Below are 51,386 nucleotides of genomic sequence, written 5' to 3'. Positions count from 1 at the left end.
ATAAGGGTATCATACCATTCGGAAAGTGTTTTATAATACCCGAAAGATTCCCCGTACTTGCGGTTCAGTTCCTCTACCTTCGCCTTTTCCTGTTCCTTGCTGCCGGTGAAGTTCTTTATCTCGTCGATGACCGATTTCAGTTCGAAGCGGGTACGCACCATCTGGGCACGGCCGTCCTTCTCTATCTCGGTCATTTCCTTGAGTGATATGTTGAATTCATCCACGCCTTTTTTGGCGCTGAACAGGTTTTTCGTCCAATCCCAGATTTCATCACCGTACATTACCAGCAGCATGATGCCGGTGGTCATAGCCGTCTGCCAGGAAAAGAGTGAGGACAGAACCTGCTTCCATACCGGTGTGCCTTTCTTGCCGGACTTCTGCAGCTCATCGTATTCTTTCCGGGCACGGGCCAACTCATCGGTAAAAATCGGCAGGTTGTTGGATATGGCCAGGAAGAACATCTGCGGCCCCATGGCCAAGGAAGGCATTTCACGCGCCATCTGCTGGATACTGTTGTGCAGACCATTGAACTGGCGCTGTGCATTAGGTATATCTGCAGGGGTGACCTGCACGGATTCCGATTCCTCCTGCAGCAGTTTCAACTGGCTCCGCAATTCCTCAAGCTGCTTCTCCAGTGCATGGATCTGCGCGATATTGGCACTCTGGTCCAGATTGGGGGCGGCCGTCTCCCCAGCAAGGCGCAGCCTTTCCAGTTCAGCCTCCAGCAGCCTGACGGTATTACGCAGTTCCAGCGCCTCACGCTCGGCCTTGTTCATGCCGGGCGTGAGTTTGTCCTTCATTAAAAATTCAACTTCTACAGGTTTACTCATTCCAGTTTGCTTTGAAAAAATCCTACTATATCGTTCGCCTCATCCTCGGCACTGCGCTCCGGGTGGCTGTCACACTTACCGCTGCCTCCCTTCTGCCGAACATATCGCGGAGCGTCGCTCAGCATCAGTATCAAGGTCTGGTAGTTCACACCGTCCAGAATGTAGTCCACACTCCAGCCCGTTGCCGATGCTATCTGCCACACGAAACCGAAAGGGCTATGGGAACCCTCATACCGGGTTCTTAACTCCCCATCCTTCTTTGGCTCAGTCTCGGGGTCATCGGGTTCGCCCGCGCCGCCGAGCTGATAATACGCATAAAATCCTTCGTGCCCATCAGCCGTTCAAACGTTCGGAACAGCGCCATCAGATACTTCCACTCCACAAAGTTCCGAAGCACCCATGCCGTCACACCGATACCCACATGTCGCGACACATAGCCACGACACACCGTATAGGCCAGCAGTCGGCTCACAGCCTTGCCATGTTCCGCTACAAAGGCCAGTTCCTCGGTCTTGCCCTTCGGCTGCCAGCCAGGTTCAACACCCATCTTCAGGTATTCCCTCGCCAGCAGAATCTGCCCGCGCAGTCTCGGACGCTTCATCGTCACACGCACCTCCAGCGGGCGTTTCAGCCATGGGAGCTTCCACCTTTTAAGAGGAACGGACACGCCGCTGTCCAGCAGCGCATCCGCACACTCCATTTCTATCAGTTGTTCCAGCCGGTCAGCCATACACTATCCCTCCTTGCTTGTAGCCTCCTCACTTTGAACCGAGGCAGCCGCCGCTGCTCCCGCTGCAGGCAGCTTGTGCTCTCCCCACTCTTCGGGCAAGGTTTTCGAGTCAAACACGCCGTAGGGCTGCGAACCGTCCTCCGGCATAGCCACCTCCAACGTACATTCTATCTTGGCCGTTTCCGTAAGCGTCAGCTTACCGCCCAGGTTGCTCAGCAGCGTGCCGTTTGGTATCAGGATGCTCCGTCCGCTCACCAGTTCCAGTTCAAATGGACCTTGCATCAGCAGGGCGGCTTGTGGGGCGGTCCAGCCTATTGGGTTCTTCTTCTCGGTGTCTTCTTTCGCATAGTGCAGCGTACCGCCCAGCATGGCATGCAGGTTCTTGTAGTCCGTCTGGATTACGTTGAATGTGGGGGCGATGCTGCCATTGCTCTGCGGAATGATCAGCACGGGGGCACCCGGTGCCTGTTCCGCCTCAATCTTTGCGGCTTCGGCCTTCTGCCCGTTCAGGTCAAACGAGCCTTTTTCAATATAGCCTATCACGAAGTCATTGTATTTCACGGCACCGATACCGTACATAAAATTCTTGTTCATCGTTTATAAAGTTTGATGGTTAATAACACACCGGCCAATAAGCCGGCCAATACACCTGTCATAAACGTCCGCATCCGGTTCGGAGGGCGTTTTTCTTCTATTTGAACGTCATTCGAAGTTTCGTTCCTGGTCTCGCTCCGGATGCGTGTCAGCTCTTCTTCATACCACAGCACCAGCTGCTGCAGACTGTCGCACGAGGCTTCGGCCACAAGGTTTCCCTTGCCGTCACTGCCTACGGTCAGGTTGGCCTGTCCGCTCTTGCCACGGTACACGGCACCTTCAGGAAGCTTACGGAGGCTGTCCGCCGGTATAGTCAGCTTCACCGAACTCGCCGGTATCCCCGCCATCACCAGTCCCGCCCGTCGACTTCCGCTCACGCTGTCGGCGCTTGCCGTTTCCGTCTGGACTTCCCGGTTCATGCTCTTTCGGTGACTCGCGCAACCTGTCAAGCACAGGGCAATCGTCACGATGAGGACAGTTTCCGGCTGTATCAATAGCTTTTCTAAGACGGGCCATCTCGCGCGTATTGCGGGCCAGTTCTTTCTTTGTTTCACAAAATTCATCTTTTAGAGGTTTTACAATATTTTCCATCAAAATGCGGGTGGCATGTTCGGCGTTATCTATGCGCATGGCCTCTGCACCGGCCTCGGCCTTCATCGCTTCCGCTTTCGCTTTTCTCACAGTAGCCCGCAAGGAGCCAATGGTCGCCACCGTACCAACCAGGCCGCCGCCAAGGATAATGTTCATAAATTCGCTCAAGTCCATACCACCCGGTTTTATTATTGATTAATACCTATTTCTTTCAACCATTCCTGCACATCGAAGCTCGGACAGGCTTTCGCTGCCAGTTCGTTGTGTCCTACAATGCGTACATCAGGGAATTTCCGATGAAAATCCTTCACATACTTCTCCAGTGCCTTTTTCTGGCAGCCGGTGCGGGTGTCTTTCGGGGTCTTACCGTCTTTTTCCACGCCTCCGGCATACACGATGTGACGGCTTACACTGTTATATCCCTTGGCTCCGTTGGTCACTTCCCAAGGGTCCACCTGTGCATCCTCATTGTTTTCTACCAGACGTTCCACGCCTCCGTTCAGGTGGAACAGGTCGGTATAGCCAACCTGCTTCCATCCTCTTCCTCCTTGGGCAACCGGAGAAGTATGCCATTTGCGGATGTCCGCCGATGATACTTCACGCCCCTCCGGGGTTGCCGTACAGTGTATTACCAGATATTTCAACTTTGCCATAATCATCATGCTTGATAGCCGCTCATCATTACCACTCCGGCATCCTCTTTCTTGGGCATGCAGATGAAGTAATGGCGGAAGTTAATCAGGTTACGCTGGTTCAACGGGTCATTCTTTGACTCGGAATAATACATCTTGGTAGAACCTGTTGCCTTGAAAACCCTCTGTTTGTAGAAGGCAAACGAACACGGAAATTCACCGGCTTCTGCCGTTGTACCCAATGCCTTCTTCACTCCGGCTGTAGTATAAAGCGGGTTGTTGCCGTACTCGTAGATTTCAAAGCCGTAAAGGTTACCTACCTTGCCGCTGTTGCGGTCAATATTGTACTGTTCACGGAATGCCTGGCTGGTCAGCAGCAGGTCATTCACATGGTCGGGGCAAAGCACCAGTCTGCGGCCGTCTGACGGTACGCGCAGGTTGTCAAGGGCACGCTTCATTTCCACAAGGTCATTCACGGTAAGGCGCAGACGATTTGTAGCCGGATCTTTCTCGCCGGTAGTCTTAAGCACCGGAGTAGTTTCCGTATTTTTGTTCGCACAAAGCGCATGGGCCGCCTTGGTAAACTTCGCATCATTGATACTGTTGGCATGTCCCTCTTTCACACGGGCGGTCTTGTCATAGCTGATGGCATAAAGCTCATCGTCTGTAATCGGCGTAGCCTTGGTCTGGAATTTGTCCAGCTTGATGGCAATATCCTTGTCTTCCAAAGCCTGCACGTCAATCGGATAGGTTTTATTGTTTATCAAGACATCCGGATCTACACCAACTTCTACCAGGTGAATCACATCGTTATTCACGATACTGCTTTGGTCGGGGATTCCTGACAGCCAGGTTCCTTCCAGTCCGGCACGGAGCACCTTAACAAGTTCCCCTGTCCAGATTTCCGTATAAACCCCTTCACGGAGTATTGAAGTACTTTGCGGGGCCATTCCCATAAAGGCTGCCACCGCATTCATTCCCACAGCTCCGGCCACCGGAGAGAATCCCAATACCGAAGCACACACGACACCTGTCAGCGTATTGAACAGAAGTGCCGTCAAAAGCATTACAATTTTTCCCATTTTCTTCATTTTAAAGGTTTTCAAATTTCACAGGTCATGCCGTATTCAGCCTTGTACAGGCGCTTGTACTCCTCCGGGTTATGCTCGCGCATTTCAAGCAGCGCATCACTCGGGACATCGCTCAGTTTGGCATAGGTGGACGGCTGTGCCTGCTGCTTGCCGCCCTGATAGCTCAATACAGTGGAAATCTTCACCTGGGGCTGCATGGCATCAAGCACATTCTTCAGTTCATCGGCACCGACCTTCTTGCCAAGTTCGATAAACTGTGTCTTCTTGTCTTCTCCCAAACGTTTTTCCACCACTGCCTTTTCCACAAGACCGGTAATACGGGCCAAAGTCAGCTTCCCGTTTTCTTGCTTCAGGGAATCATTCTCTGCCTTGGCTGCTTTCAGTTCATTTAAGGCTTGATTAACATCAGCCTCCGTTGCCGTTTCCGGCAGCCCCAATTGAAGGGCCAAAAGTTTCAGTTCCATTTCTTCTGTTGTTTTTTGGTTATTGATTAGTGGCAAAGGACAATCACCATCCTTTCCCAATGTGATTTGTTTTCCATCCTTCATCAGTACGATGGCATCATCATTGGAACCTACATCCACCAGTGATACCTCATACAGCTTGCTTTTGGTTATTGTCGGGCTGGTCTGCCCCTGCAGCAAATGTTCGGGCTGGTCACTCAGTTCCAGAATGTCTATTCCGGCACTCACCATTCTCAGGCTGCCGAATTCAAACTGTTTCTTGCATCTTTTACTGAGGTCGGTCGCTTCGTCAAACACCAGTTCCCCGGTTACTTCACCATCCTCTACCCGAAGGTCCTTCACATAACCAATCACGTTTCCGCGTTGGTGCATGTACAGCAGTACCGGGTTTCGGCAATACTGCTCCACACTCATGCCCGATGTCAACACACGGCTTCCGTAGCTGTTCAGGCTGTCGTTTGAAATTCTTACACGTTTACTCATTTTCTCATGCCACGCCTTTATGCATTGGCGCTGCAATATTACAGAGCACTTACCGGGAAGCCAAAAAAGTGTGCAATGGTTGCACACTTCTATGAAACCGTTGCACATTATTTTGGCTGCAAGCTGATAAGCGGACAACTTTGCGAATAAATCGGGCAGGTGCAAGGGACTCCGAAGCCTGCCTTTAACCCTATATTCTTTATTATATGACAAAGGCAGAAATCGAAAAGAAAAAATCTCTTGCACGCTCACTGTTCCTTTCCGGCATGGAACAGACTGAAATTGCGGAGAAAGTGGACGTGTCACGCGTCACCATCTCAAAATGGTGCACGGCTGACGGATGGAAAGAGGCAAGGGCGGCAAAGAACGTCACCCGGCCGGAACTGGTGAACAAACTCCTGCTCACCATTGATACACTCATTACTCAAGTCAACGAATCAAACGACCCTGCACTTGTAGCCGGTCTCGGGGACAAACTGGCCAAACTTTCGGCAGTGATTGAAAAGTTAGACAAGAAGGCCAACGTAGTGGATGTCATTGAAGTGTTCATGGCATTCTCCAAATGGATTGAATACCGTTCAACCATCGACCCGGAAGTGACTCCGGAACTGGTCAGGGCAATCAATAAGTACCAGGATCTGTATATCACCGAACAGATGGGCATAAAATAAAACGGCTATGGCAACAGCAGCGGAAAAGAAACAGGCATACGAACAGTGGAAGGAACACTGTAAAAGAGTGCAGTCCATCACGGATACGGCTTTGCTCGCGGGCGAGACACCGGCACAAAAGGACAGGCGTATTCTGCGCCTACAAGGTAACTATGCTGCGTTCTGTGAATATTACTTTCCCCACTTCCTCACCTTGCGTGACAAAACCACCGGAGAAGTCATACGCACCATCCACAATGCACCGTTCCACAATGCGGCAGCGGCTAAAGTAAAAGGCACACCCAACCTGAAGGCGGTGTTCATGTGGCCGCGTGGCCATGCCAAGTCCACACACATGGACATTTTTGTTCCGCTGTGGCTGATGTTCCAGCCCAAACGGCTCATCAACTTCATGGTGGTGGTCGGCAAAAGTGAGGACTCAGCCACGCGCCTACTGGGAGATATTCAGGCAGAACTGGAGCATAACCAGCGCATCATTGCCGACTTCGGCAAGCAACAGGGGAATACCTCCTGGCAGGATGGGGAGTTCAAGGCGGCCAACGGGGTGAAATTCCTGGCTTGCGGACGCGGACAGTCTCCGCGTGGTCTGCGCGACCGGGAAGCACGTCCGGACTACATCGTCATCGATGACTTGGATGACGACGAACTGTGCCGCAATGAGAAACGGGTGCATGACATTACAGACTGGGTAAAAGAAGCCCTTTTTGGTGCACTGGATGTGGGCCGGGGACGCTTTATCATGGTCGGGAACCTCATTTCTAAAAACTCGGTGCTGGCCAATCTCACCAAGACAAAAGGGGTGCATGTATCTGTCATCAAGGCAATAGACAAGAACGGAGAACCGGTATGGCGCGAAAAATGGACGAAAGAAGAGGCGCAGGAATACAGGGATTTTGTAGGCTACCGGGCATGGGAAAAGGAGATGATGCACAACCCCATCGTGGACGGCACTATCTTCCGGGCAGACTGGATTCGTTACAAGAAACTGCCCAGACTGCCCAAGTATGAAATGCTGGTCTGCTATACCGACCCCTCTTTCAAATCGACCACTTCCAACGACTACAAGGCTTGCCGCCTTTGGGGCAAGATTGGGAAGGAACTGCACCTTATAGACTGTTACGTCCGGCAGGATACCGTTTCCGGAATGGTACGGTGGCTTTACGACCTCTACGAGCGTACACGTGATACGGCAGCCGTCCAGTTCTTTATGGAAGCGAACTTCATGCAGGATGTCATTCTGGATGAGTTTGAGGCAGAAGGGAATCTGCGTGGATACCAACTGCCCATCATGCCGGACAAACGAAAGAAACCGGACAAGCTCCAGCGCATCGAAGCGGTGTCACCATTATGGGAACGCGGTTTCGTATTCTACAATGAGAAGTTGAAAGAATCGCCGGATATGCAGACCGGAATCGAACAGACCTTGGCACTGGAGCGTGGCAGCCGTATTCACGATGATGCACCGGATGCCGACGAGGGAGCCATCTGGATGCTGCAGCGCAATTCAAGGCAGGAGAGTTTTCAACCGGTGTTCGGTAAAAGGCCGACCGCCAAAAATATATGGTAACATGATACAGCTGATTAAAAGAATGATTTTTGCATGGCGCTATAAACGTGCCGTTGCCCGTGCTTGCAAGTATGCCAAGCTTTACGGAAGAAAGTACTATGTCCTGTATATGGGCGGCAAACTGAAAGTTGTCCCCAAAAGGAATATCTGCGAACTGATTCACCACCACCGTTTCCGCAAGGGAACCACTATCCGGGATATAGAAAAAATGGCATTGTTCATCACTAAATAAAAGTAAAGTCATGTTCATTACAGAAGAAGATTACAAAGTTGTCATCGGCGACAACGCATTGAAGGTCATCTCTCAGGTAAGCCCCAAAAACCGTGCCGATGCGGAAACGGTGGCTTTGGAGGAAATATCCGGCTATCTGCGTTCGAAATACGACTGTACGGCCATTTTCTCTGCACAGGATGAACAGCGTAACAAGCTCATCGTAACGTACGCCTGCGACATCGCACTCTATCACATGAGCGCGTCAGTTCCGCAGAAAATGGGAAGCGAGGTGCGCAAGGAACGCTACGAGCGTGCAATAAAAATGCTCGAGGGGATACAGGCCGGAAAAATTGTCCCTGATTTGCCTTTGGCTGTCGGAGAAGATGGGCTTCCGTCCGGAAATTCATTTGTTTACAGCTGTCAGAAGCAGCTTCATCATAACTGGTAGGACTATGGATATTAAAGACTTTTTCAGCGGTATGTTTTCCAATAAACCGAAAAACGTACTGCAAACGCCATACGGCAATTTTAATCTGGCCAAGGGGAAAGACATCAAGCGGGTGCAGAAAATGGTCATCGACCTGCAACGCACCACTGATGCACTCACCCGGAAGGACATCAAGAACTGGCGCGATGCCTGGCAGTATGCCATCAATGTGGACAGCCCCAGCCGCCAGCGCCTGTACGACATCTACCGGGACGCGGAAATAGACCTTCACCTCTCCGGGTGTGTGGAGCAGCGCAGAGGTTTTGTCATGGCGCGTTCTTTCAAAATCGTGGATATGAAAGGGGATGAGAACGAAGAAGCGGTTCACTTCTTTGACCAGTCCTGGTTCAAGCAGCTCATGCGCTATGCACTTGATTCAATCTACTGGGGACATTCGCTCATCGAATTGGGCGATCTTTGCACTGACGGCGACGGCTGCATCTGTTATTCGGATGTTAAGCTTATTCCGCGCAAACATGTCATTCCTGAGTACGGACGTGTCATAACCGACCTCGGGCAGGACTGGACTACCGGTATAGATTACCGCCAGCCTCCTTTTTCCGACTGGCTCATTGAGGCAGGCAGGCCCGACGACCTCGGGCTGTATCTCAAGGCAGCTTCACAGACTATCCCCAAAAAGAACATGCTGGCCTTTTGGGACACCTTCGGGGAAATATTCGGAATGCCCATGCGTATAGCACGCACCACTTCGCGCGATCAGAAAGAGATTGACCGTCTCGACCAAATGCTGCGTGAAGCCGGAACCGCCCTCTCCATGGTGGCAGGAATGGAAACCGAAATCGAATTTGTGGAAAGCGGCAAGGGAGATGCATTCAATGTCTATGACAAGCGCATCGATCGGGCCAACTCCGAACTGTCTAAGCTTATCATCGGGCAGACGATGACCATCGAGGACGGAAGCAGCCTCTCACAGTCTGAAACGCACCTTGAAGTGTTCCAGAACCTCGTGGAAAGCGACTGTGATATGCTTCGGGATATAGTGAACAACCAGCTCATTCCGCGAATGGTGCGCCACGGGTTCCCTGTCAAAGGGCTGCGCTTTGATTGGGACTACTCCATTGACTACACGCCCGAACAGCAGAAAGCCTACGAAGAAATGGTACTGCAGCACTACAAGGTGAAGCCTCAGTACTTTGAGGAAAAATACGGCATTCCGTGCGAGGAGAAGGAGCAGAAGGAAGAGCCGGACCCGACAGATCCGAAAAAAAAGAAAGACGGCAAACCGGCTGAAACGCTGTCCCGTTTTTTCGACTGAGCCCCGATGATTATTCGGGGCTGCACCAGCGATATTCCCGATTGTTGGAAAACAGGAAGCCCATCCTGCAGGCGGGAAAAACGGAGGACATCGAAAAAATGGCCAAGGAATGGGCTTCAATAATCAAGAACAAAGAAGCCAGAAAAGATGCGGAAGATGCAGCCCGTATTATCCTGGAACATGGCATCAAGCTTCCCAGACTGCTTAAAAAGAAAGGAGGAAAAACTTCCGGAGCAGAATACCGGGCACCCATGTTCGAGGGTGATGACGGTATTCTGTATTTCAACGAACTCCGTGAACGAGACTACAAATCGTACAAGGAAAAGAAAATGCAGTACCGCTCAGGTGCACAGGATAACACATTCCTTCATGAACTCGGTCACCACATCGATGCGCTGCTGGAGCCCAAAGCTTACAGCATGGTAGAGCACCAGTGGAACATGGAAAAGGTGAACAGGGAACTTATCGAAAAGGAACTGTCCAGATATGCCCTGGAGAACCGGGCCGAGTTTGAAGCCGAGCTGATCAGCGCAACACTCAGGGGGAAAACATTCTCCAATGAACTGCTGTCATATTCCAATCTGCATAATCCGGAGCAGAATGAAGGAATTGCAAAAACCTTGCTGCAGTATGCATCCGGAAAAGATATATGCACACCGGTTGACCTGGTACGTGAAAAGTTCGACCGCATGATGAAGGTACTGTTCCGGCAGGAAGGGGCAAGCCTTGAAATAGGTATTCTGGCATCCGAAGAAGCGCAGGATTTTATAGAGACTCATTCTTCTGTCCTGAACGGATCATTCCGGCAGGTGGAAATGTCCGAGGCTATGCGCAAACGGCTGGAGCGCTCCAACTATGTATTCTCCGGGCTGAAGACCTTTCATGAACTGAATGAAGCCTTTCCCTCCTTGTTGGATGAGAACGGCAATAGAAAGACGTTCGAACGCTTTTTGAATGATGTCCGGAAGATCGACGAAACATACAATTCAAACTATCTACGGGCTGAATTTAACTTCGTACAGGCTTCAGCTGAAATGGCGGCCAAATGGGAACGGTTCATGCAGGACGGCGACCGCTATTATCTGCAGTACCGCACGGCCGGGGATGCAAAGGTACGTCCCACCCATGCGGAGATGGCCGGCATTACACTCCCGGCTTCAGACCCGTTCTGGGAAGAATTCTATCCGCCTAACGGATGGGGCTGCCGCTGTTCCGTAGTCCAGGTACGCAAATCCAAGTATCCGACTACGGATCATGAAGAGGCTATGGCAAGAGGAGAGTCAGCTTTGGAACTTGACAAGAAAGGTATGTTCCGGTTCAATGCAGGCATGGAACAAAAGACGATGCCCGACTATAACCCATACACCATCAAACGGTGTAAGGATTGCGATATGAGCAACGGAAAGATGGAACTGGTCTTCGTTCCGGAAAATGAATTGTGCGCTGCATGTAAACTGGTTCGGGAATTAGCAAAAACCGATGCAAAACAAACACGTGCAGCAGCCAAGCCATTACAAGGAACTATTATCCGTAATACACATTTTCATCATGATGTGAATATTACAGGTACCTCTATTAGAGAATGGACTAATCAACCGCACAAACATTTCAAAGCCAAAAATCAAATGCTGCTGGACATAAACAATGTGTTTTCAAATGCAGCATACCTTGGCACAACAGATAACCATAAAGGTATCAAACGTGTCGTACAGTCACACATTTTTGAAGTGGAAGTGAGTGGAGAAAAAAATTTGCTGATTGTCCGTGAATATGATTGGGGAGAATATGTGCTGCATAGTATATCGGATAGTCCGGAACTTTACAACAAGATAAAAAAAGAATAGCAAAAGAAGCAATCTTCCGGAACTACAATCCGGCACTGGACTTCTAATGCTATTCCTCACTGCAAATATACAAAACAATTTTCAAAAACAACTCATTATGAACAAAATTATCGAATTTCTCAAACAAAGCAACCGCTATAAGCACCTTATTGGCGGCCTTCTTGTAGGATTTGCCGCCCTCAATCCGTGGACGGCTCTGTATGCATCCATTATCGCTGCCTCCTGTCTGGAACTCAAAGACAAACTGAAAGGAGGACTTTGGGACTGGATAGACTGGTCTCTTACCGTCATCGGCGGCATATTGTCGGCCCTATTTTGGTGGATAGTGTAATGCTTTAGTTCATTTTGCCTGTTAAATCAGTAACTTTGTACCCGGCGGAGCTTCCCGATAGTCCGTGTGGTCTATCGCGGGTACAACAATGCGAACGCGAATGGCGGTGTGTCGAATGCGAATGCGAATAACGATGCTTCGAACACGAATGCGAATGTCGGCTCGCGTCTGGAAATCTAATTAATCGGCGTACAGCACCGGGGACGTGTCCCCAATGCAGTGCCGAGGGAAGCAAGCCACAGCAACAGCACCCATTAGGGTGGAAAGCTGAAAAATCACGCGTCGGGTGGAGTTTGGTAGGCTGTTATCAGTTCGAAGAAGTCAGGCCCGGGGAAAGGAAGGCCCTTATCTTCCGTATTTACAAACCAACAGCAGAACCGTATGCGCAGGGAAGGATACATCATAGAGGAAATCATCGAATACTCCAATATGTCGGAGGCATTCGATGCCGTACTGCGTGGAACCGATCGTAAAGAGTCCACTCAAGGGGAAAAACTGCTTGCCCGTAGGGAGAAGGTTATATCCGAACTTACTGCTGCCATTGAAAATGGTTCGTTTCAACTTGGTGGATACCATGAGACGGAAATCAAAGAGTATGGCAAAAGTCGCATCCTGCAGATTTTATCCATGTATGACCGCATCGCAGTATATGCCGTAATGAACGTGGTGGACCGTCACCTACAGAAACGCTATATCCGGACTACCGGGGCCAGCATTAAACGACGTGGCACTCATGATCTGATGCACTGCATACGTACCGATTTGCAAAAAGACCCGGAGTGCACGCTGTATGCCTACAAGTTTGACATCCGCAGGTTCTACGACAATGTGCGGCAGGATTTTGTGATGTGGTGTTTCCGCAGGGTATTCAAGGATGAAAGGCTGTTGGTGCTGCTGGAGCGGTTCGTGACACTGCTGCCGGAAGGTATCAGCTTTGGACTGCGCAGTTCACAAGGAGCAGGCAACCTGCTTCTGTCTGTATTTTTAGACCACTATCTGAAGGATAGGTATGGGGTTCGTTATTACTACCGCTATTGCGATGACGGACTGGTACTCGGTAAAACGAAAGCGGAATTGTGGAAGATTCGTGATGTTATTCACGGGCAAATGGAGAAAATAGACTTGGAAATTAAGCCGAATGAACGGGTATTCCCTGTAGAAGAAGGCATTGATTTCCTTGGCTATGTTATTCGTCCTGACTATGTGAGATTGCGGAAACGTATCAAGCAGAAGTTTGCCCGGAAGATGCACGAGGTAAAATCGAGAAAAAGACGGCGGGAATTGATTGCCAGTTTCTACGGCATGACGAAACACGCCGACTGTAATAAGTTGTTTAAAAAATTAACAGGCAAAGAAATGAGAAGTTTTAAAGACTTGAATGTCGCTTACAAACCGGAGGACGGCAAGAAGCGATTTCCCGGCGTGGTGGTAAGCATCCGGGAACTGGTAAACTTACCGATTGTAGTGAAGGATTTTGAGACCGGTATCAAGACCGAGCAGGGAGAAGACCGCTGTATTGTGGCCATCGAAGTGAACGGCGAGGCAAAGAAATTCTTCACCAACAGCGAGGAAATGAAGAATATTCTCGCACAAGTGAAAGAAATGCCGGATGGCTTTCCGTTTGAAACGACCATCAAGACAGAGACCTTCGGCAAAGGTAGAACCAAATACGTGTTTACATGAGAAGAGTTGAAGGAAGTGCCGGTGTGTCGCTGATGGAATGCACGAACCCGGTTAAAGACAAATGGCGCATCCGCTGGGATGTGCAGGAGAAAGAGAACGGCTCTGCCTCCTACATGGAAGAGGAGTTCAGCCATAAGCCCACTGATGAAGAAATCCGCACATTGGTTATGTCCTGGTATAACAGCCAGACTGATGCAGCTATCCTGTCCGGATTCGTGTATAAGGATGCCCCTGTATGGCTTTCTACAGAAAACCAGTACAACTATAAGGCAGCATACGACTTGGCTGTTCAGACGGGCGGAGAGACCCTTCCAGTTACATTCAAATTCGGTTCGGATGAGCAACCCGAATACCATACCTTTGATAATTTGGATGAATTGAAGGACTTCTATACGAAAGCGGTAAGGTATATCCAAAAGGCTCTGGCTGAAGGCTGGAAGAAGAAGGATAAGTTCAATTTGGAATTATACCGGATTGAATGATTGACAATCCCACGGGGGAGGGATAAAAAAAGCCCCCGGCCTGTTAATTAGTCGTCTCACTTACTTATTAACACCAAAAACGCAGAACCGCGCGACCGGGGGCAAATACCCTCGCTCGCGGTTCTGCGTTTTTTTTAAGATGTACGCATAAAGCGCATAAATAAGTGAGACAGTGCAAATGTACAAAATTTAACTGGATATGAAAGTAATTGAGATACTAAAATTGAACAGGGAGCTTTTAAAAACATGCCATTACATGGGCATACGACCCGATGATGTGCAATATATAGAACTATATAATGAATATAACAAGTTGCATACCAATGGTGAAAAAGTGTCTTATATCGTAGCAACGCTTTCCCTACGATATGGCATCAGTGAACGAAAGGTATATGACCTGATCAGGCGTTTTAAAACCGACTGCAATTTGTGTGCAGTGTAATCAGGACTTCCCAAGATTAAAGGCAAACTCCCCTACCCTACCTTTGTATCGCAATAAACAACATTCATATCATGAACAAATATTATCAAATCTTAGGCAAGGTGCTTTCATCCGGAAAGATGCAAAGCAATAAGAAAGGGAATATCCGCTACCTGCTGAATGAACAGCTGACGCTGCTCCCTGCCGACCTTCTGGATATATTCGAAGGGCATACCATAGCGCGGAAGAAGTTAAAAAACGAGCTACAACTGTTTATGAGAGGCGAGCGCAACGTGGAAAGATACAGAGAGGTCGGCATCAACTGGTGGGACTACTGCGGCTCAATCCTTGTGAACAGCTACCCAACCTATTTTGAAAAACTGCCGCCACTCATCGAACGCATAAACAGGGAAAAAAGGAACAGCAAAAACTATATATTGTTTCTCGGATCTACAGGAACAGAAAGTAACCAGGCTCCATGCCTTAGTCTTGTTCAGTTCCAGATAGAGCAAGGAGAACTGGTCATGACTGCCTATCAGCGAAGCAGTGATGCAAATTTAGGACTGCCGGCAGATATTTATCATTTGTACTTAATATCAAGGCAGATTGAGTTGCCGCTAAAATCCATCACCCTGAATCTGGGGAACGTGCATATTTACGAAAACAACATCGACAAAACAGAACAGCTGCTTGCCGGCAATGAAAATGTAAAATTTGAATTGAACGTATGAGAAAGATGTATCTGTCAGCCCCTCTCCCATTTGTCGGGCAAAAGCGCATGTTCGCCAAGGAGTTCATGAAAGTGCTGGAGCAATATCCGGATGGAACATTGTTTGTTGACCTGTTCGGTGGCTCTGGACTATTATCTCACATTGCCAAATCCCTCAAACCCCACTCTACTGTTATCTATAATGACTTCGATAACTACCGCTTCCGCATGAAGCATATTCCGCAGACAAATCAGTTGCTTGCTGACATTCGCGAAATGGTAGGGAATTCCGTACCACGTCATAAAATCATTAAAGGGGAACTGCGTGAACGAATATTAAGCCGCATCGAGCAGGAAGAGAATACCACCGGATATGTGGATTTCATTACCCTCTCCTCCTCTATCTTGTTTTCCATGAAATACAAACTGTCTGTTCAGGATATGCGGAAGGAAGCTCTGTACAACAATATACGTAAGACCGGCTACCCGGAATGTGCGGACTATCTTGAAGGGTTGGAAATCGTATCTTGCGATTACAAAGAAGTGTTCAACCGGTATAAAGATATTCCTGGGGTAGTATTTCTTGTTGATCCGCCCTATCTGTCCACTGACGTAGGAACCTATAACATGTACTGGAATATGGCCGACTACCTGGATGTGCTGAATGTACTGAAGGGGCATTCATACGTATATTTCACTTCCAACAAATCTTCAATTCTGGAGTTGTGTGAATGGATAGGTAGAAACAGGGATTTGGGTAATCCTTTTGAAAACTGCACAAAGGTGGAATTCAATGCTCACATGAATTACAGCTCTTCTTACACGGATATGATGCTTTACAAGAAAAAAGCCGCCTGATGTCGTTTACTTTGCCTGTATTGAACAAAAAAGCCGCAGACGGTAATTTATACGTCCACGGCTTTCCCTTTCTAATAAAGACGGCTATTGCATCCGCTTGATAGCCACACACTGGTACACCTCAATACTTTCCACAATATCCTCATGGTTGTGATTGGTATCACTCTCCACCAGGTCCAGCTCCAGAAAGGTTTCCCCACTCAAGCCGGCAAGCCGTGCATGAATCAGCCCGGGCAGGTCAAACACCTTCAGCGCATCTTCCTGCAGCTCGCTTCCATCAGCACTCGAACCTTCCCAGTCTGTCACGATGTGCAGCTTGATTAAAGGTTCTGCCCGGTATTCCACACCGGGAACAATCGCATTCCACTGTATAGGGCAGAATTCCACAAAGACAGCCGGACGCTCCCAGTTCTCTTCCTGCTCGATGAACTCCACATTGTGGTTCCACAAGTCTATGTGCTTGATAAGGTCAATGGCCTTCAGTTCGCTGCAAAGCAGCCGATAAAGTTCTTTTCTCATTTTCTTATGATATTATATTCAATGGTGAAATACTCTGTTAGGTTCTCTTCTACAATCTCACGGACGGCTTTTTCCACTTCAGGCGATGTGCCGAGGAAACGGCGGCGGGGTATCTTGATGGTGCTTCCTTCTTTCTTTAAAGCCATGAACATCCAAAAATCGGCTTCTGTATCAAGCCGGGCATTTCGTTTGTCTTTCCGCAGCTTTCCGTCCTTCCTTCTCCCGAACGCCCCGGTGGCCTCATAATACTTATGCCAGAAGAAACGCTTCATTCGCCCCGTCACCACTATTTCACCACCATCATTATGAATGGCCGCATAGGGCAGAGAGGTAAAGAAAGTGATGCTGTTTTCCGTCGTCCGGCTCCCAATACTTTTCCGAAGCGCCCCGGTATCTGTCAGTATGGCTCTGCCTTCATCCCGGATGGGGCTTTTCCGCCGCTGCCATTTTTCACTGAAAAAAGCCTGCCGCTCAAAGTTCTTGTCAAACTCATCGCTCATTTCCACCTGAATGTCTTTCAGTATCCGGGCCACTACTTTTTTAACGTCTTCGTTCATTCCCAATCAAAGTTAAATTTCAATTGTACCGTATCGTCCGGCAAATCGTTTTTAGGGTCTGCGGACGCTTTAAGCATATTGTAGAATGTACGCTCACTAATAGCATACACAGGATATATGTACCGCCGCCATATTTCACGGTTCGGTACACCGTGACTGGCATAATGGTCATATATCCTGTTTACTTCTGCTACACGCTTCTGATAACTAACTCCGTGCCGCTTTCCCATATAGGTTTAATCGTTCATAGATGGTTTTACTTTAGGTTTATAGGGACGGATGTCAAGCGTCATTTTTGCGCTTACCGTTACCCGGCCACTTCCTTCGCACTGTCTGCAGACTTCCTCAACGGTTTCGCTTCGCTTCTTTCCAAAGATCCGAGAGGGATATTCTACAACTTTCTTCACTTTACCTGTACCGTGACAAGCACGGCACAGGGCTACTTTCGGAGATTTCTCCACTTCTTGTATCATAGTTCTATAATTTATGATTCTGTCATTCCCAGAGGGATAGGTTTCCACATTCCGTTTTCGTTCTTGATTTCAGCACGGATGAACTGTTTGCTCACTTCCGGCTGGTAGGCTTCCTCAATGATGCGTACACCTTCAATGAAACGTTCATCTCCGGTTTCCATGGCCACTTTGCGAAGCTGCACAATGCGTGAAGCCTTCAGCGTACCCTTGGCATCACGGGCCAACAAACGAAGCACCATGCTCACCAGTGCCTTGGTTTTTTCATCTTTGGCCAAGCCTTCGATATATTCCTTCACAATGGCTATACCGTCTTCCACCGTGTCACGGTAACCGTCGGTCACATACACACCCAGCGTGATTCGTTTGTCGCCTTCACTGTTAGTAAAGGTATGGCTGCGCTGGTCATCCTTCACCTTGGTTTTGAAAAGGTCTGCCTTCATTTCCAGAATGGTTTTGAAGTTGTCCATCACAGTCTGCTTGCTTGCCTTGATCTGCTCACTGATGCCCAGCAGTACCGGAATGGAGTTGGCTATCTCCTCATCCACCATCTGTTTGTACATTTCGCGGTCATTCTTGGCTTTTTCCTCTGCCGCTTTCTTTGCTTTTTCTCTCTGGAAGGCTTCAAATTCCGCCTTTTCCTCTGCCGTCATTACCACGGTCGTTTGTTTCATTTCTTCCATGATTCTTGTTTTTTGGGGTTATTGGTTTTCATAATCCTGCATTTCAGGTTCATCTTCCATCAGCATAGCCTCTCCGTTGGCGTATGCCCAGTCAGCCAGTTCGCTATAAAACTCGGCTGCATCTTGCTTCTCCATATCAGAGGCAAGCAGGTTGATTTCCTTTTTCAGATTCTCTAAAATCTTTGTGTTTCTATTTTCCATATCCTATCAGTTTGCCGGAGCATCAGGGTCAATCTGAATGAGTGATACCATGCTCACGGGGTTAATCGTTTGCTTTTCTTTCTTGGGCTTCAAGCCGCCTTTCCGTTGTATGGACCGAAGCTTTACCGCCAGTTCATCCAGTTCGTCCACCGTAATCTGTCTGAACGCCTTGCCGACTATTCGGGGATTACTGCAGAAGTCATTGATTCGTGCCCAGTCGGATGTATCTATGCCCAGCTTCTGCATCAGGTTCAGACAGAGACTCCGTTTCCGCCGCAGCTCCTCACGCAGCTTCTGTCGCCATTCGTCTTGTCCGCTCAGCTTCTCCAGAGCCGTACAGCAGGCTTCATACTCCTTGGCTGTCATTTCCTTCAGACTGTCCGTCCGGTTCCACGTGTACTGCAGCACAATGCTTTTCTTGAATTCTTCCCGGTCTCCTGTACAGGGCAGCTTGTTGAACAATGCATAGAACCGGGCGAAATTGGTTACTTCCTGTGCCATATCATTTGCCATTAAGAATCATTTCACATTCAGTTGATTTGGTACTGACACGATAAATTATCTTATCCGTCTTCACTGATTTAGCTTTGTATTCAGCCTCAATTTGCCCAGCAAATATCTTTTTGAATTCAGCACCCATTTTAGAAAGTATTTCCTTGTTGTACTCCCCGCAAAATCCTATGCGTGAAGATTGGATTTCACGAATATTTCCTCTATATACCGTAGCAGTCAACGTCATCACCACAACACCGGTTTCCATTTTTATTTTTCCCATATCGACCATTTTTACTCAAACAATACTTTAATGCCACACGAACTGGCCACATCAAGCTCCAGTTTAGCACCTTTGCTCAGTTCCCAATCCTTCAGCATATAGATATACTCACAATCCAGCAACAGGCGTATATCCGCCCGCATGTGCTCTCTCCAGTGTGCTTCATCCGGAAGTCCGTTTTTAAATGGATTCACCGGATTGAACCCCATAGCACGCAATCTGTTTTCAGCATCGAGGAACGCACCTTTGCGCTCATCGATATTGTAGTGGGCTATTGCCCCACTGATGTAAACTTTGTCTTTTTCCATATCACTTCTTTTTGATGTTGACTTTACAACTTGGATTCCATATCAGCACATTACGTGCAAACAAGACATCACCCGTTTCTATTACGACATGACCGGGCGTTTTCGCTCTTCTCACTTTCAGGTCACTTTGGATGTTTCGCTCCAGCCAGTCATCCAACACTGCCCTGCTGGAACTTCCGTCCAGCAGAATCTGGAACACTTCCGTTCCGGTGTAGCTTTCAAAAGCCTTTTCGTTATTATCCATAATCACTTTGGTAAATTATTACTTGTTTGAATGATTCCGTCCTCCCATACCACATAATAGCTTCCCGGGTCTCCAATGGCGCGGCCTTGACAATAAGCTTTATAACCGACCACTCGAATCTTCATATCACAGATATATTTCAATCTTACAGCACCGCCACCCATTGGCTGGCTCTTCTTTTCCTGGCTGATCCAGATGAAACATTTCTTCGGAAAGGTTTCCATCAGTTCCACAGCCTGCGGATAGTCCCACCCGGCCACCTGAAAGGAATCAATGATGATGAACTTCGGGCTTTTCGGCTTTTTCAGCCGGGCAATCACTTCCTCCAGACTGCCTTCTGTCACCACGCGAAACTTACCCTGCACCTCATTCATCTTCAAATACTCCATACGCCGTTGGAAACTTTGGTTGATTTTCTCTTCGTAACTCATGTACAGCACCGTCCCATAGTTACACAGTTCCTTTCCAAGCTGCATTACAAAACTGCTCTTCCCGCTGGCACTGGCACCGCTGATGAACCACGAAGCGTTCTCTGCCGGGAACCCGAAAGGTTTGCTCCATTTCTCATTCCACGGCAGAGTAACCCATTTCTTGGCGGCTATTTCCTTCGGACTGTACGCACGCTTCATTATTCCGCTGTCATTTTAAGTTTTTCAATCTCAGTATAAACTCTTCTCAAACCACCGCGTGTCTTCCGTACAATCTGGGCTATATCAGCACCTGCCGGGGCATTTACCTTGGCTACAATACGTGCCTGGTTGTTCAAGAACTGTTCGCGCTCCTTGCCATCATCCGGAGTCACCTTGCTGTACCGGTCACCATAACGGCTCAACATTTCGGTATAACCCACCTTCTTGCATTCTATGGAGCGGTTGATTTTCTCTTTCAATCCGTCTGCCCCCATCATGTACCAGGCGCAGCAGCGTTCAGTGGCATTCCACAAGGCCTTCAGTTCAAGGAAAGCTTCATACTGCAGATCGCCTGCTTCATCGAGGATGATAAGCGGGGTTTCCATCGAACGGAGGTAATATACCAGGTCTTCATACACGTCAGAATACTTTCCCTTACTGTCCACACCAAACTCTGCAGCAATCTTGCGTACCAGCTTCAATTTGGTCTTTACCTGCGAGCAGTCGATATAAACGGCATTCTTGTGGCTCTGCACATAATAACGTGCCGTGAAAGTCTTGCCGATATTGGGCATGTCGCACAAGATACCCGACAGGCTGGACTGCTGTGAAAACTCCAGCTGGGCTGTGATATATTCAAATGTCGGGGTCTTGGCTGCTTTCCATTCCATTTCACCACGGAGGTTCACCCCTAATTTGCGGGCAATGCTTATCCAGTTGGCATCGCTCAGGGCTTTGTCTGTCTGTCCGTTCTTGATTGCACTGTACACAGACGTACTGATGGCCAAAGAGGCAGCATGCTTGGCATCACTGGGATAGTTCGCACGGTTGGCGGCTATCGCTGCTAAAATCTTCTGTTTTTGTGCTTCTGTAATCATAATTCTAACGCTATTTTAATGTTGTTCTAATTCTGTTCTTACATATCACTGATGGCTCTCATTGCCTCGCTTATTCCGGAGTGCCATTCATAATCAGATTCCGGATCTGCCGACAAATCGGCTGGCAAATCATCGGATAGTTCCACCGGGGGAAGTTCCAGTTCCTCTTCCGGGTCATCTGTTGGCTGATCCGGTGTACCGGTTCCCACCTTTCCGATGGCGTGGTCATTGAGGTATTTGCTGAAATGACTCAGAACTTTGTTTTGCTCTGTATAGGCTACCCGGTCTTCTTCGGTCTGTTCTGCCATCACCCGGTTGTAAGTCACTACCGGACGAACCTTGTCAAGGTAGCGGTCGTTCTGGTACAGGAAGACATCCGTAGGCTTGCCCTCTTCATCCGGCAGGAAGTAGGCCGTCACCTTGCGGTTGTTTGGTTCCAGCTGCTCCAGCACTTCCGGACCGCTCAGCCACCAGTCCGCATTTGCCACACGTACTGTGGAATTTCTACGAATACTGGTATCTACCTTTTCTCCGATATATCTGCTCAAGGTCAGTTTATCAAGCGGTCGAAGGGTCGGATTGATTTTGGCTACGAGCACATCCCAACGGGTCATTCCGGGATATTTCTTTTGATTGGGGTGAAGCGTATTGTTCCATTCTTCACAATCGCGCCGGTCGTCCGCCACAAGCTCCTCAAACGTATAATACTTTCTGTCTTCCCAGGTGTGGTTGCTGCTGTCACTCACTTTCTTCTGGTCCACCCGCCGTGCACCTTTGTTATGCCAGCGGCCAATGGCTTCATGGTTCTTATGTGCTATGGTTGTCTTGAACGCACCGTTCAGAGCTTCAGCATATTTCTCCTGTGAGTTCTGTGGGGCACAGAAATGCACAAACTTAAATACCTCACCTGCCTTCAGGAATCCTCCTTTATACTTGCTCATCAAGTGCTGCTCCACCTCAATACCGGCTGGAATGCCCCATCCGTTGCGTTCGATGAGCCGGAACATATCACGGAAACAGTCCACTACCAAGGCATCATCCTTATCCCGCCCGTAGGCCAAACCGATACGGCACTGGCTCACCACATCATAAGCATAATAGGCATGCACATACTCGCCGCCTTTCATTCTGCGCGGCAAATCCACGTCATCCATCGTAATTTGTGACAGTGAGAACTCACCGCCATGACGGTGCATGTGCGGCATTTGCTCATGATAGAACTCCATACGTCCACGCAGGGCTTTTTCTATCAGCAGCTGGCTTGCCGGGTTGTTCAGAATGTTCCGGATAGTGCTTTCGCTCAGTTCTTTCGGTTCCCCGTTCTTATCCGTAAAGTTTTCCGGATTGAATATCTCCCCTGTTTCCAGATCCCATACTTCCAGCTCACCGCATACAAACGACAGATACATTTCATGCACATCACTGCCGTATGGTTGGTTGGGAAGTACTTTCAAACTCATCACCAGGCGTTCGTCCATGTGAGTTACCTTCCGTTTGTTCTGGTTGCCGAATTTTCCGGTTATCAGACATTCGTAACCGTACTGCTTGTATTCGTTCACTTTCTTGCGGAAACGCAGGGTACTGGCAGGAAGGTCATGACCAAAGTCTTCGCGTAAGGTCTCGATGGTAGTGGCCATCATGTCCCAGTTATATTTTTCACCCATCAGTTTGCGGTAATCGTTGCTTCTGTTATAAAGCTTGATACAAGTATTCAGAACTGAAGCATTCACCGCATATTTCCGGGCAAGTTCGTCTGTAGCTCTGTTGCTGGAAGAATGGGAGGCCCAATCCAAGAAATAAGCTACTGCAGCCTGATCCAACACATAGTTTGACAGTATCCAGTGGCGAAGTGCCTGCTCTGTTCCTCCGGGGTTGTCTTCCTTTACCCGCTCCAGGCACTCGGTAGGCAGACTATTGAGGGCGACCAACGCGCAATTTCCAGCAGCACCTCCACCACGGCGCACCACCTTGATACGACCACGGTTCACCCAGTTCCTATAACAGGATTCGGTGATATAGCCGCCATCGATGAGCTCTCGTGCAGAAATACACTGTATGTTACCGTAATACACCAACATAGTCACCTCCTATCTCAATGCAGATGCAAACGCTTTTATGTGGTCAATTTCCGAAACCATTACATGCTCGTAAGTCTTCACTGTTTCTCCTTTGAATATTACCTGGCCGCTACCATCCTTGCGGTCAAACTCTATAAGAGCACCATTGGGACAATATAGGCGGGATACTTTGTCATAGTCGTGAAAAACCTCCACCTCCGGAATAACAACCATCACAATACCGCCACGGTCCATGGCCAACTTACGGATCTTTGCAGAAAGTTCGGAGTTACCACGACGGTCATCAAACCGGATAGCGTTATAAACAGTCTTCTCTGTCACGTTGAGGGCCTTTGCGATAAAGTCGCGGTCAGCTTTCGTAATGTGAATGTACCTCTTGTTCATATCTCACTTATTTTAATGATTAATATTGGAGGGAGTCCGGGGAATCGAACCCCGGCGCAAGAACCATGCACTCCCGTGTGTCTTTCCACACCGTCACCCGTCTCTTAACGCCTTCCGGGTCGTCACGCTGGGTTATCCTGAGTATCTTTATCTTCTTGTTTCTTCTGTTCGTGCCACCTTAGTGTCTGAAACGTATCATAGTTCATCACGAGTAAAGATGTATATGATTCATCTCGGAACCTTTCATTCTTGTTAGGTACTGCATCCTTGATTTCATTAAGAACATCACCAACCGCACTGAGGAGTTTTTCCAATGTTTCCGGTTTTACCTTTTTCAATAATGTCTCTTTCATAATCTTATACTTAAAAATCGCTAATCACACGCCTTTTTTGTATCTTTGGCGCGGTGTTCTTTTTTGAACACGCTGCAAATATACAGAAAATCCTGTAATAACAAAAGATATGAAAGAAAAAAATACAGAAATATCTGCAAGAATAGAAGAAGTTATATTTATCTTGCACACTAATCCAAATAAGTTCGCCAATGCATTAGGGTACAGTAGAGCCCAAACTATCTATGATATAGTAAGCGGAAAGTCTGCTCCAAGCTATGACTTTTTTAAAAGGTTTATAATGTCAGGATATTCTGTATTCATCAACCTTCGATGGTTATTTACTGGGGAAGGGAATCCTATAATTGAAGAAACTTACTATGAATCAGATTTGCCAATTATTAAGGGGGAAATGACAGAAGAGCAAGCACAAGCTAAGTTGAAAGCAGTTAAAGCCGCAAAGAATCAAAACAATATACTTCATGAGGAAACAAATAATAGTACCACTGAATCTTTCTTGTCTATAATAAGAGAGCAGGCAGAAGAAATAGGAAGGCTTAAAGAACAGATTCGCCAAATGACAATCGAAAAGGGAAAACATGTGTCGGATGCACACATTTCCGGTACTGCAAATGTCGGGTAGGCGGATTTACTGTTACCATACACCGGTGATGGGAAACGAAGCGTACCCCCTATCATCCCCCATGATGTCCCCCTCCCAAGCAATCCCCCTCCCCTACCTTCATATATGGGTATAAAAACACTGATATTAGGGCATTTAAAAACTAAAGCGTGAAAAATGATAGGTTTTTAGGGGGGGCTATCAAATAAAAAACGAGGGGTATTTTTAAAATTATAGTATTTTAGTACGTCTGTATCGCACACCGCCAAAACCATATTTTGAATATCCAGTTCTATAAAAGTGAATATCCACTTTGAACATCCACCTGAATATCCAGCGTCAAAAAAGACCGATTTCAAGCACAAAAAAAGGGAGGTATAACAACCTCCCCACACCGGATCATTCTAAAGCCATTTTTATTGCGTTTTTGCCCGCTTATTATTCGTCTGATACATTTCCACTACGCCCGCAAGAAATGAGCGTAGATTGCTTTATTATAGCCTTTTTGGTGCATATAGTACCGTTCCCGGACAATCCTGCATGCAGCAAATAATTCTTCGTTGCACCCACCTGTTCAGCTGTAAAAACGGTATAAACCGCCGAAATGCTGCTGAAATACCAATCTTTCCGCTTTGTTCCTTCTATTCCGTGCGTCAAATGCACATGTATTACCTTTGCCATAGTTTATAATATTTTGCTACAAATATACTAAATATCTATTATATGGAATAAATTAAGCAATATTATATCAAATAATCAGGTACAAAAAAAGCAGCCGCAGCTGCCATGCACTCCCCCACCCGAATCAACCATGTAAGCCCTATGTAAACCCAATTAAACCTATCTGCAAATCTGTATGCCTAAAAAGCACCTAAATGTAGCTGCAAATTAAACCCACGTAAACGTTTCGTTTTGCAGAGCCATCCACTCATATCTTGCACAACCTTTTGTATATCAATAGCTTTGATGTCTTTTTCTCCCAACCCTCAATATACGTTTCGTTCTGTGCCCCATATATTCCATTGAGCAGTGATTTTCCCTATATTATCAGCATACCCGTTTCTGAATTGGAGAGTAAGCGTACGGAATACACCTCGCTGAAAGAGGGTAACGGTATCGGAGATTATGACTATGAGCAGGAAATGGACGACCTGAATTTCATTTTCGATGAAGCCTTTGAAGCGCAAAAAGACCTCGTGATTATGGTTTATTGATATGGTACACTGGTGTGAGAATAAATATGATGTTAACGAAGCGTGATAACGCCTTACAGCGTTCCCCGCTGAACCATTAATCAATATGAGTAACCTTATCACAGTAAATAGATTTGGAAAAGTTCTGATATGGGTATGGAACAGATGTATAAAGAAAACTGCCATTCCTTATGAAGAACTTGATTTCCATTACCCCGATTGGGCTTTCATTATTACAGGTTGTATCTTTTTCGGGGTTGTGGTAGGTGTTACCCTGTTTTATTTTGCTTTTATAAAACAATAGACTATTTACAATGAAAGCCCGACTTAAATACCCGATATTCAGCTTTGCCCCCAAAGGCAACATGATATACGTGTTTCGCAAGGAAGAACTGTACACAACGACCAATACCGAGTTGTTGAAGAAGCGGAAGAACTACATTGTAGTGGATGCAACCGGGACGAAATATGTTGAAAAGGGGGCGCACAAAGTGAAGTGGCAAGGGATATTCGGATATTGTATCAGGATGCAGGGACGTGTGATTTCCATTGAATACGAGTACGGGGACAATCCCGAACCGTTCCCACTACGAAAACTGCAAGAACTGGTAGCGGAACGATACCCCAAGACACGGTGGTTCAAGGAAGAATGCTGGAACAGCGCAGACGAGTTCCGGCAAGCGATTTTCGCCTGCAAGACCTTTGAGGAAGTGGCGGACATACTGATGCCCGAACAAAAAACGAGCGTTTGGCAGCGCATTGAAGAATATTTCCTGCGGGCAGGTTTTCTTATGCTTGCCGCCATGTTCCTTTATCACGTGGTTTGGCGGCTAATCCAAAAGTTTTGGCTATGGGCTACCGGGTAACGTACAGAAAACAAATCAATTTATTCAGATATGGAACAACGGATTACATCATTATTGCTGCCCGCTCCCGAAGCGGAGCTGGAAGCGTCCTGCAAGGAACTGGACGAAAAGGTAACATGGCTGTTGCACAACAGCCGGAAAATGGACAACTATTTGGAACTTGAACCGTTCAGCAAGGACGGGCGGCTGTGCGCCCACGTGTGCGACACGCTCAAGAGCCTGCCGGAAACGCCGACACTGGCGGCATACAAGGACTACAAGGCAATCATTATCCTGCTGGGTATGTCCACCACCCGTTACGCCATACTGGACGAACTGGCGGAACAGCACCGCAAGCGGGACGAGATACCCGAACTGACCGCCTACTGCGATGCGCTCCACTGGATGCGACCGGGACGGCAGTACCTCTGCAACGTGTACAACACGGTATGCCACGCTTTCCACCTGCTACGGAGAAACCCGGTAAGGGACAACCGCCTGCTGGTGACGGAAAAGGAACTGCGCCACGCCGAACGGATGCTGCCGGAGCTGGGCAGGCAGACATTCACCGAAATGGTGCGTCTGAAAGGCTACATGGTCTATGATGCCGAGCAACTGGCGGACAAATGCGGCATGGAATACGGCTCGTTCCGACGGAAGGTAAAGAAAATGACCGGGTACACGGCTAAGGAATGGGTGATAAAGGAGCGTGCAAAGGACGTGGAACACTACCTGAAGAACACCAACCTCACACTTACGGAAGTGGCGTTCACCACCGGGTTCGCATCGACATCGAACCTGAACGACTTCTGCAAGGCTTACTTGCTGGACACACCGGGCGAGATACGCAGAAAAGCGCAGGAAACAAGAAAATGCACAGTTACAAGAACGTAATGTGAAAAATCAAGAATAAAACAGATTTTTTATGCCCGTAACTTTGTGCTTCATAAAAGATAAGCACAAGGTTATGGAACATAAGATACCGTTGGAAACATACTTCGCCGGACTGCTTCAAAAAGTGGAATGGCAGATACAGGAATACGAGGACACCGCAGCGGACACGCTGACGCTCTGCCGCCTGTGCGTGGACTACCTGCAAGAGATACTGGGCGAACTCAAAAACTTTATAATCTCCTACCCGTTCGCCAGCACGGAAGAGGAAATACACTTCTTCAAGGAACTGAAACCGCTTTTAGCGAGCAAAATCATCTATTACAACACTGTTTACAAGATAGAGGTGCGCTTCCCCAGCGGCAGCGAGGAAGTGCAAAGGGACTACCTGCTGTCGGAAACCGACCGGATTTCAAAGTCGTTCCAGCGGAACTTGGCGTTCTACCAGTACCACCGAACGAAAGCCACCTACTTGGACAGGCAGTATTTCATGCGTGGGAAGCCTGACATACAAATCATCGTGGACAGTTTCTATTACGAAACAGACCCACAGTTCAGCACCAGTCACGATTTCAAGGTAGCCAAGATTTTAGCCAACGAACTGCTGGAAATATACCTCACCAACCGTCTGCACGAGCTGGAACGCCGGGAACAACGCAAGCGGGTGAAGAACGGCTTCATGGGAAAGGTGTTGCGCTGGACGGGGACGAAAAGGGCGTTGGTGGAACTTATCTACGCACTGGACGCCTGCGGCTGTCTGAACAAGGGGACGGTTGATATTAAGGAGATTGTAGCCTACTTTGAATACGTGTTCGACATCGACCTCGGCGACTTCTACCACACCTACATGGAACTAAAAGCCAAGACCAAAGACCGAACGGGCTTCCTCTCCACCCTGAAAGACAGGTTGCTGATGCGCATGAGGGAGCAGGATTAGGCAACCGTGCTTTAACAAAATTTATTTCGCCACAGGTGGGTACATCTGTGGCGTTTTATTTTTCAGGACACCCGAACTTTGCGGCAAATCAATTAGTTACCGTTATGGAAATAATAACATTCGAGTCCAAAGCCTACAAGGAACTGGACAACAAGATTACCGCCATTGCCGACTACATCTTCAACCACATGGAAACGGCAAGGCAAAGCGAGGAAGACATGTGGGTGGACAGCTACGAGGTCTGCACGTTCCTGAAAATAAGCGAAAAGACCCTGCAACGCCTGCGGGTGTCGGGGACTATCGCCTATTCCAACATCAGGGGACGTTACTTCTACAAGGTCAGCGAGATACGCCGGATGCTGGAAGAACGCCTGATAAGGAGCAACAAGGAGAACATCGACAACCTGATAACCAACCACCAATTATATGCTAAGGAAAGAGGAAATCTTAGAAAGAACAAGTAACGGGCTGGCGGTGTTCAAACACTACCTGCCCGGAAACTGGCGCATAGGTCGCAACTTCCTTAACCCGCTGTACGAGGACAGCAAGGCTTCCTGCAACATCTATTTCGACCGCCGGGGCGGTATCTACAAGATGAAAGACTTCGGCAACGACAGTTACAGTGGCGACTGTTTCTTCCTCGTGGGGCAGTTAAAGGGGCTGGACTGTAACCGGGCGGCTGACTTCGTGGAGATACTGGAAATCATCGACCGGGATTTGGGCTTGGGGCTGGCTTCCGGCACTCCGGTTTCCGTTCCCCCGGCAACCGTCCGCCGGGCAGTGCCGGACAAACCCGAAGAAACGCCCGAAAAGCCCGTCAAGCCCTACCAGTTCCGGGAACAGAAGTTCCCGCTTGCCGAACTGGTGTACTGGCAACAGTACGGCATCACGCCCGAACTGCTGGAACGTTACAAGGTCTGCTCGCTCCGGGAATACAACAGCGAAACGGCAGAGGGCAAACCGTACACCTACACTTCATCGGTGGCAGAACCCATGTACGGCTACAAGGGCAAACAGCACATCAAGCTGTACCGCCCGTTCTCCACGCCCCGCTTCCTCTACGGCGGCAGCTTCGGTGAGAACTACTGTTTCGGGCTGGAACAACTGCCAGCCAAAGGCGACACGCTATTCATCACGGGCGGCGAGAAAGACGTGCTTTCGCTGGCGGCGCACGGTTTTCACGCTATCTGCTTCAACAGCGAAACGGTGACGATACCGCCCACGCTGGTCTATCGGTTGACATTCCGCTTCAAGCACATCGTCCTGCTCTTTGACATGGACAAGACGGGCAGGGAAAGTTCATGCAAGCAGGAAAAACTGTTGGAAGAATTTGGCGTGAAACGCCTGCTGCTACCGCTTCCGGGAACGAAAGAGGAAAAGGACATATCCGACTACTTCAAAGCCGGGAACACCCGTGAAGATTTCCTGAAACTGTTTATCGAATTTTTAGACAACCTGTATAGCGACACATTGATTATGCTTAAATCGTGCGAGATAGATTTCAACAACCCGCCCGCCAAAGCGCAAGAGATTATTTCGGCGGGTGACGTTCCGCTGGGGACACAAGGCAACCTGTTCGGCATCACCGGGGGCGAGGGAACGGGAAAGAGCAATTACGTAGCCGCAATCGTGGCGGGCTGCATCTGTCCGGCTGGTGCGGACATAGATACACTGGGCATACAGATAACCGCCAACGGCAGGCACAAGGCGGTATTGCTCTATGACACCGAACAGTCGGAAGTGCAACTGTTCAAGAACGTAAGCAACCTGCTGGCACGTGCCAAACAGCCGGACAAGCCCGATGAACTGAAAGCGTTTTGTCTTACCGGTATGTCACGCAAAGAACGCCTGAACGCCATTGTACAAAGCATGGACAAGTTCTACTACCAGTACGGCGGCATCCAGTTGGTCGTCATTGACGGCATCGCAGACCTTGTTAAGAGTGCCAACGATGAAGCGGAAAGCGTGGCGGTGATAGATGAACTTTATCGGCTGGCGGGCATCTATAACACGTGTATTCTGTGCGTGCTGCACTTCGTCCCCAACGGATTGAAACTGCGGGGGCATTTGGGCAGCGAGTTGCAGCGCAAGGCGGCTACTATCCTGTCCATTGAGAAAGACGAAGAACCTACCCAGTCGGTGGTAAAAGCCCTGAAAGTAAGGGACGGAAGCCCGCTGGACGTGCCGCTGATGCTCTTTGCTTGGGACAAGGAAGCCGGGATGCACGTGTACAAGGGCGAGAAACCACGTGAGGAAAAGGAGAAGCGCAAGGAAAGGGAACTGGTAAATGTCGCACGTGACATCTTCGGGCGGCAGACACGCATCACCTACATAGACCTTTGCGAGCAGTTGCAGCAGGTATTGGACATCAAGGAGCGCACCGCAAAGAGCTATATCCGCTTCATGCGGGAAAGGGACATCATCACCAAAGACACGGCGAACCAAAGCTGTTTTGTCATCGGTTCATATCATCTTCAAAGGAACGCAAGCTGCCCGTAGGCGTATGGGCTGAACTTGTGTATTTTTAGGTGCTTGTGTCCTGCCCTGTTGTGATAACACGGCAGGATTTTTTCTGTTTGCACGTGATTTTTCAGGGTATTTGCTTAACTTTGCAGAAGTTACACGAAAAAAGTAACGGCAGTTGGACGGCGGTTGCCGGAATATTGCCTTTATATATAACATATACGTTCGCCGAACGTCCCGATGCGAAAACTGGCACTTTTCAAAATGTGGGGATATTCAGCGCAGGATATGCTATGCGTTTGTCATAGCGTGGCTGCACTGTTTCCACATTTGGGTATGCCAGTACCTCGCATCGAAACAGCGTCATGCCACGCTTTCTTTTTTGGGGTGGCGGCTAACGTGCCAAGACAGTAGGGATTTATATCACTTTAATACCTGATAATATGGAACAAATCAAAGCGCACATCGCCGTATCGCTGGACGGGCATACCGCCACGCCGGACTATGAACTGGACTGGATGCCCCGTGAGGTCAAGGAACTGGTGGCAAGGGAACACGCCGCCGCAAGCTGCCTGCTTATGGGGGCGAACACCTACAACTACATCTTTGAACACTGGGGCGGGTGGCCGCACAAAAGCAAACGGTCTTTTGTGGTGTCACACTACGACACCAACGTTACACCGGACTGCGGGGTGGAGTTCCTGACCGAAGAACCGCTGCAAAGGGTCTATGAACTGAAACAGGAAACCGACATGCTGGTGGTGGGTGGCGGCAAGCTGCTTACTTCATTGATTAAAGCCGGACTGCTGGACAGCCTGACAATCTACACCGTCCCGGTCATGGCGGGCAAAGGCATCGGTTTTGTCGGGGAAACATCCGGCTCGCTGTGGAAGCTCTCGGAAAGCAGGGTGCTGGATAACGGGGTGGTCTGTTCGACCTACCTGTTTGGCGGGAACATATAAAAAATGCGCCCGGTTTCCCTCCGGGCGCAACCACTAAAATTTCAATTATTATAAGCTGTAAAACCTATCACAATGAAATTTCAGCGGCAAAGATAGGCTATTTCTTCGGTTTCGCTTTCTTTTCGGGGAATGAAAAACCGACATTGAACTGCTCGTCCAGTACCAGCGAAGCATCGAAAGCCTTGCCGTTCTTGCCCTTGAAGCCCTTGATTAGCCCGGTCTTGCGTTTCGTCACCAGCTCGACAATCTGCTTGTCGGAAAGCTGCTTGTCGCACTTGTTGCGGAATATGGTAAGCGTGCAGTCCACGTTGGAACACTTCGCCACTTTCGGGTAGAACAGGATGCGCCCGCTGCCGCATTTCGGGCAGGGGCAGGTTTCACCAGTAGCGACAGATAGCTGCACCGATAGCAGTTCTGCGGTGATTTGCGTTGCGTACACCTCGATGCCCTTCCGGAACGTGTCGGCATCCATGCTGCCCGCTTCTATCTTGGCAAGGGCGGTTTCCCACATGCCCGTCATTTCGACATCGGCAATCTTCTTGTCCTTGACAATCCCATAAACGGCAAGCCCCTTGTCGGTAGGCACAAGGTTCTTCTTCTCACGCACGATGTACTGGCGGGCGAACAGCGTTTCGATAATCGCCGCACGGGTGGCGGGCGTGCCTATCCCGGCATCTTTCAGGCTGGCTTTCAGTTCGGCATCTTCCAGTTCCCTGCCTGCGTTCTCCATTGCCGACAACAGGCTGCTTTCCGTGTGCAGCGGTTTCGGCTTGGTCTGCTTTTCGAGCAGATCCACGCCGGAGAGTGGCAAATATTCTCCCTCTTGGAGTGGCGGCAGGCTGGCGGCTTCTTCATCCCCGCCCGTTTCCTGCTCGCCGAACACGGCACGCCACCCGGCTTCTTTCATCACAGACCCTTTCACCGTGAAGTCGGTATCTCCCCCTGACAGCAAGGCGGTGGTAACGTCTTTCACGCACTTGCCCGAAAAGGCTTCCAGCATACGCCCGGCTACCAGCTCGTAAACCGCCCGCTCGTCTTTGGAAAGTTCGCCGGGCAGGTTCTCGGTTATGATTAAGGCGTGGTGGTCGGTCACTTTGCCGTCATTCACGCTGCGGCGGTTCAGGGGTGTGCCGTCCAGCCCGGCGGCATACCCGGCAAAGCGGGAGTATTGCCCCAGCAGGGCGACACGTTCCGGCATTTCATCGAAAACGTCCTCCGGAATATAGCGGCTTCCGGTTCGGGGATAGGACATCACTTTCTTTTCATACAGGCTTTGCGCTATGGAAAGTGTCTTGTCAGCCGAGAAGTTCAGCTTCGTGTTCGCTTCCTTTTGCAGCGTGGTAAGGTCGTACAAAAGCGGCGGTTCTTGGCAGGCTTCTTTCCTCTCAACGGATTTAACCACAAGTTGCCCGGCATCCTTTACCCGTTGCAGGGCGGCTATGGCTTCGGGCTGCTGTTCCCACTTGGCGGTCGATTGGGCGGTGAAACCCATTCCCCCGCTGGCGGTCGCCGCTTTGAGTTGCCAAAACTTGGCGGGTACGAAATTCTTGTTCTCCAAATAGCGGCTGCATATCATCACGAGCGTGGGTGTCTGCACCCTGCCCAGCGAGAACACCCCCTGCCCGGCGGCAACGCTCAACGCTTGGGTGGCGTTTATCCCTATCAGCCAGTCCGCTTCGCTGCGGGACTTGGCAGAGAGGTAAAGGTTATCGTAATGCTCTCCCGGCTGCAAGTTATCCAGCCCCTCACGGATTGCCTTGTCGGTAAGGCTGCTTATCCACAGGCGCACAAATGGTTTCCGGCAGTTCAGGTAATGGAATATATAGCGGAAGATTAACTCACCCTCACGCCCGGCATCGGTGGCGACAATAATCCGGTCGCACTGGTCGAACACTTCCTTTATCACTTTCAACTGTTTCAGCACGCCGGGGTCTGCCTTGTACCCTTTCTCCGCTTTTACCTGACGGGGGATTAGCCGGAAATCGGGCGGCAGTATGGGCAGGCTCTCCCTGCGGAAGTTCGCCACGCCGTAGGCTTCCGGCATGGCAAGCTGGATTAAGTGGCCGAACGCCCATGTCACCATATACCCGTTGCCGGAAAGATAACCGTCATTACGCCCGGTCGCACCGATGATGCGGGCGATGTCCTTTGCCACGCTGGGCTTCTCTGCTATCAATGCAATCATAATTCTTTACTTTTTAATGGTGGATATTACATTTTCATTCCTCTGGACTTCTTGGGCTTGTCAGCTTTCAGGCTCTTGTCCTGCGCTTTCTCCTGCTTCTCTTTCTGCTTGGCGGTGGGCTTGTCCTGACCCTGTTTCAACGGCTCTTTGCCCTGCTTGGTGGCTTCGTTGGTCTTGCCCCCCGAATTGACCGCTACCTGCGTCCGGCTCTCGGCGGTGGGGGTAACGTCTTTCGGCTGCACCTTGTCGGGGGATTTGCCCTGTGCGCCGGGCTGTACATGACCGTTGAACTCAACGCCCTTGCCGTCCTTTAGCCCGGCGACCTGCCGCTCTGCGGGCTGCTGCCACTGCTGCAAGAACTGGACGGCGGCACGGGGCAGGAACTCCAAGCCACGCTCCACCGCACTGACCTGCAAATAGGCACTGCGCTGCGTGCCGTCCCTGAATTGCAGGTTTTCCATTTTCACCGCTTGCCCGGCTTCAAAGGCGGCTTTCTGTTCCGGGCTGACTTGCACGTTACAGATTGTATCGGGGCATTTCCACTTGTCAGCCCGCATATACTCCAGTTCGTGCGTGTACCTGTCCCGGCTGACGAACACGGGGATTTGCTCGCCGCTTTTCGGGTCTTTGATTTCAGCGATGCCGCCCAAGTTGCCAGTGCCTTGCAAGTTGCCCTGTTCCTGCTTGGTGAACTCGTGTTCATGGAACGGGCGTTGCAACAGTTTTTCGTCCTGCTGCACGCCGTGCAGCTTGGGTACTACCGTGCCGTCCTTTGCCTGATAGAAAGAGAGCTTGACATCGGTAGGTTTGAGGTAGAAGCCGCCCACCGTCCCCGAAACGGTGTAGGTGTTGCGGGACTTGTAGCCACGCATCACCCGGTCGAAGTCCCTCGTGTTTTTCAGGGTGTCGGCGGTGATGCCGACTTTTTTCAGGTTCTCCCAGTCGATTTTTGACGGGTCGAAGCGGTAGCCCTGCTTGAACTCGTGGAAGTCGGGCTTCGGAACTCGAAGCATTTCAGCCCGCTTGTCACCCTCCGGTGTAGGGTTGCGGTGGTTGTCCTCGATTGCCTTTGCGTCCCGCTCCGCTTCGGAAGCCTTGACGCTGAACAGTTCCAGCCCGGAAGTGTCCTGATACTTGCGGTAGAAGTTGGAAATGAAGTTGCTGAACACATCGCTGTTCTTGTCCACCTGCATGAACTCGCCGCCGTGTGTCGGCGGCACGGTCTGCAAATTGCCCTCCTTGTCAATACCCTTAACGGCACTCACCTTTCCCTGCTGTTTATCCAAGACCAGCAGCACGTCTTTTTCCTGCCCCTCTGCGGGCGGGGTCATTCTGTTTGCCATAAATAATTGAAATTTTAGCGGTTACGGGAATAGTCCCGCCCAAAGGTAGCGACTAAATATGCTATATTTGGACGGGCGGCAAGGGCTGTCCGAATTTGTCCTGCGGTGTCCCGATTTGTCCGGGTGGGATGAAATTCCGCAACCATTGGTTGCAGAATTGAAAAGGGCATAAAAAAAGAGAGTGAATGATTTCACTCTCTTTCGATGAACCCTTTGTGAACCCTTTGGTCGTTTTTTGAAATAGCTAAAACTCAAGTAATTTGCATATTTTGCAAAAGAAAATCATTCGAGTATGAACCATATGTGAACCCTTTAATGGATTAGCGGGGAACACTGTTTAAGCGTCATCGCGCTTCGTTAGTAATCTGTTATTGCACTCGTTTCAAATCCCCGATAGATTGGAGTGACATTTCTATGTAGGGAATAGTTTTTAGAATATGGATGTTATCTATTGCTTCTTTACCACCCAATGCCAATGCCGATACAAGACATGGAGATTATAGAATAAAAATAATTCATCTTTCTTATTATCAGTCATTTGAATATTTTCTGTTTTTCTCTATTTTTGCCATTTTCTGTTATTCAGTACACTTTGAAATATCATTTTCTTTTGTACCTTTGCATCCGCAAAAAACAAAAGAAAATCAACTATTTAGTGTAATTACCCGGTTACGGCACCTAAATCGAGATAAAACCTCTAAACAATGGCAATGTTAGAAAATAAAACGAAAGAAAACCCCAAGCTGGAGCAAAATAAGCTCTCGGACGGTAGAATAAGCCTTTACTTAGAGTATTATTTCCTCCTCAAATTATTAAAAGTAATACTGTCAAAAAGAAATACCTTTTATTCTTACTCTTTTCGCCAGTACTTATATCTTGCAGTCAACAGAAAAAAGTTTAGTACGGTTTGGATATATAGACAAAAAACAGACTAAACTCCAAACATGGAAATTCAGATATTTTTTATACATTTCTCTTATATACAAATGATAGCCGAATTCAATTCATATATGAGTAACATAGACATAGACTTCTTCAAGGAGTTGTGTCTGAAACATGGAGAGTTACGACATTATAAAAAGAATGAGTTTATTCTCCATGAAGGTGATGCCTGTTCTTTCTTCGGGTTTATCTTATCAGGCGTAGTCAAATACAGTTGCACCAACCGGACAGAAAACAAGCCGTATAATGTCGGTTTTTCCTTTCCAAATGAATTTATAGCCGATTATCCCACTTGCTTATATGGCATGAAATCAGAATTGAATATACAGGCGATAATCCCGTGCGAGATTTACATCTGTTCTTCTACATTCTTACAGCAAAAATTCAAGGAAAATAATGAAAACCAACGGATAGCCCGTATCGCAGCCGAACAGATGTTTTTCCAATCATATTCACGTTATTTGGATTTATTCAGATTCACACCGGAAGAGCGTTACCTCCAACTTTTAAAAAAATGCCCTGCAATCCTTCAAATGGTATCACTAAAAGAAATAGCATCCTACCTTAAAATTACACCCATACACATGAGCCGAATCAGACGCAAGCAAAGTTTTGACAACAAAAAATAAACATAGGTTTAGAAATTTACATTATAACAATATTCCAAGAGTATCTTAATCTGCCAAAGAATTCTTCTTTTTATCTTTGTCTTATCTTTGGTTGGTTCAACGAAGAGACAAAATAAAGATTGAATGAGTTAAACAAGAGATTAAAAAAAAGAATATGAAAACAAAAGAAATTCTTGGAATACTTATGCTATTCCTCTGTACATTCAGCTTTATAAGCTGCGACGATGATAATGAACAGACAAATGAATTAACCCCCGAAGCACTTTATCAGACTTCATGGCGTGGAACAGGGCATTGTGAGGCTTGGACAGTACAAAATATGGGGGTCGGTATGCAATTTGTAGATACTCGGAAAGGGAAAGTAAATTGGGAAGGTTACGATGAAATTGATATTACTTATACAATAGAAGGGAAATATATCACATTTAATAGCAATGCTTTATATTTGGGTGGAGCCCCTTGGATTATCAAAAGCTATACCCAAAAACATATAACCATTATACAGAATGAAATTAGTCCAGATAAAGAGAAAGTAGCTACAATTGAATTAGAGAAAATAGATTAAACTGAATCATGGGAACATTAAGTTGCATAAATGTATGCTACAACAGAACAATGAGAACCGTGAGATTTGCAAATTGAGCAAAGAAAGTCATAAATACCTTGTAAATAAAGGAAAAAATGCAGATTCATCTAATATTCCTTTATGTGCTATTATCGGGCTGGTCTATGGGCTGAAACACAAGGAAAAGAGATTCACCTTGTTCTTTTGTATAGGATTGGTTATTGGGTTAGGATGAGCAATTTATATGCTACTGCTAATAAGGTCAATGTAAATCAAAGGAATATGAAACTGAAATATATATTGAATGCTATACTATTTGTTTTGGCATTATCTTTTTTGTCTATGTGTATATTTAAGACTACAGAGTTAAGTTTAAAATGTATGCAATTTGCTGTATCTATCTCTTGTATAGGAGCAATGTTTTCTACAAAAAGATATAGATACATATTTGCATCTATTGCTTTAATCATTATAGGAATATCTTTTTCACTTTAAATGTCCATAATAACGATAATGATTTGATTATTGAATGGTATAATAATAGTCCAGTCTACAGATAGCGACTAAAAACGGGGGCAAGGGATGCCCGAATTTGTCCTGCGGAGCTTGAAATTATCCGGGTGCGGTAAATCTCCAACTGTTGGTTGGAGATTTAAAACGGGTACAGACCGAAGTTAATCGCTTGCTTTAAACGAGCCATTTGTGAGCCATTTGTATATATTGTTTTCGGCTTATAATCAACAGTTTTACAAAAATCGCATTATACTTGTGAGCCATTTGTGAAGCGTTTATGAAGCGTATGGCAAGCCTTTGATTGAGTTTCCGTTATTCTCCTATTATCAGGTGACACGACAAAAAGAAAACATCTTCGGCAAAATCTTTGTTATGTTTTTGCAGGTGATTACATAATATACTATCTTTGCATATAGAAACAAAGGACATAAATATGGCTTCATTCAGAAAAGAGATACTTGGGCAGATTGAACGGATAGATACCGGGCGTATATTCACGTTCCGGGATTTATCGTTTGAAACGGAAAAGACCGCCAATGTTGCGGTGCTACTTTCCGAACAGAGCCGCAAAGGGGTACTGGTACGGGTTGAAAAGGGGGCGTACTACCGTCCCAAGAAATCAGTGCTGGGGCTGGGAAAGCTGCCTGTCTATCAGGATGAACAGTTCCGCTACCTGACTGAAAAACTGAACGGCTATATCACGGGGGCTTACATCTATAACAAAATGGGGCTGACCGAACAGGTAGCCACAACCATAACGATAGCCACTCCTAACCCGGTTCGCCGTTTCCGTTTCAAGAACTTGGATATAGAGTGCGTGAAAGCCTACTGCATGGTCTATCCGGATGAAAGCCTTGTCCCGTACTTGCGGCTGCTCGATGCGATAAAGGACATGAAGCGCATACCCGGAACAACCGGGCAGGACATCTACAACCGGGTCAAAAGCCAATATTTCAACGGGTACAGCCTGCCGGAACTGGAAAAAATCGTATCTTTGGCGAAAAGTTACCCGCCACGTGTCAGAAAGGTGGTGGCGGATATACTGGGCGACATCAGACAAACCGTATTGCAAACGGAAATGGCAAAGACCATTCTTCCCACGACACGGTTCAACTTGGATTATAAAACAGCATAGGACAGAAATATGAATTTACATTCGGACAAGGAAGCGTTCAAGGAAATCATCGCACTGGCGGCTGACCATTTCGGCTACGAGCAGTCGCACGTGGAAAAGGATTACTGGGTATCGAAGATACTGCGGGATATTTCCATGTCCGAATATGCGGATAAGACCTACTTCAAAGGCGGAACTTCACTTTCCAAAGCCTACGGGCTGATAGAACGTTTCTCGGAAGATTTGGACTTGTTCGTGTTCACGGGTGATAAAGGTGCGTCCAAGCAGGCAGAAAAGACATTGAACAAGAAACTTTCCAAATACATAGCCGAACTCAATAGTGACATATACAAGGAAGATTTGTCGGAAACGGGCGGTAATTACCGTAAACTGTATTTCTCGTATGACAATGTATTTCAAGGCGTGGGACTGAAAGAACATTTGGAAGTAGAGATAAAATCCTGTGACCTGCCGGACAAAAAACTGATGTTCTACCCGGCGGACAAGCGGGTTATCAAACCGATTGTGACCGCCTTTCTTGAAAGCATCGGGCAAGAGGAACTGATAAGCACCTACGGGCTGGAAAGTTTTGAAACGCAGTGTATCAACCCCCGAAAGACTATCTGCGACAAGGTTTCAAGGCTGGTAAAGCTGTCTTACAATGAGGATGCAGCCGCACTGTTGGCAAAGCATATCCGTGACGTTTACGACTTGTCGGCACTCTACCACAATCAGGAATATAACGATTACCTACATTCGGAAGATTTCTTGGATGCCATGTACCGGGTGACGATAGAGGACGGACTAAATAAAAACTCCCGTTCGCACTTGTCGCTGGCTGATGCACCGATATTCAAGGATGCCGAAGCGGTCATGGCGTTACCCGAAGTGGCTACGGCGTACACTACCGATTTGAAGAAACTGACTTTCGACAAAAGCAAGATGCCGCCGATAGGCAAGGCTGTGGAAGCATTGAAGAACCTGCACGAAATATTAGTGCGTTTTGAAGCCTACCGCACCAAAAAGCAAAATGAAGAACAACCGTAAAGCTACATCGGCTGTTCTTCACTCCATACATTATTATATATAGCTATTCTTCCTCCTTAATCAAGTGGCATAACTCCGGGTCGTTCTTAATCCGGGTTATCTCGTCCTCGACTATCTGCCTGACTTCCTGACGGATGCGGTCATAGTTGGCTTGTATCTCCTCCTGCATCCGGTCGTTGCCGTCCTTGTCGGTGAAGTCGATAATCTGCGGCAACTTCACGTAATGGGCGGTTTCCCGCTTCACCTTTTCGTTGTCCACCACGATTTCGCAGTGGAAAATCTTCTGCTCTATCCGTTCATCGAAGTTGTCCGCCACAGCACCCACGAACATACCTTGCGTGAGGTTGGATATTTTGCTGGCGGGTATCAGGCTGTCCATTTGGGTGCTTATCGAGGTGGATTTTTCCCGTTGGTTTATCGTCATGCTCTGCCGTTTCTGCAACACCTTTCCGAAACGCTCGGAAAGGATTTTCGCCGTTTCACCGACTACTTGACCGCTGAACACGTTACCCACAGTATTTTGGATAACCCGGCTTTCCTTGTCCCCGTAATCACGGGTAAGCTGGCTGTAATCCTGAAAGCCTAACAGAACCGCAACCTTGTTGCTTCGGGCGGTGGCAATCAAATTATCCAACCCCCGAAAATATATAGTTGGTAATTCATCTATTATCACCGAACTTTTAAGCTGACCTTTCTTGTTTATCAGCTTCACGATACGGGAATTATATAATCCCAGTGCTGCCGAGTAGATATTTTGGCGGTCAGGATTGTTGCCGACAACCAGTATTTTAGGCTCTTTCGGGTTGTTGATGTCAAGTGAAAAATCATCGCCCGTCATTACCCAGTAAAGGGCGGGTGAAATCATCCTTGAAAGCGGGATTTTTGCACTGGCAATCTGCCCCTGCAACTGTTCAACTGCCGAACTTTCCCAAGCGTCCACGAACGGGGAAAGGTAATTTTCCAGTTCGGGATAACTGCGCAAAATCGTGAATACATCAGCGTATTTCTTGTTCAACAGTTCTATGGCATGGGGAAACGTGCAATACCTGCCGCCTTGATAGATGCGCAAATACCAAATAATGGCTGCAAGCAGGATAATCGGGCTTTCCACGAAGAAGTCGCCCTGCTTGCTTATCCAGCTTCGATTGAGGTTAAGCATAATCGTGTAGCTGGCTTCATAAGCATCCGCAATGTCCGACATGAAGCTGGCGTTTATAGGGTTACATCGGTGGCTCTTGCGTGGGTCGTCAAAGTTGATAACGTAAAATTTCGGCTTGACCTTGTAGCCGTCCAAGTGGTTAAGCAAATGATTGTAAGCGATTTCCGAAAGGTCAGGAAACTTATAATCATACAGGTAGAGCGCAAAACCTTTCTCGATTTGCTGTTTTATGTAATTATTTACTACTGCGTATGACTTCCCGCTGCCCGGCGTTCCTAACACGATGCTCGCACGAAAAACGTTTACAACGTTAATATAGCCATTGTTCCACTTCTTCTTATAGTAGAACCGGGTAGGCAGATTTACAGAATACTCGTTCTCGATAAGCCTTGTTTCCTGCTGGAAACTTTCGTTCTCGGTATTAAAGACATCATCCATGAGGTTGTTTTTCAATAACCGGGACATCCACGTACCCGCCATGAGCATACAGATATAGCCCGCCGACAGCGTGGCGATATAAAACACAGTGTCCGCCGTATGTGGCAGCGGAAGTTCCAGCAGCCACCAGTTCAGGAAAAACAACACGACACCCGCCGCAAGGCTGCAATGTATCTTCGCCCACGTTATCTTTTCCTCTTTCACGCCCTTAGTGCCGATACACGACAGGGCGAGGAACACCACCGAAAATAGTTTTGTCCATAAGATAGACGAGAACAGCCCGGTGGTGCGCTGGAAGTTCCACAGTATCTTGTCTATCACCTCAAACGTCACTCCCCATTCTTTCAGGGTGGAGTAACAGAACCAGTACACGTTTATTCCCACGAATAGAATACTGACAGCCCGCATAAAGTCCATGACCCTTGCAAGCCCTCTCAAATCATCTTCCTGTTGCATGATTGTAATGTTTTTAAGTTAGTTGATGCGCCTTGTGCGCTTCTTTTTCTTCTTTCTCTTTTGGCGGTCGGTGTCCTGCGGCTCGTCACCGCCTGATGCACCGCCGCCCAGCAAACCGCCGAAAGCACCCAGCACGGAAGCCATGCCCGAAACGATGTCGGCTTTCGGCGTGAAGCCCGGCTGTTCCTGATGCGTGGGCTGGTCTTGCTGCGGTGCTGCCACTTCGGACTGGTGTATCTTTCCGGTTTCGCCCGAAAAACGTTCGTTGAACACGTTCGCCGAATACTCCTTACCCAAGCGTGAACCGTTCAGCACCACCCGGCTGTCGTGGTCGATGAACGTAACGCCATAGATGCGCCCGTTGTCGTTCTGACGGAATACCACATCAATGCCCTGCTTCTTTAGCTGTCGTTCCAGTTCCTTGCGGCTGCGGGCGGTCTGCATGGCAGTGGCTACAATCTTCCGGGTGCGCTCTTTCAGTTTCCCGTTCTTAATTGCTTCGCCCGATTTCTCCATTCTGCGCTGCACCGCTTCATAACCTACCGACTTGCCGATGCGGGAAGCCTTTACCGGGTTGCCCACCTTTTCGCCCTTGTCGTTCATGGCGGAATAGACAATGCCCTGATAGGGCTTGCCGTTTATCTCGCCTTTGACTTCCTCGGCGCACACGTTGTAAGCGGCAAGCAAAGCCTTGTACTCCCCGAACGACTGGAAGCGGTAGCCATAGCAAGCCGCTTTCACGGTGTTGCCGATTTGGTGCTTCACGTCCCCGGCGGCATAGTCCACCTTTTTAAGTTCGGGGCGTTCGGCACGTTCCTTTCGTTCTGCCGGGTGCAGGTTGTATTTCTGCTCCAGTTCACGGGTGATTTGCTTGCTGCGCCGATGCTCGAACTTGTCATTCAGCGGCTTGCCGTTCTCGTCCACCCGCAACCCCACGATGTGGATATGGTGGCGGTCGATGTCGGTATGCTTGTACACCAGATAAGGCTGGTCGCCATAGCCCAACTTCCGCATATACTCTTTGGCGATGTCGGAAAGCTGCCGGTCGGTCAGCACGTCTTCCGGGTGCGGGTTTATGGAAATATGAAGTATCGGCTTCTTGGTGGATAGCTGGACGGGCATCTGCATTTCAAAGCTGCGCATACACTCGCCGATAGAGAAATTCCCGTCCTCGCCCAACAGCATCCGGTTGGAGAAAAGCACCTTTGCTTCCCCGCTGTCCACCTTGTTTTGGTTGTATGCCAGTGCGCCGAACATATTGCCGCCCGTGCTTATTTTGGCAACCATAGTTCCCTGCACTCGTTTGTCAGGTCGATAACCTGACGGTTCAACACAGCCAGTTCGGTGGTCGCTTTCTCCAGTTTATAGAGAAAAGCCAGTGCCTTTTTCTCCGAAAAGTTACTATTCAGAGCCTTTACCACTTGGTTGTAATTGACCGCAACCGCCCGGAACTGGGCATAAAATTCGGTCAGCCGGGCGCAATATTCTACTGCCGATTTGTCCACTTTCACCACCCGGAACGGCTCGCCGAACAGCCGGGCGGCGATGAAACGGGACTTGCTCGTGACGCCCGACTGCTCCCATTGCGAGAGGAAGCGGGCATTCTCCCGGTCGTTCAGGTAAAGGACATGGCGATGCTTCGCCGGGTCTGCGAGGGCGGGGCGACCGCCCTTGTTGGTTCTTCTTGTTTCCATGCTTCTTTGGATTAAAAAATTACGACTTCGGAGTGATTTTTACCCCCGACAGGGGCAAGGCGTTTTCAGGCACGGAAAACGGTTCTATGTGCCATAGAACACACCTTGCTATTTTCTGACGAAAATCGAAATCCGTCACGGACGGATTGGGGTTAGCGTGGAACGGTAAGCCCAGCCATTCACCAGCCCTGTTTTACACCTGCGCCCCCTGCGGTTCGTTACTCCGCTGCAAAGTAACGGTGATTTATAATGCTGTAAAATAGGTGGTTGGTGGACAAAACGGGACAGCGCAGGACAAATCGGGACAAGGTTTTCAGGGGACGTTTTTTCTCCCTTTTTTTGCATCGGATTTCAATATTGAAAGCAAGATTGAAAGAAATATTCCAATCAGGAAAGAATGATTGAAAGCAGGATTTCAATAAAACATGATTGCAGGATTTCAATATTTCAAGAAAGAATGAAAGCAGGAAAACAAGATTGAAATAAAACAGTCTTTCAATATTTCAAGATTGCAATATGGAAAGAATGATTGAAAGCAATAAACAAATCTATCAACCAATAATGAACGGAAGCAATATGGAAAACGAGAAAACACCCCTTTATGTCGCCTTTTCCACACAAAAGGGCGGGGTCGGCAAAACCACCTTTACCGTGCTGGCGGCGAGTTACCTATACTACCTCAAAGGCTACAATGTGGCGGTGGTCGATTGCGACTACCCCCAGCACTCCATTGCCGGGATGCGCAAGCGGGATGCCGAGCAGGTCGGGGCGGATGAAGATTACAAGCGCATGGCGTATGAACAGTTCACCCGGCTGGGGAAGAAAGCCTACCCGGTACTGTGCAGTTCGCCCGAAAAGGCGATTGCAACGGCTGACGGATATATAGCCGCCGGACACGTGCCGGATATAGTGTTTTTCGACCTGCCCGGCACGGTGAACAGCGAGGGCGTGATAAACTCCCTTGCGGGCATGGACTACATTTTCACCCCCATTTCAGCCGACAAGGTGGTGCTGGAAAGCAGCCTGTCGTTCGCAATGGCTATCCAAAAGCTATTAGTGAAGAATGAAGCCTGCCGACTTGCAGGGCTGTACCTCTTTTGGAACATGGTGGACGGTAGGGAGAAAACAGACCTTTACACCGCCTACGACAAGACCATTAAGGAACTGGAACTGCCGCTGATGAAAACCTTTATCCCCGATACCAAACGCTACAAAAAGGAACTGGTGGCGGATAAAAAGGCGGTGTTCCGCTCCACGCTCTTTCCCGCCAGCCGCCCGTTGGTAAGGGGAAGCAACTTGGAAGAACTGATAACCGAAATAGTGTACTACATCAAATTAAAATGATATGGCAAAGCAAAGCGGCGGGATGCCGAAGATAGACGAGGATTTTATGCGGGAACTTATCTCGCAGGGTGTACCCGCCAAGCGGGAGAGCCAGCCGGATGATGAACCGCAGCCCGGCAGCGAAACGGAAACCGCCCACGAGGGACGGCAGGCTGAAACAGTGCAAGTAGAGAAACCGACACCCCGCAAGCGCAAGGGCGGTTCGGGCGACTACCGGGAAACCTACTTTCAGAAAGTGGAACTGGCAGACCGACAGCCCTTGTACGTGAGCCGAACCACGCATGAGAAGCTGATGCGTATCGTGACGGTGATAGGCGGGCGAAAGGTGACGGTAAGCAGCTACGTGGAAAACATTCTGCTGCGCCACTTCGAGCAGTACCAAGACGAGATAAACACCCTGTACGAAAGCCACTTCCAAAAGCCTGTCTGACTATGGTAATCTATTGCATACTTACCGGGCTTTTGGTGTACTACATCGCCCTGTGGCTGTGGTATCGCTACACGGACAGCCGGACATCACCGGGCAAAACGGATGATGCGCCGCTTCCACGAAACGGGGTTTCAGGCTACACGCTGATAGGTGAAAGCCGATACAAGAGCGGACAATTTCAGACAGCGCAGGACAAATCGGGACACCTCCCGCAAGCGGCTGAAAATGATACTATTTTTGCGCCGCAGGCTGACGGACTGCCGGAAGAAACGCCCGGTTACGAGAATGACGAACCCGACTACGAGGACGAGGAAATAGCCGGGTACATGGACGGTGACGATGATACCGGGCGGGCTACGGGCGTGAGCTTTGACGAACTGGGCGAAGCGGTACGCACGGCGAACGCCGACAACCCCACCGAAACGGAACAGCGGCAAGCCGCCGGGACACTGGCAAGGATTGAGGGGACGAACCTCTACGATGCGGTGGTGGAGAACATCAACGGCGGGCTGGCAAAGGTGGCGGAACTGCTGGGACGCAACGAAGCGGAACTGGCTGCGGCTGCTGTCCCTGCCGAAGCTGGCAATAAAAGCAAGGAACACGAAGCGTTCGACATGAACGATTTCCTATAATATAATAATGTATAAGCCTGACAGCATGAAACAGCGTGATTACGGTTGATTGGCAACCTGAAAACCAAACAGACAAACGGGACTATCCCCGACCACTAAAATTTCAAATTATTCACCAGCCGGGAAAGGCGGACTATCCACCCGCCGCCCGGCATTAAAAACAAATCACAATGAGAAAGAAAATCTTCTTGTCGGCGGCTATACTTGCCGCCGTGGTAAGTGCCTACGCACAAGGAAACGGGCAGGCGGGCATCACCGAAGCCACGAACCTAATCACCGGGTATTTCGACCCCGGAACAAAACTGGTGTACGCAATCGGGGCGGTCTGCGGCTTGATTGGCGGGGTAAAAGTATATAACAAGTTTTCAAGCGGCGACCCCGACACCTCAAAGACCGCCGCCAGTTGGTTCGGGGCGTGCATCTTCCTGATTGTAGCCGCCACTATCCTGCGCTCGTTCTTCCTCTAAACCTGCGGCTATGTCTGACGAGTTGTTGAGGGCTAAGCCCGAAAAATATCAGGTAAACAGGGGTATCGGGAAGCCCGTGGAGTTCAAGGGGCTGAAAAGCCAGTACCTCTTTATCTTTTGCGGCGGCTTGCTCGCCGTCTTCGTGGTGTTCATCGTCCTGTTCATGGCGGGCGTGAACCAGTGGCTATGTATCGGTTTCATCGTGTCGGCTTCGCTGCTGCTCGTGTGGCAGACGTTCCGGCTCAACGCCAAGTACGGCACGCACGGGCTGATGAAAGCCGCCGCACGCAAACGGCATCCACGCTTCATTATCAGCCGAAAGGCGATACCCCGATTATTCACCTACAAAAAAAGAAAGGAAGAAAGACCATGAGAAATATGTTAAAGGCTACCACGCTGGAAAGGAAATTCCCCCTTTTGGCGGTGGAGAACGGCTGCATCATTTCAAAGGATGCGGACATAACGGTGGCTTTCAGGGTGGAACTGCCCGAACTGTTCACCGTCACCAGTGCCGAGTACGAAGCCATACATTCGGCATGGTACAAGGCAATCAAGGTGCTGCCCGACTACTCCATAGTACACAAGCAGGACTTCTTCATCAAGGAGAACTACCAGCCCGACACGGAAAGGGACGAGCTTAGTTTTTTAAGCCGCTCCTTTGAACGGCACTTCAATGAACGCCCGTTCCTGAACCATTACTGCTACCTGTTCCTGACAAAGACGACAAGGGAGAGAAGCCGCCGACAGAGCGACTTCTCCACCCTATGCCGGGGCAGGATTGTACCGCAGGAGATAGCCGACAAGGAAGCGGCGGCAAAGTTCATCGAAGCGGTCGGGCAGTTTGAAAGGATTATGAACGACAGCGGGTTTGTCACCCTTACCCGGCTGGCGGCATCGGAAATCACCGGGCAGGACGGAAAGGCGGGCATCATCGAGAAATACTTCTCGCTATCGCAGACAGATACCACCTGCCTGAAAGACATCGGGCTGTACCCGGAAGAAATGCGTGTCGGGGACGACATACTGTGCCTGCACACGCTTTCGGACGTGGAAGATTTGCCCGGAAAGGTCGGGACGGACACACGGTTTGAGAAGCTGTCCACTGACCGGAGCGACTGCCGACTGTCATTCGCCGCCCCGGTGGGCGTGCTGTTGTCGTGCAACCACGTCTATAACCAGTTCATCTTCATAGACGACCACGCCGAAAACCTGAAGAACTTCGAGCAGACCGCCCGGAACATGCAATCGCTCTCCCGTTATTCCCGTGCCAACCAAGTGAACAAGGAATGGATAGACGAGTACCTGAACGAAGCGCACAGCAAGGGGCTTGTATCGGTGCGCTGCCACTGCAACGTCATGGCATGGAGTGACGACCGGGAAGAACTCAAACGCATACGCAACGATGTGGGAAGCCAGCTTGCGCTAATGGAGTGCAAGCCACGCCACAACACGGTCGATACGCCCACGCTCTTTTGGGCGGGCATACCCGGAAACGAAGCGGACTTCCCCGCAGAGGAAAGTTTCTACACGTTCTTGGGGCAGGCTCTCTGCCTGTTCGTGGAAGAAACGAACTACAAGAGTTCGCTTTCGCCGTTCGGCATCAAAATGGTGGACAGGGTGAGCGGTCGCCCGCTGCATATCGACATATCGGATTTGCCCATGAAGAAAGGCATCACGACCAACCGTAATAATACCCTATGTTTTTACCATTTTTATATTGTTTGAACTTGTATATAAATAGCTGATATTTAGAGATTATTAGGGAAATGATTTGGCTTTTGATTTGCTGTTTTTTCCGATAATCTCTATTTTTGTATGCAAATCGTATGTACAGAATAGACGTATAACAATAAACAAGGCAGCCTATGTTCAAGTATTCAAAAGATGGCATATCCGTACTGTCGGTACTGGATGCACGCAGGGCGAAGAAAAGCGGTCTGTTCCCTGTCAAGATACAAGTGATACACAACCGCAAGCAGAAATATTATTCCACCGGAAAGGAATTGTCCAAAGAGGACTGGGAAATCCTTGCCGAAAGCAAGAGCCGCAGACTGATTGAGATACGGGCAAGCGTGGAAAACAGTTTCTCCATCATAAAAAGCCAAGTGGAAGCCCTTGCGGAACGTGGGGACTTCTGTTTCGATGCGCTCAGCATGAGGTTGGGCAGGTGTACGGGTACAACCCTTAACACAGCCATACAGGGGAAAATAGACGCATTCAAACTCAACGGGCAGGTAAATTCCTATTATAACTACCGCAGCACGTTGAAAAGCATAGAACGGTTCGCAGGCGGCAGCGTGCCGTTCTATGCGGTTTCTGCGGACTGGCTGTCACGCCTTGACAAGTTCCTGCGGAACGAGGGCAAGACCGTCACCACCATAAATTTCTATATGAAAGCCCTTAAATGCGTGGTGAATGACGCAAGACGCAACGGGATTTTAAAAGAAGCCCAATACCCGTTCGGCAGGGGGAAGTACGAGATTCCGAGCGGCAACAGCCGAAAGTTAGCCTTGACGATGGAACAGATAAAAAAAGTCGTGACATACAAGGGCAGCAAGACCGTTGAGAAGTACCGGGATTTTTGGTTTTTCTCCTACCTGTGCAACGGTATCAATTTCAGGGATATGCTTTTCTTGCGGTATGGGAACATCGTGGACGGTGAAATCTGCTTTGTACGCTCCAAGACATCGCACACGTCCAACCATATACGGGAAATAAGGGCGGTACTCACTCCCGAAATGCGGGATATTATAAAACGGTGGGGAAACCCTGACGATGGGAAACCCGATACTTTCCTGTTCAAGTACGCCAGAGAAACGGAGGACGAATTTGTCATTTCCAATATTGTCAGACGGGTAACGCACCGTTGCAACATCGCTTTGGCTAAAATAGCCCAAGCTGTCGGTGTCCCCCGTTTCACGACCTATTCCGCCCGGCATTCCTATGCGACTGTCTTAAAACGCAGCGGAACGAACATCGCTTACATATCCGAGAGTTTGGGGCATTCAAGCCTTGCCATCACGGAGAACTACCTCGCCAGTTTCGAGCAGGAGGAGCGGATAAGGAATGCGCAGTTATTAACCAAATTCGATTGAGCCATGCCGAACAAGAAAACCAAGACGGTGAAGATTAGACACCTTGAATGTTTCAGTGCCATTTACGGGGAACTGGCGCAGAATCCCGAATACGCAGGCTACGAAATAGAAGAAGCCGTACTGCAAGTGAAATCATATATTCCCCCTACTGTTAAAGACGTGGACAAGGCGATAGAGAAAATAAGGTTCAGCCATGCCACCCGTAAATACAAGTACCCCGTATTCGAGGGCAGGGAACTGATAGACCAAAAGACATTGGCGAAAATGGCGGGCGTGAGCAGGCAGACCGTAGCCCGGTGGGAGGAACTCGGTTTCATATCCCGTTCGGACATAGGGCTGTCGGGAAATAAATATTTCGTAATAAAAGAAGTCGTTTCCCAACTTGAAAGGTTAAAGGATGTGAAATAGCGGCATTCGCATAATCACTTAACATACATAGGACAAACGGTGTGTTGGAAGGACAAAATCACCAATACATCGTTTGTCCCTTTTTTTATCCCGCTCCAATTTTGCCGGATGTCCTGCATTGTCCCAAGTTGTCCGGTCTGTGTCAAGTGATTAGTAATTGAATAATCGGTTTCTTTTATTCTTCCTTTGCGGCATCAACCGGTTGCAACGGCTATGACGGTAGCCAAGTAATAACTAAAAAAGGAAGAAAATATGACGAACATTATTCTGACAACGCCCGAAGAACTCCGGGCTATCGTGAGCGAAACCGTTTCCCAGTCATTGGCAGGATTCACCCAGCCGAGGAACGAACCCGACAACCTCACGCCCGATGTGGCGGTAGAGGTGCTGGAACGACACGGTTTTCTGATTTCAAAGGCACGGCTCTACAAGCTGACCGCAAAAAAGGAAGTGCCGTTCCGCAAATACGGGAACAAATTGCTTTTCTCACGGAAAGAGCTTCTCACGTGGGCGGAAAACCTTGCAAAAAGGGTGAACGACAAGGACGAGGCGGCACTCGCCATCGCCAAGAGCGCAAACCGGAAAATCCGTAACTATGGAAAATAAGAGGAAAGAAGAAGCCGGGCAGGGTGTTACCATGCAGAAAGAGGATTTCGCAGCCCTTTGGAAAACCATTCATCTAAAGGTGACGGACACTTACGAAGTGCCGCCCGAAATACTCTGGGTGAACGGCTCTACCATTGGCACACTGGGTAATTTCAGCGCATCCACAGGCAAAGCCAAGAGCAAAAAGACATTCAATATTTCCGCCATTGTTGCGGCAGCGTTGAAGAATGACGAGGTACTGAAGTATTCGGCATACCTGCCACCGAACAAACGGAAAATCCTCTATGTAGATACCGAGCAGAGCAAATACCATTGCCATAAGGTCATGGAGCGTATTTTGCGACTTGCCGGACTGCCTACCGACAAGGACAGGGACGATTTTGTTTTCAT

General features: G+C 48.7%; 61 protein-coding genes and 4 pseudogenes. 35 read left to right on the top strand and 30 right to left on the bottom strand.

What is annotated here, in order from left to right:
• The 9 genes and pseudogenes from H8S52_RS13050 to H8S52_RS13010 form a co-directional block, all read right to left on the bottom strand.
• A pseudogene (locus H8S52_RS13050) lies at window positions 1-830 on the bottom strand (viral A-type inclusion protein); the annotation flags it as partial.
• Complete coding sequence (locus H8S52_RS13045) at window positions 827-1,033, bottom strand: hypothetical protein (RefSeq protein WP_117911372.1); 207 nt, start codon at window positions 1,031-1,033, stop codon at window positions 827-829. The gene H8S52_RS13045 and the pseudogene H8S52_RS13050, both read right to left, overlap by 4 nt.
• A gap of 38 nt (window positions 1,034-1,071) precedes the next feature.
• The gene (locus H8S52_RS13040; RefSeq protein ID WP_186909957.1) at window positions 1,072-1,560 is read right to left on the bottom strand and encodes a hypothetical protein; all 489 of its coding nucleotides are present in this window, start codon (window positions 1,558-1,560) and stop codon (window positions 1,072-1,074) included.
• A 3-nt stretch (window positions 1,561-1,563) separates the two neighbouring features.
• Window positions 1,564-2,154: a hypothetical protein gene (locus tag H8S52_RS13035; RefSeq protein WP_119958509.1), complete on the bottom strand. Its 591-nt coding sequence runs from the start codon at window positions 2,152-2,154 to the stop codon at window positions 1,564-1,566.
• Window positions 2,151-2,501, bottom strand: coding sequence for a hypothetical protein (locus H8S52_RS13030; RefSeq protein WP_222620324.1), 351 nt, complete (start codon window positions 2,499-2,501; stop codon window positions 2,151-2,153). Before H8S52_RS13030 ends, H8S52_RS13035 begins: the two co-directional genes overlap by 4 nt.
• Complete coding sequence (locus H8S52_RS13025) at window positions 2,443-2,919, bottom strand: hypothetical protein (RefSeq protein WP_117911366.1); 477 nt, start codon at window positions 2,917-2,919, stop codon at window positions 2,443-2,445. The genes H8S52_RS13030 and H8S52_RS13025 overlap by 59 nt, the downstream gene beginning before the upstream one ends.
• Before the next feature lie 14 nt (window positions 2,920-2,933).
• Window positions 2,934-3,398, bottom strand: coding sequence for an N-acetylmuramoyl-L-alanine amidase (locus tag H8S52_RS13020; RefSeq protein WP_008778307.1), 465 nt, complete (start codon window positions 3,396-3,398; stop codon window positions 2,934-2,936).
• 5 nt (window positions 3,399-3,403) lie between these two features.
• The gene (locus H8S52_RS13015; protein ID WP_005798264.1) at window positions 3,404-4,444 is read right to left on the bottom strand and encodes a hypothetical protein; all 1,041 of its coding nucleotides are present in this window, start codon (window positions 4,442-4,444) and stop codon (window positions 3,404-3,406) included.
• A 35-nt stretch (window positions 4,445-4,479) separates the two neighbouring features.
• Window positions 4,480-5,415, bottom strand: a complete 936-nt coding sequence (locus H8S52_RS13010) for an HK97 family phage prohead protease (RefSeq protein ID WP_186909956.1) — start codon at window positions 5,413-5,415, stop codon at window positions 4,480-4,482.
• 206 nt (window positions 5,416-5,621) lie between these two features.
• Between H8S52_RS13010 and H8S52_RS13005 the strand changes: the two genes are divergently transcribed.
• From H8S52_RS13005 to H8S52_RS12950, 12 genes are all read left to right on the top strand, one after another.
• The gene (locus tag H8S52_RS13005) at window positions 5,622-6,086 is read left to right on the top strand and encodes a terminase (protein ID WP_005798268.1); all 465 of its coding nucleotides are present in this window, start codon (window positions 5,622-5,624) and stop codon (window positions 6,084-6,086) included.
• A 7-nt stretch (window positions 6,087-6,093) separates the two neighbouring features.
• Window positions 6,094-7,653: a hypothetical protein gene (locus tag H8S52_RS13000; protein WP_119958506.1), complete on the top strand. Its 1,560-nt coding sequence runs from the start codon at window positions 6,094-6,096 to the stop codon at window positions 7,651-7,653.
• Window position 7,654: 1 nt separating this feature from the next.
• The gene (locus H8S52_RS12995; RefSeq protein ID WP_119958505.1) at window positions 7,655-7,885 is read left to right on the top strand and encodes a hypothetical protein; all 231 of its coding nucleotides are present in this window, start codon (window positions 7,655-7,657) and stop codon (window positions 7,883-7,885) included.
• Window positions 7,886-7,895: 10 nt separating this feature from the next.
• Window positions 7,896-8,315 carry a phage protein Gp36 family protein gene (locus H8S52_RS12990; RefSeq protein ID WP_119958504.1) on the top strand — a complete coding sequence of 140 codons (420 nt, stop codon included), beginning with the start codon at window positions 7,896-7,898 and terminating at the stop codon, window positions 8,313-8,315.
• 4 nt (window positions 8,316-8,319) lie between these two features.
• Window positions 8,320-9,630: a DUF935 family protein gene (locus H8S52_RS12985; RefSeq protein ID WP_120387402.1), complete on the top strand. Its 1,311-nt coding sequence runs from the start codon at window positions 8,320-8,322 to the stop codon at window positions 9,628-9,630.
• 689 nt (window positions 9,631-10,319) lie between these two features.
• Entirely contained in the window at window positions 10,320-11,474 is a 1,155-nt protein-coding gene (locus H8S52_RS12980; protein ID WP_119958537.1) for a phage minor head protein, read from the top strand.
• Window positions 11,475-11,571: 97 nt separating this feature from the next.
• A complete protein-coding gene (locus tag H8S52_RS12975; RefSeq protein WP_008782246.1) occupies window positions 11,572-11,805 on the top strand; it encodes a hypothetical protein in 234 nt (77 codons plus the stop codon).
• A gap of 381 nt (window positions 11,806-12,186) precedes the next feature.
• Complete coding sequence (locus tag H8S52_RS12970; RefSeq protein WP_120387403.1) at window positions 12,187-13,488, top strand: reverse transcriptase domain-containing protein; 1,302 nt, start codon at window positions 12,187-12,189, stop codon at window positions 13,486-13,488.
• The gene (locus H8S52_RS12965) at window positions 13,485-13,970 is read left to right on the top strand and encodes a hypothetical protein (RefSeq protein WP_119958501.1); all 486 of its coding nucleotides are present in this window, start codon (window positions 13,485-13,487) and stop codon (window positions 13,968-13,970) included. The genes H8S52_RS12970 and H8S52_RS12965 overlap by 4 nt, the downstream gene beginning before the upstream one ends.
• A 199-nt stretch (window positions 13,971-14,169) precedes the next feature.
• The gene (locus tag H8S52_RS12960) at window positions 14,170-14,412 is read left to right on the top strand and encodes a hypothetical protein (RefSeq protein WP_032951854.1); all 243 of its coding nucleotides are present in this window, start codon (window positions 14,170-14,172) and stop codon (window positions 14,410-14,412) included.
• Window positions 14,413-14,483: 71 nt separating this feature from the next.
• Window positions 14,484-15,122: a thymidylate synthase gene (locus tag H8S52_RS12955; RefSeq protein WP_119958500.1), complete on the top strand. Its 639-nt coding sequence runs from the start codon at window positions 14,484-14,486 to the stop codon at window positions 15,120-15,122.
• Window positions 15,119-15,958: a DNA adenine methylase gene (locus H8S52_RS12950; RefSeq protein ID WP_119958499.1), complete on the top strand. Its 840-nt coding sequence runs from the start codon at window positions 15,119-15,121 to the stop codon at window positions 15,956-15,958. The genes H8S52_RS12955 and H8S52_RS12950 overlap by 4 nt, the downstream gene beginning before the upstream one ends.
• An 84-nt stretch (window positions 15,959-16,042) precedes the next feature.
• Here H8S52_RS12950 and H8S52_RS12945 read toward each other — a convergent pair whose 3' ends face one another.
• The 15 genes from H8S52_RS12945 to H8S52_RS12875 form a co-directional block, all read right to left on the bottom strand.
• Window positions 16,043-16,477 (bottom strand): hypothetical protein, encoded by a 435-nt coding sequence (locus H8S52_RS12945; protein ID WP_117911352.1) that lies wholly within the window; start codon window positions 16,475-16,477, stop codon window positions 16,043-16,045.
• The gene (locus tag H8S52_RS12940) at window positions 16,474-17,034 is read right to left on the bottom strand and encodes a phage virion morphogenesis protein (protein ID WP_117911350.1); all 561 of its coding nucleotides are present in this window, start codon (window positions 17,032-17,034) and stop codon (window positions 16,474-16,476) included. The genes H8S52_RS12945 and H8S52_RS12940 overlap by 4 nt, the downstream gene beginning before the upstream one ends.
• Entirely contained in the window at window positions 17,031-17,264 is a 234-nt protein-coding gene (locus H8S52_RS12935; protein WP_117748620.1) for a hypothetical protein, read from the bottom strand. Before H8S52_RS12935 ends, H8S52_RS12940 begins: the two co-directional genes overlap by 4 nt.
• A gap of 6 nt (window positions 17,265-17,270) precedes the next feature.
• Window positions 17,271-17,507: a molecular chaperone DnaJ gene (locus H8S52_RS12930; RefSeq protein ID WP_117817376.1), complete on the bottom strand. Its 237-nt coding sequence runs from the start codon at window positions 17,505-17,507 to the stop codon at window positions 17,271-17,273.
• A gap of 11 nt (window positions 17,508-17,518) precedes the next feature.
• The gene (locus H8S52_RS12925; RefSeq protein ID WP_117817375.1) at window positions 17,519-18,187 is read right to left on the bottom strand and encodes a DUF3164 family protein; all 669 of its coding nucleotides are present in this window, start codon (window positions 18,185-18,187) and stop codon (window positions 17,519-17,521) included.
• Window positions 18,188-18,205: 18 nt separating this feature from the next.
• Window positions 18,206-18,388, bottom strand: coding sequence for a hypothetical protein (locus H8S52_RS12920; protein WP_005798303.1), 183 nt, complete (start codon window positions 18,386-18,388; stop codon window positions 18,206-18,208).
• Window positions 18,389-18,394: 6 nt separating this feature from the next.
• Window positions 18,395-18,889, bottom strand: a complete 495-nt coding sequence (locus tag H8S52_RS12915) for a hypothetical protein (RefSeq protein WP_118027227.1) — start codon at window positions 18,887-18,889, stop codon at window positions 18,395-18,397.
• Window position 18,890: 1 nt separating this feature from the next.
• A complete protein-coding gene (locus tag H8S52_RS12910) occupies window positions 18,891-19,163 on the bottom strand; it encodes a hypothetical protein (RefSeq protein ID WP_005798305.1) in 273 nt (90 codons plus the stop codon).
• An 11-nt stretch (window positions 19,164-19,174) separates the two neighbouring features.
• Complete coding sequence (locus H8S52_RS12905) at window positions 19,175-19,471, bottom strand: DUF4406 domain-containing protein (protein ID WP_005798306.1); 297 nt, start codon at window positions 19,469-19,471, stop codon at window positions 19,175-19,177.
• A 1-nt stretch (window position 19,472) separates the two neighbouring features.
• Entirely contained in the window at window positions 19,473-19,715 is a 243-nt protein-coding gene (locus H8S52_RS12900) for a hypothetical protein (RefSeq protein ID WP_005798307.1), read from the bottom strand.
• A gap of 2 nt (window positions 19,716-19,717) precedes the next feature.
• Window positions 19,718-20,344 carry an AAA family ATPase gene (locus H8S52_RS12895; protein WP_117911340.1) on the bottom strand — a complete coding sequence of 209 codons (627 nt, stop codon included), beginning with the start codon at window positions 20,342-20,344 and terminating at the stop codon, window positions 19,718-19,720.
• Window positions 20,344-21,222, bottom strand: a complete 879-nt coding sequence (locus H8S52_RS12890; protein WP_118419657.1) for an AAA family ATPase — start codon at window positions 21,220-21,222, stop codon at window positions 20,344-20,346. Before H8S52_RS12890 ends, H8S52_RS12895 begins: the two co-directional genes overlap by 1 nt.
• Before the next feature lie 38 nt (window positions 21,223-21,260).
• Complete coding sequence (locus H8S52_RS12885; RefSeq protein WP_186909955.1) at window positions 21,261-23,300, bottom strand: hypothetical protein; 2,040 nt, start codon at window positions 23,298-23,300, stop codon at window positions 21,261-21,263.
• A gap of 9 nt (window positions 23,301-23,309) precedes the next feature.
• Window positions 23,310-23,684 carry a hypothetical protein gene (locus tag H8S52_RS12880; protein WP_119962021.1) on the bottom strand — a complete coding sequence of 125 codons (375 nt, stop codon included), beginning with the start codon at window positions 23,682-23,684 and terminating at the stop codon, window positions 23,310-23,312.
• A 122-nt stretch (window positions 23,685-23,806) separates the two neighbouring features.
• Entirely contained in the window at window positions 23,807-24,037 is a 231-nt protein-coding gene (locus H8S52_RS12875; protein WP_119962020.1) for a hypothetical protein, read from the bottom strand.
• A 109-nt stretch (window positions 24,038-24,146) separates the two neighbouring features.
• Between H8S52_RS12875 and H8S52_RS12870 the strand changes: the two genes are divergently transcribed.
• A complete protein-coding gene (locus H8S52_RS12870; protein ID WP_005798321.1) occupies window positions 24,147-24,659 on the top strand; it encodes a hypothetical protein in 513 nt (170 codons plus the stop codon).
• Window positions 24,660-25,076: 417 nt separating this feature from the next.
• Here the strand turns inward: H8S52_RS12870 and H8S52_RS12865 are convergent, their stop codons facing one another.
• The gene (locus H8S52_RS12865) at window positions 25,077-25,319 is read right to left on the bottom strand and encodes a hypothetical protein (protein ID WP_005798322.1); all 243 of its coding nucleotides are present in this window, start codon (window positions 25,317-25,319) and stop codon (window positions 25,077-25,079) included.
• A gap of 335 nt (window positions 25,320-25,654) precedes the next feature.
• Between H8S52_RS12865 and H8S52_RS12860 the strand changes: the two are divergent.
• From H8S52_RS12860 to H8S52_RS12830, 8 genes and pseudogenes are all read left to right on the top strand, one after another.
• A pseudogene (locus H8S52_RS12860) lies at window positions 25,655-25,852 on the top strand (hypothetical protein); the annotation flags it as partial.
• Between the two features lie 85 nt (window positions 25,853-25,937).
• Window positions 25,938-26,135, top strand: a complete 198-nt coding sequence (locus tag H8S52_RS19985) for a hypothetical protein (RefSeq protein WP_055295418.1) — start codon at window positions 25,938-25,940, stop codon at window positions 26,133-26,135.
• Between the two features lie 10 nt (window positions 26,136-26,145).
• Window positions 26,146-26,697 (top strand): hypothetical protein, encoded by a 552-nt coding sequence (locus H8S52_RS12855; protein ID WP_117700620.1) that lies wholly within the window; start codon window positions 26,146-26,148, stop codon window positions 26,695-26,697.
• Window positions 26,698-26,727: 30 nt separating this feature from the next.
• Window positions 26,728-27,570, top strand: a complete 843-nt coding sequence (locus H8S52_RS12850; protein ID WP_007845708.1) for an AraC family transcriptional regulator — start codon at window positions 26,728-26,730, stop codon at window positions 27,568-27,570.
• A gap of 31 nt (window positions 27,571-27,601) precedes the next feature.
• Entirely contained in the window at window positions 27,602-28,504 is a 903-nt protein-coding gene (locus tag H8S52_RS12845) for an RteC domain-containing protein (protein WP_004326095.1), read from the top strand.
• Between the two features lie 35 nt (window positions 28,505-28,539).
• A complete protein-coding gene (locus H8S52_RS12840; protein WP_008648468.1) occupies window positions 28,540-28,968 on the top strand; it encodes a helix-turn-helix domain-containing protein in 429 nt (142 codons plus the stop codon).
• Entirely contained in the window at window positions 28,931-31,003 is a 2,073-nt protein-coding gene (locus tag H8S52_RS12835) for a bifunctional DNA primase/helicase (RefSeq protein ID WP_117978430.1), read from the top strand. The genes H8S52_RS12840 and H8S52_RS12835 overlap by 38 nt, the downstream gene beginning before the upstream one ends.
• A gap of 407 nt (window positions 31,004-31,410) precedes the next feature.
• A complete protein-coding gene (locus tag H8S52_RS12830) occupies window positions 31,411-31,929 on the top strand; it encodes a dihydrofolate reductase family protein (RefSeq protein ID WP_005924160.1) in 519 nt (172 codons plus the stop codon).
• 97 nt (window positions 31,930-32,026) lie between these two features.
• On the opposite strand, the gene topB is transcribed toward H8S52_RS12830, so the two are convergent.
• Window positions 32,027-34,114, bottom strand: coding sequence for a type IA DNA topoisomerase (gene topB / locus H8S52_RS12825; protein WP_117978429.1), 2,088 nt, complete (start codon window positions 34,112-34,114; stop codon window positions 32,027-32,029).
• 26 nt (window positions 34,115-34,140) lie between these two features.
• Complete coding sequence (locus H8S52_RS12820; protein ID WP_186909954.1) at window positions 34,141-35,457, bottom strand: DUF4099 domain-containing protein; 1,317 nt, start codon at window positions 35,455-35,457, stop codon at window positions 34,141-34,143.
• Window positions 35,458-36,401: 944 nt separating this feature from the next.
• On the opposite strand from H8S52_RS12820, the gene H8S52_RS12810 reads away from it, so the two are divergent.
• The 4 genes from H8S52_RS12810 (at window position 36,402) to H8S52_RS12795 (ending at window position 40,267) form a co-directional block, all read left to right on the top strand.
• A complete protein-coding gene (locus H8S52_RS12810) occupies window positions 36,402-37,028 on the top strand; it encodes a Crp/Fnr family transcriptional regulator (RefSeq protein ID WP_004309980.1) in 627 nt (208 codons plus the stop codon).
• A 154-nt stretch (window positions 37,029-37,182) separates the two neighbouring features.
• Window positions 37,183-37,593 carry a hypothetical protein gene (locus tag H8S52_RS12805; protein ID WP_004309979.1) on the top strand — a complete coding sequence of 137 codons (411 nt, stop codon included), beginning with the start codon at window positions 37,183-37,185 and terminating at the stop codon, window positions 37,591-37,593.
• A 946-nt stretch (window positions 37,594-38,539) separates the two neighbouring features.
• Window positions 38,540-39,241: a DUF6088 family protein gene (locus tag H8S52_RS12800; protein WP_004309978.1), complete on the top strand. Its 702-nt coding sequence runs from the start codon at window positions 38,540-38,542 to the stop codon at window positions 39,239-39,241.
• Window positions 39,242-39,250: 9 nt separating this feature from the next.
• Window positions 39,251-40,267, top strand: coding sequence for a nucleotidyl transferase AbiEii/AbiGii toxin family protein (locus H8S52_RS12795; RefSeq protein ID WP_004309977.1), 1,017 nt, complete (start codon window positions 39,251-39,253; stop codon window positions 40,265-40,267).
• Window positions 40,268-40,310: 43 nt separating this feature from the next.
• Here H8S52_RS12795 and mobC read toward each other — a convergent pair whose 3' ends face one another.
• The 3 genes from mobC to mobA are packed head-to-tail and all read right to left on the bottom strand — an operon-like array spanning window position 40,311 to window position 44,014.
• Entirely contained in the window at window positions 40,311-42,320 is a 2,010-nt protein-coding gene (gene mobC, locus H8S52_RS12790; protein ID WP_007478174.1) for a conjugal transfer protein MobC, read from the bottom strand.
• 18 nt (window positions 42,321-42,338) lie between these two features.
• Window positions 42,339-43,607 (bottom strand): conjugal transfer protein MobB, encoded by a 1,269-nt coding sequence (gene mobB, locus H8S52_RS12785; protein WP_007566686.1) that lies wholly within the window; start codon window positions 43,605-43,607, stop codon window positions 42,339-42,341.
• Window positions 43,592-44,014, bottom strand: a complete 423-nt coding sequence (mobA, locus tag H8S52_RS12780) for a conjugal transfer protein MobA (protein WP_004309974.1) — start codon at window positions 44,012-44,014, stop codon at window positions 43,592-43,594. The genes mobB and mobA overlap by 16 nt, the downstream gene beginning before the upstream one ends.
• Before the next feature lie 561 nt (window positions 44,015-44,575).
• Between mobA and H8S52_RS12775 the strand changes: the two genes are divergently transcribed.
• The 10 genes and pseudogenes from H8S52_RS12775 to H8S52_RS12730 all read left to right on the top strand — a co-directional run.
• Window positions 44,576-45,358 carry a ParA family protein gene (locus H8S52_RS12775; protein ID WP_028728951.1) on the top strand — a complete coding sequence of 261 codons (783 nt, stop codon included), beginning with the start codon at window positions 44,576-44,578 and terminating at the stop codon, window positions 45,356-45,358.
• A gap of 1 nt (window position 45,359) precedes the next feature.
• Complete coding sequence (locus H8S52_RS12770) at window positions 45,360-45,788, top strand: DUF3408 domain-containing protein (RefSeq protein ID WP_007478184.1); 429 nt, start codon at window positions 45,360-45,362, stop codon at window positions 45,786-45,788.
• A 2-nt stretch (window positions 45,789-45,790) separates the two neighbouring features.
• Window positions 45,791-46,420: a hypothetical protein gene (locus H8S52_RS12765; RefSeq protein ID WP_007478186.1), complete on the top strand. Its 630-nt coding sequence runs from the start codon at window positions 45,791-45,793 to the stop codon at window positions 46,418-46,420.
• Between the two features lie 170 nt (window positions 46,421-46,590).
• Window positions 46,591-46,887, top strand: a complete 297-nt coding sequence (locus H8S52_RS12760) for a DUF4134 domain-containing protein (RefSeq protein ID WP_004308755.1) — start codon at window positions 46,591-46,593, stop codon at window positions 46,885-46,887.
• 10 nt (window positions 46,888-46,897) lie between these two features.
• Window positions 46,898-47,260 carry a DUF4133 domain-containing protein gene (locus tag H8S52_RS12755; protein ID WP_007566699.1) on the top strand — a complete coding sequence of 121 codons (363 nt, stop codon included), beginning with the start codon at window positions 46,898-46,900 and terminating at the stop codon, window positions 47,258-47,260.
• A pseudogene (locus tag H8S52_RS12750) lies at window positions 47,257-48,576 on the top strand (TraG family conjugative transposon ATPase); the annotation flags it as partial. The gene H8S52_RS12755 and the pseudogene H8S52_RS12750, both read left to right, overlap by 4 nt.
• 176 nt (window positions 48,577-48,752) lie before the next feature.
• Complete coding sequence (locus H8S52_RS12745; protein WP_134978280.1) at window positions 48,753-49,982, top strand: site-specific integrase; 1,230 nt, start codon at window positions 48,753-48,755, stop codon at window positions 49,980-49,982.
• A 3-nt stretch (window positions 49,983-49,985) separates the two neighbouring features.
• Window positions 49,986-50,390, top strand: a complete 405-nt coding sequence (locus H8S52_RS12740; RefSeq protein ID WP_102408426.1) for a hypothetical protein — start codon at window positions 49,986-49,988, stop codon at window positions 50,388-50,390.
• Window positions 50,391-50,642: 252 nt separating this feature from the next.
• Complete coding sequence (locus H8S52_RS12735; protein WP_005856071.1) at window positions 50,643-50,996, top strand: helix-turn-helix domain-containing protein; 354 nt, start codon at window positions 50,643-50,645, stop codon at window positions 50,994-50,996.
• Window positions 50,986-51,386 (top strand): annotated as a pseudogene (locus H8S52_RS12730) (mobilization protein); the annotation flags it as partial. The gene H8S52_RS12735 and the pseudogene H8S52_RS12730, both read left to right, overlap by 11 nt.

Origin of the sequence: Bacteroides sp. NSJ-48 (genome assembly GCF_014287405.1) — a bacterium.
Taxonomy (GTDB): domain Bacteria; phylum Bacteroidota; class Bacteroidia; order Bacteroidales; family Bacteroidaceae; genus Bacteroides; species Bacteroides stercoris.
The sequence above is the reverse complement of the archived record's forward strand: the minus strand, read 5'-3'. Positions and strand labels throughout refer to the sequence as shown.

What these genes read in the sequence shown, in the direction of transcription:
- mobB (WP_007566686.1), bottom strand. Translation starts at nt 43,607, where the DNA reads ATGGTTGCCAAAATAAGCACGGGCGGCAATATGTTCGGCGCACTGGCA.
- H8S52_RS12925 (WP_117817375.1), bottom strand. Translation starts at nt 18,187, where the DNA reads ATGGAAGAAATGAAACAAACGACCGTGGTAATGACGGCAGAGGAAAAG.
- H8S52_RS12930 (WP_117817376.1), bottom strand. Translation starts at nt 17,507, where the DNA reads ATGATACAAGAAGTGGAGAAATCTCCGAAAGTAGCCCTGTGCCGTGCT.
- H8S52_RS12775 (WP_028728951.1), top strand. Translation starts at nt 44,576, where the DNA reads ATGAACGGAAGCAATATGGAAAACGAGAAAACACCCCTTTATGTCGCC.
- H8S52_RS12755 (WP_007566699.1), top strand. Translation starts at nt 46,898, where the DNA reads ATGTCTGACGAGTTGTTGAGGGCTAAGCCCGAAAAATATCAGGTAAAC.
- H8S52_RS13040 (WP_186909957.1), bottom strand. Translation starts at nt 1,560, where the DNA reads ATGGCTGACCGGCTGGAACAACTGATAGAAATGGAGTGTGCGGATGCG.
- H8S52_RS12870 (WP_005798321.1), top strand. Translation starts at nt 24,147, where the DNA reads ATGAAAGAAAAAAATACAGAAATATCTGCAAGAATAGAAGAAGTTATA.
- H8S52_RS13020 (WP_008778307.1), bottom strand. Translation starts at nt 3,398, where the DNA reads ATGGCAAAGTTGAAATATCTGGTAATACACTGTACGGCAACCCCGGAG.
- H8S52_RS12855 (WP_117700620.1), top strand. Translation starts at nt 26,146, where the DNA reads ATGAAAGCCCGACTTAAATACCCGATATTCAGCTTTGCCCCCAAAGGC.
- H8S52_RS13035 (WP_119958509.1), bottom strand. Translation starts at nt 2,154, where the DNA reads ATGAACAAGAATTTTATGTACGGTATCGGTGCCGTGAAATACAATGAC.
- H8S52_RS13025 (WP_117911366.1), bottom strand. Translation starts at nt 2,919, where the DNA reads ATGGACTTGAGCGAATTTATGAACATTATCCTTGGCGGCGGCCTGGTT.
- topB (WP_117978429.1), bottom strand. Translation starts at nt 34,114, where the DNA reads ATGATTGCATTGATAGCAGAGAAGCCCAGCGTGGCAAAGGACATCGCC.
- H8S52_RS12830 (WP_005924160.1), top strand. Translation starts at nt 31,411, where the DNA reads ATGGAACAAATCAAAGCGCACATCGCCGTATCGCTGGACGGGCATACC.
- H8S52_RS12905 (WP_005798306.1), bottom strand. Translation starts at nt 19,471, where the DNA reads ATGGAAAAAGACAAAGTTTACATCAGTGGGGCAATAGCCCACTACAAT.
- H8S52_RS12770 (WP_007478184.1), top strand. Translation starts at nt 45,360, where the DNA reads ATGGCAAAGCAAAGCGGCGGGATGCCGAAGATAGACGAGGATTTTATG.
- H8S52_RS12920 (WP_005798303.1), bottom strand. Translation starts at nt 18,388, where the DNA reads ATGGAAAATAGAAACACAAAGATTTTAGAGAATCTGAAAAAGGAAATC.
- H8S52_RS13005 (WP_005798268.1), top strand. Translation starts at nt 5,622, where the DNA reads ATGACAAAGGCAGAAATCGAAAAGAAAAAATCTCTTGCACGCTCACTG.
- H8S52_RS12820 (WP_186909954.1), bottom strand. Translation starts at nt 35,457, where the DNA reads ATGGCAAACAGAATGACCCCGCCCGCAGAGGGGCAGGAAAAAGACGTG.
- H8S52_RS12995 (WP_119958505.1), top strand. Translation starts at nt 7,655, where the DNA reads ATGATACAGCTGATTAAAAGAATGATTTTTGCATGGCGCTATAAACGT.
- H8S52_RS12745 (WP_134978280.1), top strand. Translation starts at nt 48,753, where the DNA reads ATGTTCAAGTATTCAAAAGATGGCATATCCGTACTGTCGGTACTGGAT.
- H8S52_RS12880 (WP_119962021.1), bottom strand. Translation starts at nt 23,684, where the DNA reads ATGAACAAGAGGTACATTCACATTACGAAAGCTGACCGCGACTTTATC.
- H8S52_RS13000 (WP_119958506.1), top strand. Translation starts at nt 6,094, where the DNA reads ATGGCAACAGCAGCGGAAAAGAAACAGGCATACGAACAGTGGAAGGAA.
- H8S52_RS12970 (WP_120387403.1), top strand. Translation starts at nt 12,187, where the DNA reads ATGCGCAGGGAAGGATACATCATAGAGGAAATCATCGAATACTCCAAT.
- H8S52_RS13010 (WP_186909956.1), bottom strand. Translation starts at nt 5,415, where the DNA reads ATGAGTAAACGTGTAAGAATTTCAAACGACAGCCTGAACAGCTACGGA.
- H8S52_RS12805 (WP_004309979.1), top strand. Translation starts at nt 37,183, where the DNA reads ATGAAAACAAAAGAAATTCTTGGAATACTTATGCTATTCCTCTGTACA.
- H8S52_RS13030 (WP_222620324.1), bottom strand. Translation starts at nt 2,501, where the DNA reads ATGGCGGGGATACCGGCGAGTTCGGTGAAGCTGACTATACCGGCGGAC.
- H8S52_RS12890 (WP_118419657.1), bottom strand. Translation starts at nt 21,222, where the DNA reads ATGATTACAGAAGCACAAAAACAGAAGATTTTAGCAGCGATAGCCGCC.
- H8S52_RS12810 (WP_004309980.1), top strand. Translation starts at nt 36,402, where the DNA reads ATGGAAATTCAGATATTTTTTATACATTTCTCTTATATACAAATGATA.
- H8S52_RS12980 (WP_119958537.1), top strand. Translation starts at nt 10,320, where the DNA reads ATGATGAAGGTACTGTTCCGGCAGGAAGGGGCAAGCCTTGAAATAGGT.
- mobA (WP_004309974.1), bottom strand. Translation starts at nt 44,014, where the DNA reads ATGGAAACAAGAAGAACCAACAAGGGCGGTCGCCCCGCCCTCGCAGAC.
- H8S52_RS12760 (WP_004308755.1), top strand. Translation starts at nt 46,591, where the DNA reads ATGAGAAAGAAAATCTTCTTGTCGGCGGCTATACTTGCCGCCGTGGTA.
- H8S52_RS12990 (WP_119958504.1), top strand. Translation starts at nt 7,896, where the DNA reads ATGTTCATTACAGAAGAAGATTACAAAGTTGTCATCGGCGACAACGCA.
- H8S52_RS12900 (WP_005798307.1), bottom strand. Translation starts at nt 19,715, where the DNA reads ATGGATAATAACGAAAAGGCTTTTGAAAGCTACACCGGAACGGAAGTG.
- H8S52_RS12885 (WP_186909955.1), bottom strand. Translation starts at nt 23,300, where the DNA reads ATGTTGGTGTATTACGGTAACATACAGTGTATTTCTGCACGAGAGCTC.
- H8S52_RS12765 (WP_007478186.1), top strand. Translation starts at nt 45,791, where the DNA reads ATGGTAATCTATTGCATACTTACCGGGCTTTTGGTGTACTACATCGCC.
- H8S52_RS19985 (WP_055295418.1), top strand. Translation starts at nt 25,938, where the DNA reads ATGAGTAACCTTATCACAGTAAATAGATTTGGAAAAGTTCTGATATGG.
- H8S52_RS12800 (WP_004309978.1), top strand. Translation starts at nt 38,540, where the DNA reads ATGGCTTCATTCAGAAAAGAGATACTTGGGCAGATTGAACGGATAGAT.
- H8S52_RS12915 (WP_118027227.1), bottom strand. Translation starts at nt 18,889, where the DNA reads ATGGCACAGGAAGTAACCAATTTCGCCCGGTTCTATGCATTGTTCAAC.
- H8S52_RS13015 (WP_005798264.1), bottom strand. Translation starts at nt 4,444, where the DNA reads ATGCTTTTGACGGCACTTCTGTTCAATACGCTGACAGGTGTCGTGTGT.
- H8S52_RS12740 (WP_102408426.1), top strand. Translation starts at nt 49,986, where the DNA reads ATGCCGAACAAGAAAACCAAGACGGTGAAGATTAGACACCTTGAATGT.
- H8S52_RS12910 (WP_005798305.1), bottom strand. Translation starts at nt 19,163, where the DNA reads ATGGGAAAAATAAAAATGGAAACCGGTGTTGTGGTGATGACGTTGACT.
- H8S52_RS12955 (WP_119958500.1), top strand. Translation starts at nt 14,484, where the DNA reads ATGAACAAATATTATCAAATCTTAGGCAAGGTGCTTTCATCCGGAAAG.
- H8S52_RS12735 (WP_005856071.1), top strand. Translation starts at nt 50,643, where the DNA reads ATGACGAACATTATTCTGACAACGCCCGAAGAACTCCGGGCTATCGTG.
- H8S52_RS12950 (WP_119958499.1), top strand. Translation starts at nt 15,119, where the DNA reads ATGAGAAAGATGTATCTGTCAGCCCCTCTCCCATTTGTCGGGCAAAAG.
- H8S52_RS12845 (WP_004326095.1), top strand. Translation starts at nt 27,602, where the DNA reads ATGCCCGTAACTTTGTGCTTCATAAAAGATAAGCACAAGGTTATGGAA.
- H8S52_RS12960 (WP_032951854.1), top strand. Translation starts at nt 14,170, where the DNA reads ATGAAAGTAATTGAGATACTAAAATTGAACAGGGAGCTTTTAAAAACA.
- H8S52_RS12875 (WP_119962020.1), bottom strand. Translation starts at nt 24,037, where the DNA reads ATGAAAGAGACATTATTGAAAAAGGTAAAACCGGAAACATTGGAAAAA.
- H8S52_RS12835 (WP_117978430.1), top strand. Translation starts at nt 28,931, where the DNA reads ATGCTAAGGAAAGAGGAAATCTTAGAAAGAACAAGTAACGGGCTGGCG.
- H8S52_RS12795 (WP_004309977.1), top strand. Translation starts at nt 39,251, where the DNA reads ATGAATTTACATTCGGACAAGGAAGCGTTCAAGGAAATCATCGCACTG.
- mobC (WP_007478174.1), bottom strand. Translation starts at nt 42,320, where the DNA reads ATGCAACAGGAAGATGATTTGAGAGGGCTTGCAAGGGTCATGGACTTT.
- H8S52_RS12975 (WP_008782246.1), top strand. Translation starts at nt 11,572, where the DNA reads ATGAACAAAATTATCGAATTTCTCAAACAAAGCAACCGCTATAAGCAC.
- H8S52_RS12965 (WP_119958501.1), top strand. Translation starts at nt 13,485, where the DNA reads ATGAGAAGAGTTGAAGGAAGTGCCGGTGTGTCGCTGATGGAATGCACG.
- H8S52_RS12865 (WP_005798322.1), bottom strand. Translation starts at nt 25,319, where the DNA reads ATGGCAAAGGTAATACATGTGCATTTGACGCACGGAATAGAAGGAACA.
- H8S52_RS12895 (WP_117911340.1), bottom strand. Translation starts at nt 20,344, where the DNA reads ATGAAGCGTGCGTACAGTCCGAAGGAAATAGCCGCCAAGAAATGGGTT.
- H8S52_RS12945 (WP_117911352.1), bottom strand. Translation starts at nt 16,477, where the DNA reads ATGAGAAAAGAACTTTATCGGCTGCTTTGCAGCGAACTGAAGGCCATT.
- H8S52_RS12985 (WP_120387402.1), top strand. Translation starts at nt 8,320, where the DNA reads ATGGATATTAAAGACTTTTTCAGCGGTATGTTTTCCAATAAACCGAAA.
- H8S52_RS12850 (WP_007845708.1), top strand. Translation starts at nt 26,728, where the DNA reads ATGGAACAACGGATTACATCATTATTGCTGCCCGCTCCCGAAGCGGAG.
- H8S52_RS12940 (WP_117911350.1), bottom strand. Translation starts at nt 17,034, where the DNA reads ATGAACGAAGACGTTAAAAAAGTAGTGGCCCGGATACTGAAAGACATT.
- H8S52_RS12935 (WP_117748620.1), bottom strand. Translation starts at nt 17,264, where the DNA reads ATGGGAAAGCGGCACGGAGTTAGTTATCAGAAGCGTGTAGCAGAAGTA.